This window comes from Austwickia chelonae NBRC 105200 (genome assembly GCF_000298175.1).
Lineage (GTDB): Bacteria > Actinomycetota > Actinomycetes > Actinomycetales > Dermatophilaceae > Austwickia > Austwickia chelonae.
The window spans coordinates 1-57,671 of the sequence record NZ_BAGZ01000002.1 but is presented as its reverse complement, the minus strand read 5'-3'; the positions used below and the strand labels follow the sequence as shown (position 1 = coordinate 57,671).

Here is a 57,671-nt window from a genome sequence, read left to right as displayed (position 1 = left end):
CGCGATCATGGGGGCTGTCCCCCCGAAAAGCGCGTTCGCGGTGTTGAAGCTGAGCCCGAAACCGGTATACCGAACCGGAGTCGGGAAGATCTCCGCGAGGAAGGTCGGCAAGGTTCCGTCGTTGACGGTGAGCATGACGCAGAAGACGACCTGGATCAGCACTATGCCCACCGTGCCGGCCCGGGGAAGCAACGAGAAGAGCGGCACCGTCAAGACGATGAAGAGCACCGAGGCCACGATGAGTAGTCGTCGCCGCCCGAACCGGTCCGAGAGCACACCCATCGCGAAGATCGCAGCGATGTAGACGGTCAGCGAGATCGTCGAGGCGAGGAAAGCCTCCGTACGGCTCACGCCCAGCTCGGTGGCCAGATACGTCGGCATATAACTGAGCACCAGGTAGAAGGCGACCGCATTCAGGCAGGACACCCCGAACGCAATGGCCACCGCAGGTCGGTGCTCCGAGAGGACCTCCCGCACCGGTCCCCTGGACGTCGGCTTCGGGGACTCCGGGGAGACCTGGTCGGTCAACGCCCGGAAATGCGGGGAGTCCTCCAGGTGGATCCGGATGTACCGGCCCACCAACCCCAACGGTCCGGCGATCAGGAAAGGGATCCGCCAGCCCCAGGAGTGCAGGTCCTCGATCGGCATCACCAGGTGGAGGACCGTGACCGTCAACGCTCCACAGAGCAACCCGGTCGCGGTGCTGGCCGGGACGATCGAGGTCAGCAGGCCGCGACGTCCTGGCGGGGCGTACTCGGCGAGGAAGGCCGATGCCCCGGCGTACTCACCGGAGGCGGAGAAGCCCTGGATCATGCGCAGCAGGAGGAGCAGCAACGGGGCGGAGGCGCCCAGTGTGGCCTGTGAGGGCAGCAGCCCGATGCAGAAGGTCGCCCCGGACATCAACAGGATCGACCAGGACAGGGCGAGGCGTCGTCCCCACCGGTCGCCCAGGACTCCCCAGACGATGCCTCCGACGGGGCGCAGGACGAAGGACATCGCGAAGACGGCATAGGTCTGCAGCAGAGCCACCGTCGGATTCGAATCAGTGAAGAAGGTGGCTGCGATGACGGTGGCGAGATAACCGTAGGAGGCGTAGTCGAACCATTCGACGAAGTTGCCGATGAAGCTGGCGGTGGCGACCTGACGTACGGCGGACGGGTCGGGGGAGTCGTCCGCCGGAGAAGAGGCGACGGTGTCCACGTGCGACAGCGGGATCATGGGATGCTCCACTTCATCGGGCTGTCACGCGGCGGTTCCTTCGCTCACCTCCTCGGGTCTGGCTCCGGTGGCGCGTCCGGTGAAGATCTGCAGGGCAGGTCCCATCCCGCCGATGATGATGAGCAGCCCGCCTGCCGCGCCGATCACGGTCAACGACTCGCCCCAGGCGAGGGCGCCCAGGAGCAGGGCGACCACACATTCCCAGTAGGAGACGCAGGACAGCTCCACGGCCATCAGGTGTTTGCCTGCGACCACCAGGAAGCCGATGGCGAAGAAGCCGCAGAACAGGAAGAGGGCCCCTGCCCAGGCCCAGTGTTGGAGGTCCATCACCTGCAGGGGGTTCGTCGAGTCGAGTCGAGCCATCCGGAAGGCCATGACACCCAGGGCTCCCAGGGCTCCGAAGAGGAAGTTCCATAGGGCTCGGACCTCGGATTCGATGTCGCCGCGGTACCGGTAGAAGAAGAGGGCCAGGCCGTAGAAGAAGCCTGATCCCAGCCCGAACATGTCTCCGGTGGTCTTGTGGGGGAAGGCCGGGTCGGCGCCCAGTTGGAGGCCGAAGACAAGTCCTGTTCCCGAGGTCCAGTTGATGATGCCGATGGTCATGAGCATGCCCACGAAGACCAACATCAGGAAGAGCGACTGCTTGAGGGTGATGCGTTCCTTCAGGAAGATCCGGGCCAGCAGGGCGGAGAAGAGCGGCCCCGTGTAGATCAGGAAGACTGCATTGGCGATCGAGGTCATCAGGGTGGCGCTGACGTACAGGCCCAGGGAGACCCCGATGGAGATCCCGCCGGCGACGACGGTGAAGGAGAGCTTTGTGGAACGCAGCGCGGGCATCTTCTTGACCACGACGAGGATCAGGAGCATGCCCAGCGCCCCGGTGGTCATCCGGCCGAAGGCCAGGAAGTCCCCGATGATGTATTTCGTGCCGGTGACGGGGTCGGCCGGGGTGGAGAGTCGACCGAGAGTGCCGACGAATCCCATTCCGGTTGCGGAGAGGATCATGGCCGACAGGCCGAGTCTCTTGTTCATGACGGAGGCGTCTGCGGGGGTGCCGGTGGGCACGGGGTCGGACGCTACGGGTGTGGACATGGTGGGTCCTTCGTTGGCGCGTTACCGGGTGGCCGCGGCGTGATCGGAGGCCACCCGCGGCCCAATGTGGTGCCGCGCCGGGTTGCGGCGGCGCGGCACCACCCACCGATCGGTGGATCAGACGAGCGTCGGGTCCTCGACCTGGTTGGGGAAGTAGTCCTCACAGCCGCCTTCGCGGTAGACATCCGCGGTGGCGCAGTGCAGGGCACCGCCGAAGGGGTAGGCGTCGCGGAAGGGCACGGGGATGACGTTCATGCCCAGTTTGTCCATCTGCTCCATCTGGTGCACCTCGGAGGCTTCGCAGATGACGGTCTTGTGGTCCAGCACGAGACAGTTCATCGACAGCCAGACGGAGGAGTAGCACAGCGGCGGCGGTTCGGTGTGGGCCGGTTGTGCGGCGTCGACGATCTCCCAGTCGTTGGCTTCGAAGATCTTGCGCTGTTCCTCGGGCAGACGACGGTGTGGGTTGTTGATGATCAGGCCCGGCCGCAGCGGCACGAAGGTGGCGTCGATGTGGATCGGGTACGGGTCACCGGGGAAGTTCACCGCGTGGATGCGCAGGTCGGGGTAGTAGCGCTTGAACCATTCCATTGCGGTGCGGTTCGTGGTGAGGCCGTGTTGGATGAACATGTCCTTGCCCAGACGCAGGACGTCCGCGGCATCCCACATGGGTTCTTCCTCGGTGGTGACGAAGTCCTTGTTGGCGGTGCGGATCAGTCTCTCCTCCAACTCGATCCGCTCGTCGTAGTAGTTGTGCTTGTAGGACTTGTCCGTCAACCGCGGACGGGGGGCCTGGGTCCACTTGAACTCCGGGTCCTCCCGGAAGTACTGGTTCATCAGCGGCCAGAAGGCGAGATATTCGAAGTAGCGGCAGCGGAAGGAGTTGGCCGAGGCCATGATCTCGTTGCCGACGGTGAGCAGGATGTCGCGCGGCGGCATGCAGGTCATCATCGCGTCGGTGCGGAAGTCGGGGGTGATGACCGGTTGATTCCACTGCAACGGGGTGGGCCGGTCGACCTTGACGCCGCGCTCCTGGAGCACCTTGGCCAGGTAGTCGAGTTGTGCGTTGGCCTTTTCCACGGTTTCCAGGGGGCGAGGGCCCCACATGCCGCGCATCTCGGAGTCGATCGGCACCTTCTCGGAGGTGGCAGGTTCTTCCGGCGGGATGACGCTGTGGTCGGCCACACCCACGATGATGTGCTTGAGCGGGTCGAAATCGTTCCACGAATTGACGATCTTCGTCATGTCGTTCTCCTTGAGGGAGGGGCGCGTCGGGCGTCCCGAACTGTGTCCTGCATTTTCACGTCGTCGTCGGTTTCCGGCGGCGATGCGCCGCCCGACGGAGGGCTGCCGTCGGGCATAGGGGAGCCAGTCTCCGGGGTGGCGCACACCCCGGAGACTGGGGCGAGATTTTCGGGGAGGGGTTGGGCGTGGTGTCCCTCAGCCGGTGATCGGACGGCGGCGCGGTCCGAGGTCGTCGACCGAACCGTAGGCGCCACCGGGGGTGATGATGGTCCCGGCGGTGCCGTCGAGCATTCCGGCGGCGTCCTCCAGGCTGCCGATGGCTGCCATGTCGCCGGTGAGTTCGACGAACTGGCATGCCGCTTCGATCTTCGGGCCCATAGAGCCGGCCGGGGCGCCGAGGTCACGCAGGGCCTTGGGCGTGGCGCGGCGGATGGGTTCGGCGTCGTCGGTGCCGAAGTTCCGGATGACGTGGGGCACGTCGGTGAGGATGAGCAGGGCGTCCGCCTCGAGGTGTTCGGCGAGGACTGCTGCGCTGAGGTCCTTGTCGATGACGGCCTCGATGCCGCGCAGCTTGCCTTCCTCGTTACGGATCACCGGGATGCCGCCGCCACCGCTGCACACGACGAGTACGCCGCTGTTCAGTAGTTGACGGATGATCCGGGTCTCGACCACCCGTTGGGGGGTGGGCGAGGGGACGACCCTGCGCCAGTAGTCGCCGTCCGGTTTGACGACCCAGCCCATCTCCTCGGCCTTGGCCTTGGCGGTGGTTTCGTCGTAGACCTCGCCGACGAATTTGGTGGGGTCCTCGAAGGCGGGGTCGTCGGCGAGGACGAGGGTCTGGTTGACCATGGCGGCGACCTGGCATCCGGGCAGGTGGTTCTGCAGGGACTGCAGGATCCAGTAGCCGATCATGCCTTGGGTCTCGGCGCCCAGGGTGTCGAGCGGGTACGGCTGGGACAGCCGCGGGTCCTGGGCGGACTCCAGGGCGAGCACGCCGACCTGGGGTCCGTTTCCGTGGGTGATGACGAGTTCGTGTTCCTGGGCGAGGGGCACGAGGGAGGCGATGGCCCGTTCGGCATTGGCGATCTGGGTTGCCGCGTCCGGTTTCTGGCCCCGCTGCAGGAGGGCGTTGCCGCCCAGCGCTACGACGATTCGCATGGTGGTTGATCAGTCTCCCAGGGTGGCGACCATGACGGCCTTGATGGTGTGCATGCGGTTCTCGGCCTGGTCGAAGACGATCGAGGCCTCGGATTCGAAGACCTCGTCGGTGACTTCGAGGGATTCCATGCCGGTGGCCTGGTAGATCTCTTCGCCGACGGTGGTGTTGCGGTCGTGGAAGGCCGGCAGACAGTGCATGAACTTGACGTGGGGGTTCCCGGTGGCGGCCATGGACGTGGCGTTGACCTGGTAGTCCTTGAGCAGTTCGATGCGTTCGTTCCAGACCTCCTTCGGTTCTCCCATGGACACCCAGACGTCGGTGTAGAGGAAGTCGCAGTCGGCGACCCCGGCTTCGACGTCGTCGGTGACGGTGATGCGGGCTCCGGTCTTCTCCGCGATCTCCTTGGCCTTGGCGATGATCTCGGGGGCGTTCTGCAGTTTCTCGGGGGCGACCATGCGGACGTCCATGCCGGCCATGGCGCCGGAGATCAGCAGGGAGTTGCCGACATTGTTCCGGGCGTCGCCGAGGTAGGCGAAGGTGATCTGGGAGATCGGCTTGTCGCAGTGTTCGATCATGGTGAGCTGGTCGGCGAGCATCTGGGTGGGATGCCATTCGTCGGTGAGTCCGTTCCAGACGGGGACACCGGCGAATTCGCCGAGGATCTCAACGAGTTCCTGTGATGAGCCGCGGTATTCGATGCCGTCGTACATCCGCCCGAGGACTCGCGCGGTGTCTTTCATCGACTCCTTGTGCCCGATCTGGGATCCGCTGGGGTCCAGGTAGGTCACGCCGGCGCCCTGGTCGTAGGCGGCGACCTCGAAGGCGCACCGGGTGCGGGTGGAGGTCTTCTCGAAGATCAGGGCGACATTCTTGCCCTTCAGTCGAGGACGCTCGGTGCCGCTGTATTTGGCCCGTTTGAGGTCTGCGGACAGGGTGAGCAGATGACGCCACTCCGCGGGGGTGAAGTCGATCTCCTTGAGGAAATTGCGGTGTCGAAGGTTGAACGCCATGGCTCAGATGTCCTCTCGTTCGATGGGGCAGCTCATGCAGCGCGGGCCGCCACGGCCGCGCCCCAGTTCGGATCCGGCGATGGTATGTACCTCGATGCCGTTCTCCTCCAGGAACTGGTTGGATGTGACATTACGTTCGTAGGCGACGACGACGCCGGGTCGTACGGCCAGCACATTGCATCCGTCGTCCCACTGTTCGCGTTCGGCGGCACCCAGGCTCTGCGGTGCGGTCAGGGTGCGGATGGTGTCGACGCCCAGTGCTGCGGCGATCGCGTCGTGCATCTGTTCGGGGGCGTGGCGGGTGACTTTGAGGTCGTCGTCGCCGTCGCCGGGCTCGAGGGTGAACGAGGGCAGCATGCCCAGTCCGGCGAACTTGGTGAAGCTGTGGTCGTCGACCATCGACATGACGGTGTCCAGGTGCATGGTGGCGCGGCTGGACGGCAGCTGGATGCCGATGACCTTGTCGGCGGCCTTCTTCGCGAAGAGTTGTCCGGCGAGGCGTTCGATGCCTTGTGGTGAGGTTCGTTCGCTGATGCCGATCATGACGGCGCCGTGTCCCAGGACGTGGACGTCGCCGCCTTCCATGGTGGCGTGTCCGACGCCGAGTCCGCCGCCCCATCGTTCGAAGGGGGCGCAGACCGACAGGGTCGGGTGGTAGCGGTAGATGGTGTCGTAGTTCATCGACTCGCGGATGCGCGCTCCCCAGCGCATCGAGTTGACGGCGACGCCGCCGTACACCCAGCAGGAGGTGTCGCGGGTGAACAGGTGGTTGGGCAGCGGGGCGAGGATGAAACGGTCGGTGTCCATGGTGGAGAACACCAGGGAGTTGGTGACATCGGCGCCGTGTTCGAGGGCTTCGTCCTTGGTGAGTCCGCCGATGAGGAAGGAGGCGAGTTCGTCGGCGGTGATCGAGGTCAGCAGGCGGGTCAGGGGTTCGATCGCTGCGGGTCCGAAGACTTCGATGTCGAGGAGTTGTTTGAGCAGGTGATCCCGGGCCTGGGGGATCTCGAGGGTCTCGGCGAGCAGCTCGTGCAGGTAGAGCACTTCGACGTCGAGTTTGCGGAGGGTCTCGGCGAACTGGTCGTGCTCTTCTTGGGCTTTCTCGACCCAGGGGATCTCGTCGAAGAGCAGCTCGTCCTTGTTGCCCGGGGTGAGACGGGCGAGCTCCTGGCCGGGGCGGTGAAGAATGACTCTCTTCAACTGCCCGACTTCGGAACCTACGTAGGCCTTGGGCATGGACCTTTTCCTTTCCTGAACCGCGTCGTCGGGACGGCCCGTGGTCGTCCGTGGGTGCTGTGACCTTAGACAGGCCGGGGAAGGGGGGAACAGGGGTTTGGTGCATGAAAGGCGGCGGGAATGAATAGAAAAACAGTCTTCCGGCCGCATTGCGTGGTCGCGAAGGCGAATATATGCACTCCTGTGTCATGTTCACGCATGTGATTTAGGACACAGGAAAGTCGTTGTCGGGGAAGAAAAGACACGTCTGTGGAAATCCCTGAAATTTGTCCGTCAAAGGGTAGGATTAGGGCTTTTGTGAACCCTTGGTCATCGGTGTTTAGTGACCGGCAAGTCGGATATTTCGCCTGGATGCTTCGTGCGCTCCGTTCTCCTATTCCCCGCCCCCGTCCGATCGACAAATTCACTGGAGATGAATTCTCTCGGAAACGAATTCGCTCCGAATCCGATATCCCGGTCCGGGAATCGCAGCAGAAGGTGCACAGCCGCGACCGGCGGGCCACGTCACCTTCCCGATGTCCCGACGTCCGGACGGCCGATCCGGCACGGCTCCTGACTAGAGTGACGAGGACCGGCTCGACGACGAGGTTGGAGACCCGATGTCCCAGAACAGATCCGACGACCCGACCGTGATCATCGCCGGGGCGCGCACCCCGATGGGACGGCTCCTCGGCTCCCTGAAGGACCTCCCGGCGACCGCCTTGGGCGGTATCGCGATCGCCGGAGCCCTGGAACGCTCCGGCCTGCACCCCCCGCAGATCGACCACGTCATCATGGGCCACGTCCTCCAAGCCGGTTGCGGGCAGATCACCGCCCGCCAGGCCGCAGTCGCCGCAGGGCTCCCGATGACCGTGCCCGCCCTCACCGTCAACAAGGTCTGCCTGTCCGGCCTGGCCGCCATCGCCCAGGCCGACCAGATGATCCGCGCAGGCGAGGCCACGACCGTCGTCGCCGGGGGGATGGAATCGATGAGCCGCGCACCTCACCTGCTCGACAAGAGCAGGGAAGGCCAGCGATACGGGAACCGGATCCTGCGCGACAGCATGGAATACGACGGTCTCTGGGACGTCTTCACCGACCAGGGGATGGGCGATCTGACCGAGTCGGCCAACCACGGCGATGTCACCCGCGAGGAACAGGACGCCTTCGCCGCCCGCAGCCACCGACTCGCCGCCCAGGCCCGCACCGACGGACTGTTCGCCGAGGAGATCGTCCCCGTCAGCATCCCCCGACCCGACGGGGAGATCTCGACCGTGGACCAGGACGAAGGCATCAGACCCTCCACCACCGTCGAAGGACTCTCCCGGCTCCGCCCGGCCTTCCGCCCCACCGGGACCGTCACGGCGGGATCGGCCAGCCAGATCAGCGACGGAGCCTGCGCCGTGGTGGTGACCCGACGCTCCCTCGCGCAGGAACGAGGACTGTCCTGGCTGGCCGAGATCGGCGCCTACGGCACCGTCGCCGGACCGGACTCCACCCTGCAGTCCCAACCGGCCCGCGCCATCGCCGCGGCCTGCCGAAAGGAAGGCCTCGACCCGCAGGAACTCGACGTGGTCGAGATCAACGAAGCCTTCGCCGCCGTCGGGATCGCCGCACAACGTCTCCTCGGTCTCGACCCGGAGAAGGTCAACCCGCACGGCGGAGCCATCGCCCTGGGACACCCCCTGGGTATGTCCGGGGCCCGCATCGTGCTCACCCTCGCTCTCGAACTGCGCCGCCGCGGAGGCGGAGTCGGCGCCGCCGGACTGTGTGGCGGCGGTGGCCAGGGCGATGCACTCCTGCTCCGGGTCCCGCGGCAATCCGCCGTCCCGGCGTCATGAGAACCAAGGCCAGCTGATGTCCCGACGCGCGATCGACGTCCCTGCACTGGTCTCCCAAGCGCAGGAGGGCTCCCCGCGGGCGGTCGCCCGACTGATCTCCCTGGTGGAGGAAGCCTCTCCGATCCTGCGCGAGGTGATGGCCGCGCTGGCGCCGCACACCGGACGCGCCCATGTCGTCGGACTGACCGGAAGCCCCGGCGTGGGCAAGTCCACCTGCACCAGCGCGTTGGTCGGAGCCCTCCGGGCGCAGGGACGTCGGGTCGGGGTGTTGGCGGTCGACCCCAGCTCACCCTTCTCCGGAGGGGCCCTGCTCGGCGACCGGGTCCGTATGCAGGATCACGCCCTCGACCCAGAGGTGTACATCCGTTCGATGGCCAGCCGAGGACATCTGGGCGGCCTGTCCTGGGCGACTCCGCAGGCGGTCCGGGTCCTCGACGCCGCCGGCTGCGAGGTGGTCCTCGTCGAGACCGTCGGCGTGGGACAGTCGGAGATCGAGGTGGTCGGCCTGGCCGATACGACCGTGGTGCTCCTGGCCCCGGGCATGGGCGACGGCATCCAGGCGGCAAAAGCCGGAATCCTCGAGATCGGTGACATCTTCGTGGTGAACAAGGCCGACCGGCCAGGAGCGGACGCGACCGTGCGGGACCTGCGACACATGGTCCGGTTGGGCGCGCGCGGCGACGGCCCGTCGTGGCGGCCACCGGTGCTGCGGACGGTCGCCGCCCAGGGGGTGGGGGTCGACGAGCTGGCGTCCGCGGTGACCGGGCACCGGACGTGGGCGGTCGAGCACGGTGAACTGTCGCGTCGCAGGCTGGCCCGGGCCGCCGGTGAGATCGAGGCGATCGCCTTGGCCACTCTGCGCGGTCGGATGGGTGATCTGCGTGCCGGTGACGGCTTGGAACCCTATGCCCGGCAGGTGGTGGAAGGCACCAGCGATCCGTACACGGCGGCGGACCGGGTCGTCGAACAGCTGGGGCGAGACTGAACCCGGGACGCCTCCTCCAGGAGCGTGTGCCCCACGGACAGGTCCGTTCTTCTGCCCTGGATTACTGTGGACGGCATGCTGATCGCCTTTTCGGTCGCCCCCGCGGTGGCCGCCGACGAGACCGGTTCGGTGCACGACGCCGTGGCTGCGGCCGTCGAGCAGGTGCGGGCCTCGGGGTTGCCTCATCGCACCGACTCGATGTTCACCACGATCGAAGGTGAATGGGACGAGTGCATGGCGGTGGTGAAACGCTGCTGTGACGCGGTGGCCGAGGTGAGTCCGCGCGTCTCCTTGGTCCTGAAGGCGGACATCCGCCCGGGGCGTACCGGTGAGATGCAGGGCAAGCTCGACCGCTTGGAGGAAGCTCTCATGCGGAGGGCCCAGGAAGGTTGACCTTCTCGGCGTCGCCGTCCGGCGCCGAGATGTGGGCCGAACGGGCGCGGCGGAGTGCCTCGTGGAGGAGCATGCGCCGTTGACGGAATCGTCTCCGCCAGCGCTGGCACGCCGCCCGGGGGCCGAGTAGATGTGGACCATGACGACGACGGATCCGACCGGCCCCGATCCGATGCTGGCCGAGGCCCCCCGACGCGGCCACGACGCGCTCCCCGTCTACACCCTGGAGACCGCAGCGGGAGCGACCGGACGCCAGCGTTGGCAGCAGCGTTACAACGCTGCCCTGGCCGCCGGGAAGGTCAGGGACGCCGACTTCACCACGCTCTCCGGCATGGAGGTCGAGCCGGTCTACGGACCGACCGACGAGCAAGCCGCCGCCGACCCCGAGTTCGACCGGATCGGCTGGCCGGGGGAGTACCCCTTCACCCGCGGCCTGCACGCCACCGGATACCGCGGCCGGACCTGGACCATCCGTCAGTTCGCCGGCTTCGGCAATGCCGAACAGACCAACGAGCGCTACAAGATGATCCTCGGCCGCGGCGGCGGCGGACTCTCGGTCGCCTTCGACATGCCGACCCTGATGGGGCGCGACTCCGACGACCCGATGAGCCTGGGCGAGGTCGGCCATTGCGGGGTCGCCGTCGACTCCGCCGCCGACATGGACGTGCTCTTCTCCGACATCAGACTCGACCAGGTCACCACGTCGATGACGATCTCCGGCCCGGCGGTGCCGGCATTCTGCATGTACCTCGTGGCCGCCGAACGCCAGGGCTGTGACATCGCCAAGCTCAACGGCACGCTGCAGACGGACATCTTCAAGGAGTACATCGCCCAGAAGGAATGGCTCTTCGCGCCCGAGCCGCACCTGCGCCTGATCGGCGACCTGATGGAGTACTGCGACAAGAACATCCGCGCGTACAAACCGCTCTCGGTCTCCGGCTACCACATCCGCGAGGCCGGGGCCACGGCCGCGCAGGAACTCGCCTTCACGCTCGCCGACGGCTTCGGCTACGTCGAACTCGGCCTCTCCCGCGGCCTCGACGTCGACTCCTTCGCCCCGGGCCTGAGCTTCTTCTTCGACGCCCACGTGGACTTCTTCGAGGAGATCGCGAAGTTCCGTGCCGCCCGCCGTATCTGGGCCCGCTGGTTGCGTGATGTCTACGGCGCGGAGACCGAGAAGGCGCAGCAGTTGCGCTTCCACACCCAGACCGCCGGCGTCAGCCTCACCGCACAGCAGCCGCTCAACAACGTCGTCCGTACGGCGGTCGAGGCGCTCTCCGCCGTCCTGGGCGGCACCAACTCCCTGCACACCAACGCCCTCGACGAGACCCTCGCCCTGCCGACCGAACAATCGGCGGAGGTGGCGCTGCGTACGCAACAGGTCCTCATGGAGGAGACCGGGATCACCAATGTCGCCGACCCGCTCGGGGGCTCCTGGTACGTCGAGGCGCTCACCGACAAGATCGAGGCCGAGGCGGAGCGGATCTTCGACAAGATCCGCGAGCTCGGCGAGCACGGTCAGGAAACCGGAGCCGACGGCTCGACCGGGCACCAGATCGGCCCGATCACCTCCGGTCTGCTGCGCGGCATCGAGGACGGCTGGTTCATGTCCGAGATCGGCGACGCCGCCTTCCACCATCAGATCGCGCTCGAGCAGGGCACGAAGAAGGTCGTCGGTGTCACCTGCCTCACCGACTCCGTCAGCCACGAGTTGGAGATCCTGCGCGTCAGCCACGAAGTCGAACGCGAGCAGGTCCGGGCACTGACCGCCCGCAAAGCCGGCCGCAACCCGGCCGCGGTCGAGAGCACGCTGGCACACATGGTCGAGGTCTCCCGCACCGACGAGAACCTGATCCCCGCCATGCTCGACGCCGTCCGCGCGGAAGCCACCCTGGGGGAGATCTGCGACGCACTGCGCCAGGAATGGGGTATCTACCGCGAACCGGCCAGATTCTGAAGAGGACCCGTCCTCCCGGCCACCCGCTATGAACCGGCTCGCGACGAGGCGGACCGCCCGTTCGGTCACAGCCTGTTCCCGGCCCGTCTCCAGTAGCCTGCGGAGTACGGTCGTCCGTCCCGAGCGAGCGTTGCCTTTTTGAGACCTCACAGCCCGACTGGTTAGGCTGGGTGGTTGACGTGCCTCGCGCAGTCGGAGACCACGCGCTCCACCGCGCAACCGGTCACGGAAGAACCTCCGGTGGCCACCGTACGCCGCAGGGCGACCCAGGTCGCCACCCGAAGGAATAGACCCGAAGGAATAGCTCGTGCCAGCAGCTCTGCAACGCCGCCTCCCAGAGGTGCTCACCTTCGCCGCGCTCGCGGTGGGTGCCCTCCTGCTGGTGGTGGGTCTGATCTTCTCCATCACCATCGGGCCTTCCGGACGCGTCGAGGTGACCGCCCATATCGGTGAACCCGGCGTCGTCGTGGTCGGCAAGGACGCGATCCGCGCGTCGTCCGTCCCGGTGAAGATCAAGGTCACCGGGAAGGGCGAGGGTGATCTCACCCTGGTGCGGATGCTCGACGAGGACGCCCGTGCGGCCGCAGAACCGGCTCGGCACACCGTCATCGACGGGGTCGACTTCCTCCCCCGGGGGCTGAGCATCGTCGAGCGCAATGGCGGCCAGCTCGGGAAACTGTTGAACACGGACACCTTCATGGCCGATCCGACGACCGCCCGTGAAGTGGACCTCGAGGTCACCCCCAATGCGCTTCCCCAGGCAGCCCTGATCTTCGCCGGACCTCCCGGCGAGCCGCGTTCACAGACGTTGGACGTGACCATGACCTGGAGCAATGCCGCCTGGTTCTGGCAGGCGGCCGCGGTCACCGTCATCGGTGGTGCCCTGCTGGCCTTCGGTGGGCTGCGGCTCCGGAAGAGCTGGCCGCTCACCGGGCGTCGTCCGCTTCCCGGCCGAGGGGGACGCTCCGGTCGCGGACCGGCCGCACCGTCGCGCGCCGGGCGTGGGCGTGAACTGTTGCGCGGGAAGGTCCCCGGTCGAGGGGGCCCGTCGACCTCGCGCATGCCTGCTGCCGACGAGGACACCGTGGCGGACACCGATCTGTACGTCGACCCGAAGAAGCCCTTCCCGCGGCCCACACCTCCGGCTGCCCGCGGCGCGGGTGCTCCTCCGCCCGGACGCGGTGCCGGGATGAAGAAGGCACTCGCCGGGAAGAATCCCTTCGCCGGGAAGTTGAAGAAGAAGGGCGACGCCCGCAAGGACGGACCAGGGAAGGGCAGCGGCCCCGACTCCCCCCGGCGAGGACGCCGTTCATGAGCTCGACATCATCACGAGGAGCTGTATCAGTGATTCGTCCACGACCGACCCGACGTGCGGCCGGTGCGGCCGTGATCGCGGCCGTGGCCCTGGCCGGTTGCGGAGCTCCGGGTGTCCCCGGATCGGGGACGGGCTACGGCGACCCGGGATCTACCGTCACCGAACAGCAGGCGACGCGGATCCTGCAACGGGTGATGGACGCCGACACGGCGGTGCGCTCGGGTAAGCAGGAGGCCACGGCTCAGATCCCCCGCACCTACGCGGGCGAGGGCGCCAAAGCCGCCACCTCCCTGACGCAACTGATCGGCGCGGGCGCCCAGGGGAAGATCGCCCAGGGGCCCAGCGATCTGAAAGTCCTGGCGAACTCCCGTGGCACCCAGTACCCCCGGTACATCCTGGGGGCGTCGACCCCGGCTGGGGCCCAGCTGCCGCATGTGCATCTGCTGGTGGCCACGAATGCCCATACCCCGTACCGCTTGGCCTTGAGTGCCCAGATGTTGCCGGGCGCGACGATCAACGCCTTCCCGGGCCGGGACGAAGGGACCCAGATCGTCACCACGGGTGAGGACATGGAGGTCAAGCCGGTCGACCTGCTCAAGTCCTATGCCGACGGGTTGTCCGGGAAGAAGGACAACGCCGTCTACCAGAACGACACCTTCCTCGAGCAGATCGTCAACAAGATGGAGGAACAGAAGAAGGCCTCCAGCAATCAGGCCGAGCTGACCCAGAGCAATCAGCTCATGCCGGACCCGGTGGCCGCCTTCCGCGAGCTGAACGGCGACACCCTGGTGCTCGGAGCGATCGAGCGGACCAGCGAGTACACCATCAAGAGCGGTCAGCAGCTGAAGGCCCCGCCGATGTTCAAGGCCTTCGTGCCCGGTCGTACCGTGCTCGTACAGCAGGCTCGTATCCAGGTGTTGCAGTTCCTCGTCTTCACCGTTCCCAAGTCGGGCAAGGCACGACTGGTCGCTGCTACGGAACAGGTATCGGGCGCTTCAGGCCTGTGACAGCCGCAGACCTGGGGAATTCATGACTGCGAGTTCGCTCCACGTCTGTGCGGTCCGTAAGAATGGGGCACATGACTTTGCCCGGTTCTTCCACGGGCGCCCTACGTGGCGCCGTTGATCTGTCCTCTCTCGGGCGGCCGGCCCCTGCGCCGCCGCAGCAGACCACCTCGGGTGGGTCGGCACTCCTCCAGGAGGTCACCGACGCCACTTTCGAAGAGGCCTTCCTGGCCACCCGCGAGGTTCCTGCCCTGTTCGTGCTCTGGGACGGCCAGGCGGATCAGACCCGTGGTGCAGTCGATGCCGCGGTGACCGCGGCACAGTCCTACCCGGGTCGGTTGCGGGTGTGCGCGGTCGACGTCCGGACCGCTCCGAAGATGGCTCAGGCCTTCGGTGTCCAGCAGATCCCGGTGACGATGGCGATCATCGCCGGGCAGCCGGTACCGCTCTTCGCCGGGGTGCAGCCCGCCGACCAGCTGCGTCAGATCTGTGACCAGGTTTTGCAGCTGGCGGCACAGAACGGGGTCACCGGCCGCTTCGAGCCCGGGGTGCCGGAGGAGTCCGCACCGGTCGATTCCCCGCTCCCAGCAGCTCATGCGAAGGCGTACGAGGCCATCGAGGCCGGAGATTACCGGGCCGCGGCCGCCGCCTACGAGCAGGCGCTGAAGGAGAATCCCGGCGATGTCGACGCCAAGGCCGGCCTGGCGCAGGTCTCCTTGCTGTGCAGACTCGACGGGGTCGATGTCGCGGCCGCTCGGGAGGCCGCTGCCCAGCATCCGCAGGATGTGGACGCCCAGCTGCTGGTCGCCGACCTGGATCTGTCGGGTGGCCATGTCGAAGACGCTTTCGCGCGTCTGATCGATCTGGTGAGAGCCACGTCGGAGGAGGACCGGGAACGGGCCCGCCAGCACCTCCTGGACCTTTTCGAAGTGGTCGGTGCGGCTGACGAACGGGTCTCCAAGGCGCGACGTGCCCTGATGAGCGCGCTCTTCTGAGCGGAGGATCTCCTCGACGGAGGCCGGAGGTGGGGTGGAACTGCTGTGCAGCCGACGCCCCACCTCCGCGTCGGCGCCTTCTCAGTCCCAGGGGGAAGGGCCGCCGCGTTCCTGCCATTCGACGGCCGGGTCGGTGATCCCCGAGGAGGGGTAGGGGGCGGGGGCTTTCTTGAGGAGCGATTCCCCCAGCCGGGAGAGCACTCCGGCGGCGAGCGCCTCGACGTCGGGGCGGGACATCACGTGCAGACCCAGCGGGTAGTTCTTGACGGTGCCGTCGAGGATGATGAGGTGGATGTCGTCGGGGGTGCACAGGTCGCGGAAGTCGTTGAGCCGGTGGCCGGGGAGGTCTTCGACGATCACCACGTCGTAGCCGCCTCGACGGTAGGTCTCGGCGAGGGCGATCTCGGCGCAGTAGCGCAGCAGGAGAGTCCGGATGGTGCCCAGCTCATCCGCTGCGGAAGCATGTTCGGAGGCGACCATGCCTGCCAGGACGGGGCCGTCGATCACCATGGACTGGTCGAGATGGCGGCCGATGGCCCAGGCGAGCTGATGACAACACGAACTCAGAGGGCCGGAGATGACGATGAGGCGTCCCATCGGAGCCCGGGGCGCGACAGGCTCTCCAGGGACGGCGTCGGAAAAAGGGTTGTTCTGGTCGGTCATAGCGTCTCCATGGGGGCGGTTCGTCGGTTCCTCTCGACTCAGTCGTTCAATGCGGCAGAGACCACGAGACGGGCTTGTTGCTGGACCTGTGCGAGGTGCTCGGCACCTCTGAATGATTCGGCGTAGATCTTGTAGACATCTTCGGTTCCCGAGGGGCGGGCTGCGAACCAGGCGTTCTCGGTGACGACCTTCAACCCGCCGATGGCCGCCCCGTTTCCGGGAGCCTTGGTCAGTTTGGCAGTGATCGGCTCACCGGCGAGGACATCGGCGGTGACGTCCTCGGGGGTCAGTGCGGCGAGCCGGGCCTTCTCCTCGCGGTCAGCTGGCGCGTCCACCCGAGCATAGGCGGGCGCGCCATGTCTGGCGACGAGGTCCGCATAATGCTCGCTGGGGGAACGCTCTGTGGTGGCGAGGATCTCGCTGGCTAACAGCGCCAGAAGGATACCGTCCTTGTCGGTGCTCCAGACGCTGCCGTCGAGACGGAGGAAGCTGGCTCCGGCGGACTCCTCCCCTCCGAAGGGCCCTGATCCGTCGAGCAGGCCGGGGACGAACCATTTGAAGCCGACGGGGACCTCGACCAGTCGGCGTCCCAGGTCGGCGGCGACCCGGTCGATCATGGAGGAGCTGACCAAGGTCTTGCCGATGAAACCGTCGGCCGGCCAGAGAGGACGGGCTCCGCCGAAGAGGTAGTTGATCGCCACGGCGAGGAAGTGGTTGGGGTTCATCAGCCCGCCGTCGGAGGTGACGATCCCGTGTCGGTCGGCGTCGGCGTCGTTCCCGGTGCTGATCCGGTAGTCGGCACGGTTCTCGATGAGTTTGGCCATCGCGGAGGGGGAGGAGCAGTCCATCCGGATCTTCTCGTCCCAGTCGAGGGTCATGAATCGCCAGGTCGGGTCGACCAGGGGGTTGATGACGGTCAGGTCGATGCGGTGGCGTTCGGCGATGGCTGCCCAGTAGTCGACGCTGGCTCCGCCGAGGGGGTCGGCGCCGATGTGTAGTCCGGCCTCCCGGATCGCGTCGATGTCGACGACCTGGGGGAGGTCGTCGACATAGGTGCCCAGGAAGTCGTAGGCGGTGGCGGCGGCTCGGGCACGGGGGAAGGGGATACGTCGGACCCCGCGGAGGCCGGCCTGGATGTACTCGTTGGCCCGTTCGGCGATCCAGGTGGTGGCATCGCTGTCGGCGGGTCCGCCGTGCGGGGGGTTGTACTTGAACCCGCCGTCGGTGGGCGGGTTGTGGCTCGGGGTGACGACGATGCCGTCGGCGAGGCCGATGCCTGCGGGGAGGTCGGTGACGCCTCGGATCTTGCCGCGGTTGGCGCGCAGGATGGCGTGGCTGACCGCAGGGGTGGGGGTGAAGCGGTCCTGGTCGTCGACCAGAACGGTGACCTCGTTCCCGGCGAGGACCTCCAGGGCGCTGGCCCAGGCGGGTTCGGACAGTCCGTGGGTGTCCCGTCCGATGAAGAGGGGGCCGTCGAAACCTCGGCTGTGACGGTAGTCGACGATCGCCTGTGTCGTGGCGAGGATGTGGTCCTCGTTGAAGGAGGTGCGCAGGCTGGATCCGCGATGGCCGGAGGTGCCGAAGGCGACGCGTTGGTCGATCTGTTCGGGGTCGGGTCGTCGGGTGTAGTACGCCGTGACGAGATGCGCGACGTCCACGAGATCGTGGGGCTGTGCCGGACTTCCAGCGCGCGTAACGGTCATGTGTCCATCCTCGCATCGGTGTTCGCGGTGTGGGCGCAGGACCAGGTCGGCGACCGGCAGGTGTGATGATCTGGGCCGGACGGTTCGCTTCTCGGAGGTGACTTCTTCGGGGTGTGCTGTCCTATCCTGGCTGGTTTTGTGCGTGCGCCTTTTTTCGTGAGCCTACCGGGAGTGGCTCAGGAGCTGCCATAGCTCACCGAAAGACTGTGCCGAAAGGGTGAAATGGCTGTTCACGGGGCTGCGAGATGCCCTGCGATTGGAGTTGTCGCCGGTGTTACCATAATGTAGGTCGGGCGTCCAACAGTGTGTTCTGTGAATAGGTTTCGGCTCGATAATCGGGGTTCTAGGGGGGAACTGTCGCCCATGACAATGGTGCTCACCGCTATTCCTTGGGCTTCGACGGCGATTTCCCCCTTTTGCCCCTTGATGACGAATTCGCCGGATAACACCCGATCCCGTCCGCCCGGTTTTTTTCTGCGGCGCGGTCTTCCGGGTTCGCGGCACCCCGTCCCCCATTCGGTCCGTCGCGCTGGTCGCCGAGGCTGCCAGACCCGGGACGGATGCCCCTCCGCCGCACAAGGACGTGGCGGACTCAGGTGACAGGAGCGGGCGAGGAGCAGTTCCTCGTCCTGCACGGACGGAAGCGCCGGTGACGGCGCTGAACAGGGAAGGAAGTCGTTTGTGAAGGCCGTCATTCTGGCCGGAGGCCTGGGCACCAGGCTGAGCGAGGAAACAACGCTCAAGCCCAAACCCATGGTGGAGGTCGGCGGGCGTCCGATCCTCTGGCACATCATGAGCGAATACGCCGCCCACGGCATCAAGGATTTCGTGGTGTGTTGTGGCTACAAGGCGGAGTACATCAAGGAATGGTTCTCCACCTACGCCATGCGGCAGTCGGACATGACCTTCGACCTGGCCACCGGAGAGGTCGTCATCCACAAACGTGAGGTCGAGGACTGGCGGGTCACCCTCGTCGACACCGGGCTGAACTCCATGACCGGTGGACGGCTCAAACGGGTCAAGGAGCACCTCGGGGACGAGACCTTCTGCTTCACCTACGGCGATGGCGTCAGTGACACCGATATCACCGCGACGGTCGACTTCCACAAGGCCTCAGGACGGCTCGCCACGATGACCGTGGTGCAGCCCCCGGGACGCTTCGGTGCGATCTCCCTGGGCGCCTGCGAGAGCACCATCGAACACTTCCAGGAGAAACCCGACGGCGACGGAGCCTGGGTCAACGGGGGATATTTCGTGTGCGAACCCGGGGTCATCGACTACATCGGCGGCGATGACACCGTCTGGGAGCAGGAACCACTGCGTGACCTGGCGCACGCCGGTCAGCTCAATGCGTACAAGCATCCCGGTTTCTGGCAACCGATGGACACGCTGAACGACAGGACCAAGCTCGAGAAGCTTTGGGAATCAGGCAAAGCCCCGTGGAAGGTGTGGAACTGACATGAAGATCCTGGTCACCGGTACCGATGGTTACATCGGCTGCCTCCTCGCCCCGATGCTCGTCGAGGCCGGGCACGACGTCGTCGCCGTCGACACGGGCTACTACAAGAACGGCTGGCTCTACAACGGCCTGGCCAGTTCCCCGCTGACCCTGAACAAGGACATGCGGAATCTGACCGAGGCCGACTTCGAAGGAGTCGACGCCGTCGTCGCCCTGGCCGAGCTGTCCAACGACCCGGTCGGCGACCTGGTCGGACCGATCACCTATGACATCAACCACCTCGGTTCGGCCCATGTCGCCAGGACGGCCAAGGCCGCAGGCGTCGAACGTTTCGTCTACATGAGCTCCTGCTCCGTCTACGGCGTGGCCGAAGGCACCGTCGACGAGACCAGCGCGGTCAACCCGCAGACGGCGTACGGCAAGTGCAAGTACCTCACCGAGCAGGACCTCTGGCAGCTCGCCGACGACAGCTTCCACCCGGTCGCCCTGCGCAATGCGACCGCCTTCGGAGCCAGCCCACGGCAGCGTTTCGACATCGTGCTGAACAACCTGTCCGGCCTGGCCTATACGACCGGCGTCATCGCGATGACCAGCGACGGCACCCCGTGGCGCCCGATGGCCCACGCCCTCGACCTCTGCAAGGGCATCATGCTGATGCTCGACTCGCCGGTGGAGAAGATCCACGCCCAGGCCTTCAACTCGGGCAGCAACGAGAACAACTACACGGTCCGGGAGATCGCCGAGACCGTGGCCGACGAGTTCACCGGATGCAAGTTGTCCTTCGGGGAACCGGGCGCGGACAACCGCTCCTACAAGGTGAACTTCGACAAGATCGCCGACCTGGGTCTGGTCTGTGACTGGGATCTCGCCAAGGGAGCCGCGCAGCTCCACGAGGTCTTCGATGCGATCCAGTTGGACGCGGAGACCTTCACCGGTCGCGGACACACGCGACTCAAGCAGATCGAATGGCTCCTGAAGACGGGCCAGGTCGACGAGAAGCTCTTCTGGAAGCGGGAGTGGTGAGCATGGAATTCACGAAGACGGCCGTCGACGGCTGCTGGATCATCGACCTCAAGCCCTTCGAGGACGCCCGCGGTGGTTTCGCCAGGACGTTCTGCACCGAGGAGTTCGCCCAGCACGGCATCCCCACCGAGGTGGTCCAGGCCAACATGAGCTGGAACCACAAGGCCGGCACGATGCGCGGTATGCACCGACAGATCGCCCCCGCCGCAGAGGGCAAGCTCGTGCGCTGCATCCGCGGCACGATCGTCGACTGCTGCCTCGACCTGCGCGAGGACTCGCCGACCTTCGGTGAGCACGTCATGGTCGAACTGTCCGCCGACAACCACCGCGCACTGTGGATCCCGCCGTACTGCGGTCACGGGTATCTCACGCTCACCGATGACACCGAGGTGACCTACCAGGTCTCCGGCAAGTACAGCCCGGAGCACGAGCGTGGTAACCGGTACGACGACCCGGCCTTCGGTCTGGAATGGCCCGCCGCGATCACCGTCGTCTCCGACAAGGACAAGGCCTGGCCGGACTGGGACGGGAAGAAGATCAAGTGATCATCCTCGACACACTGCTGGCACAGCGCGCGGCCGAAGGCCGTCCGGTCCGCGTCGGGATCGCCGGTCCCGGCTTCATGGCCAAGGGCCTGATCAACCACATCCTCAACACCAAACCCGGCATGGACGTGGCCTGCGTCTACGCGCGCACTCCTGACAAAGGTGTCGCCGCGCTGGCCGCCGCCGGCCGGGAGGGGGAGCTCGTCGCGATCGTCGACGACGCCCCGGGGATCGACGCGATCGCAGCTCGAGGCGGTACCGCGGTCACGAGCAACTACGAGGCGATGACGCGGGCCGACAGTGTCGACGTCGTCGTCGACTGCACCGGTTCGGTCGAGTTCGGATGTCATCTCGCCCTGGCCACTCTGGCCGGTGGCAAACATCTCGTACTGATGAACGCCGAGGTCGATGCCACGGTCGGCCCGATCCTCAATGCCAAGTTCGAGGACGCCGGTCTGGTCTACACCGGCTGCGACGGCGATCAACCGGGCGTGCAGATGAATCTCATCCGCTTCGTCCGCGGGCTGGGGCTCACCCCGCTGGTGGCCGGCAACATCAAGGGTCTGCAGGATCCGTACCGTAATCCGACCACCCAGGAGGGTTTCGCCAAGCAGTGGGGCCAGGACCCGCACATGGTGACCTCCTTCGCCGATGGCACGAAGGTCTCGGTGGAACAGGCCCTCGTCGCCAATGCCGCCGGTTTCTCGGTGCACCGGCGCGGCTGCCTGCAACGCGACCACCGCGGGCATGTCGACGAGCTCACCCAGATGTACGACGTGGACGAGCTGAAGGAACTCGGCGGCGCGGTCGACTACGTGGTCGGCAGCCAGCCCGGCCCCGGCGTCTACGTCCTGGCCACTCACGACGACCCCAAGCAGCAGCACTACCTGAACCTGTACAAACTGGGTCAGGGGCCGCTGTACTCCTTCTACACGCCCTACCACCTGTGCCACTTCGAGGTGCCGGACACCGCGGCCCGGGCCGTCCTGCTCGGTGACGCGACGATCAAACCGTTGCGTCAGGCGCCGCGTGTCGAGGTCGTCACCATCGCGAAGAAGGACCTGAAGGCGGGGGAGACCCTCGACGCCCTCGGTGGATACACCTACTACGGTGAGTGCGAGAAGGCGGAGATCACCGCGGCCGAACGTCTGCTGCCGGTCGGCCTGGCCGAGGGGTGCGTCCTCAAACGCGATATCGCCAAGGACGAAGCCGTCTCGTACGACGACGTCCTGGTGCCCGCGGGTCGTCTCTGTGACGAACTGCGCGCCGAACAGGAACAGGCCTTCGGAGGATCACGATGACCCCACCGTTGAGTTACCCACCGGAGCCGGGTCTGGGCGCGCCCCGGGTGTACGACTACGTCGTGATCGGCGGGGGGATCGTCGGCCTGTCCACTGCGATGACCCTCCTGCAGGAACGACCCCACGCCGATGTGCTGGTGTTGGAGAAGGAGGATGTGGTCGCCGGCCACCAGACCGGGCACAACAGCGGGGTCATCCACGCCGGGATCTACTACACCCCGGGCAGTCTCAAGGCGAAGCTGTGCAAACAGGGCGCCCAGTGGACCCGGGACTTCTGCGATCACTACGGCATCCCGTACCGGGACACCGGCAAGCTCATCGTGGCCACCGACGACGAAGAACTCGCCCGGATGCACGCTCTCTACGAGCGGGCTCTCATCAACGAGCTCGATGTCGAGCTGGTCGATGCGGCCGAGCTGCGCCGTCGTGAGCCGGAGATCACCGGTATCGGTGCCATCTTCCTCAGGAGCACCGGCATCGTGGACTACCGCGAGGTCTGCCGGCAGATGGCGGATGTGATCGGGGCCCAGGGCGGTGAGCTGCGTCTGGGGACCAAAGTGGTGGGTATCCACGAGTCCCTTTCCGAGGTCTCCTTGGACGTGCAGGTCGGTGACGGGGAGAAGGAGCGTCTCTACTGCCGACAGCTGGTCGTCTGCGGTGGGATCCAGGCAGACCGTCTGGCCACCATGGCGGGGATCGACGTCGATTTCCAGATGATGCCTTTCCGGGGCGAGTACTACCGGCTGGACCCGAAGCACAACGACATCGTCGACACTCTCATCTACCCGGTGCCCGACCCTGATCTGCCCTTCCTGGGCGTGCATCTGACGTTGATGATGGACGGCGGGGTCACCGTCGGGCCGAATGCGGTCATGGGGTTCAGCCGTGAAGGGTACGAGAAGTACTCGGTGAACCCTCGGGACATGGTGTCCTTCATGCGTTTCCCCGGTTTCTGGAAGGTCGCGAAGTCCCAGCTGAAGACCGGTCTGGTCGAGCAGTGGAACTCCATGTACAAGCCCGGCTACCTGGAGCTGGTGCGCAAGTACTGCCCGAGCCTGACCGTCGAGGATCTCACTCCCGAGCCCTGTGGTATCCGGGCGCAGGCTGTGCGCAAGGACGGGTCGATGATCGAGGACTTCCTCTTCTACGACACACCGCGCATGGTGCACGTGTGCAATGCGCCTTCTCCTGCGGCGACCTCGGCGATGCCGATCGCTGCTCTGATCACCGAGAAGGTCCTGGCACACGACTCCTGAGCTGTGCTCCGACAGGGAGCGTCGATACGGTGAAGTCGATATGGGGCGGTTGTCCGTTCGTCGGAACGGACGGCCGCCCCGCATCGTCCCGGATATTTCCGGCATTGCTCCCACGCGACTTGGCTCTATTCTTGATCGATGGCGACCACACCTGATACGCCTGCACGAGAAGGAAGCTCGTTGCGGCCAAGCCCCCCGGCCGCCTCGCGGACCGGCGGGCTGGGGACGGTACTGACCGTCCTCGCACTCATCACCCTGCTTGCCGTCGGTGTTCTCGGCCGCGACCTGTGGGGTCAATGGTTGAACGGTCAACCGGCCGTGGCCACCTGGGTCGCGGTCTTCGTCGCGATCGCCCTCCAGGCCTTCCCCTTCCTGGTCCTGGGGGTCAGCCTCTCGGCCGTGATCGCGGTCTACATCCCCGCAGACACCCTGCGCAGCTATCTCCCGGAAAATGCCGCGGCCGCCGTCCCGGTCGCCGGGATCTCCGGGGCCCTCCTCCCCGGTTGCGAATGCGCCTCCGTACCCATCGCCGGTTCACTGGTGGCCCGCGGCGTCGCCCCGGCCGCAGCCCTGACCTTCCTGCTCGCCGCACCGGCCATCAACCCCGTCGTCCTCGTGTCCACCTCGGTGGCCTTCGGCGGGGACTGGCGGATCGTCCTGGCCCGCTATCTCGCCTCCCTGATCACCGCCGTGGTGATGGGATGGTGGTGGCTCCATCTGGGACGGGACGACCTGATCCGGCTGCCCCACGCAGTACGAAGCGGCGGAAGCAAGTTCAACCGGTTCACCACGGCCGTCACACACGACCTGCTGCACGCCGGTGGCTTTCTCGTCGTCGGTGCCGCCATCGCCGCGGTCGTCGCGGTCTTCGTCCCACGCAGCGTCCTGGACACCCTGAGCAGCAACCTCGCCCTCGCGGTGATCACCCTGGCCGTCTTCGCCGTCATCGTGGCGGTCTGCTCCGAGGCCGACGCCTTCGTGGCAGCCAGCCTGACCGCTTTCCCCTTGACCGCCCGCCTCGTCTTCATGGTCGTCGGGCCGGCCCTGGACGTGAAGCTGTTCGCCATGCAGGTCGGCACCTTCGGCCGCGCCTTCGCGATCCGCTTCGCACCCATGACCTTGCTGGTCGCCGTCACCAGCGCGGTCGTCGTCGGCCAGGTGCTGCTGTGAACAGCCGCACCGCCCCGCACCCAGCGAACAGGAGGGACCCACGATGAACCGGCTCCTGGCCGCGTTGACCACCCTCACCTGCTCGGTCGTCGCGATCCGCGCCGTATGGCTGGGCGACCACCTGGCCTATGTCAAGGAAGGACTGACGATCCCGCTCCTCGTCGCCGCCGGTGCCGTCTTCTGCGTCGGCGCCTTCGAATGGTGGCAGGCCGTACGGACCCTCCGCGTCGGAGGCGGGCAATCCCACCGCCCGCATCTCCACGACGAGGACGAAGCCTGTGCCTCCGGCGGACACCGGCACAAAGCCGGACAGATCGCACCCCGTATCGGATGGGCGATGCTGGTGCCCTTCGCCATCCTCGCCGCCGTGCCCCCCACCCCGGTGGGCGCCTACACCGCCCAACGTATCCAGGCGAACAGAGACGCATCGGTCACCCTGACCCCGGCCAAGGAGTTCGACCCCCTCGACCCGAATGCTGAGGTCCTGGAGATGTCGGTCCGCGAATTCTGGGAGCGCGCCAGCTTCGACAACGCCCGCAGCCTGTCCGGCCGGCAGGTCCGTATGGTCGCCTTCGCCTCCCCCGACGACAGCGTCGAAGGAGGATGGGTCCTCGTCCGGATGGCCGTCCTGTGCTGTGCCGCTGACGCCTTCCCGGTGAAACTGCTCCCCGTCGGTGCAGGACAGCGCCCCGCCGACGGCCAATGGGTCGTCGTGGAAGGGACCTGGGAACCAGACCCCTCCGCCCCGCACCCCGACGCACCCACAGCAGGAGAAGCGGTACCCCGCCTGCAGGTCTCCTCGATGACCCCCACCAAACAGCCGGCGAAACCTTATGTCTGAGCCGGCCCCCGCGCACCCTGCGAATGACGGGCGGGCCCGGTCCTCCTGAAGTGGAGACCGGGCCCGCCCGCAGATCGGACACCGACGGTCAGCGGGCCTCCCCCTCCGAGCCCAGCTCCTCACCCCGGACCGGAGGCAACGCGCCCAGCCCGGAATCCACCATCTCGTCCTCCTGCACCGGAGAATTGGACAGCTCCGGACGCGGCGTGCCCAAGGTCGGCCGTTCCTCCGCGGCAGGGTGGACCGCCTCGGGAACGACGAGCCCTGCAGGCAGATCCGCAGGCTCGAACCACACCGCCGACAATTTCTGCATCGACACCGTCGCCGAGTACGGCTGGCCGTGCCAAGGGATCTCCTCGGCCTCGATCCGTCCCATGTTGCCCACCCCGGCACCCCCGTACTCACCGGCGTCGGTGTTCAGGATCTCCCGCCACGTGCCACCGTGCGGCAACCCGATCCGGTAACTGTGGTGCTCCACCCCGGAGAAGTTCGCCACACAGGCCACGACCGGTCGTTCCCCGGCCGCGTTCTGGGCACCGAACCGCAGGAAACTGTAGGCATTGCCGTAACTGTCGTTGGCATCGATCCACGCGAATCCCTCCGGAGAGGAATCCAGCTGCCACAACGCCGGATGGTCGACATACAACCGGTTCAGATCCCGCACCAGACGACGGATCTGCTCGTGCGGCTCCTGGTCCAACAACCACCAGTCCAGGCTCCGCCCATCGGCCCACTCCGCGATCTGAGCGAACTCACTCCCCATGAACAACAACTGCTTACCGGGGAAGCTCCACTGCCAGGCGTAGTAGGCCCGAAGATTGCTCAACTGCTCCCAAGGGCTGCCGGGCATCTTGCCCACCATCGACCCCTTGCCGTGCACGACCTCGTCGTGGCTGATCGGCAGGGCGAAGTTCTCGTTGTAGGCGTACACCATGGCGAAGGTCATCTCATGGTGGTGGTACTGCCGATAGATCGGCGCCAACTGGGTGTACCCCAGGGTGTCGTGCATCCACCCCATGTTCCACTTCAACCCGAAACCGAGCCCACCCATGTACGTCGGCGCGGTCACCCCGCTCCAACTCGTCGACTCCTCGGCGATGGTCACCGCGCCCGGGCACCGCCGGTACACCGTCGCATTGGTCTCCTGCAGCAGCTGAACCGCGTCCAGGTTCTCCCGGCCACCGAACTGGTTCGGCAGCCACTCCCCGTCGTTCCGGGAATAGTCCAGGTAGAGCATCGACGCGACAGCATCCACCCGCAAACCGTCGGCGTGGAACTCCTCCAACCAGTACACGGCGTTCGCCACCAGGAAGTTCCGCACCTGAGGGCGACCGAAGTCGAAGATGTAAGTACCCCATTCGGTGTGCTCGCCCCGTCGAGGATCAGGATGCTCGTACAACGCCTGCCCGTCGAAACGGCCCAGGGCGAAACCGTCCTTCGGGAAATGCGCCGGAACCCAGTCGAGGATGACCCCGATCCCGGCCTGGTGCAGACGATCCACCAGATGGCGGAACTCGTCCGGATTGCCAAAACGGCTCGACGGCGCATAGTAACCGCTGACCTGGTAACCCCAACTCGGACCGTACGGATGCTCCATCACCGGCATCAGCTCCACATGGGTGAAGCCCATCTCGCTGACGTACTCGACCAGCTCATCCGCCAACTGGGTGTACGACAAGCCCTGCCGCCAACTGCCCAGATGCACCTCGTACACACTCATCGGCTGCAGATGGGCGTCACCGGTGCCCGCCCGCCGACGCATCCACTCGGCATCACCCCACTCGTAACGGGACTCGGTGACCACCGAAGCCGTCGCCGGAGGACACTCGGTGGCCCGGGCCAGAGGATCGGCCTTGGTCCGCCGGTAACCGTCCGCGCCCAGGATCTCGTACTTGTAGACGGCGCCCTCCCCCACCCCGGGGATGAAGAGCTCCCACACACCGGTGCTGCCCAGCGCGCGCATCGGATGCGCCGATCCGTCCCAGGTGTTGAAATCGCCGACCACCCGGATCGCCCGGGCATTGGGTGCCCACACGGCGAAGGAGGTACCGGTGACCTCGCCCATCGGACCGGAATAGGTGCGCACATGGGAGCCCAGGACCTTCCACAGCTCCTCATGACGGCCTTCGCCGATGAGGTGCAGGTCGAGTTCGCCCACCGTGGGGAGGAAACGGTAGGGGTCGTCCTGCCGGTGCCCGAAACCGTCGCCGTAGTCGACGATCAACCGGTAGTCGCCGGTCTGCGGGATGTCCAGCTGGATCTGCCAGACTCCGTCGACCTGATGACTCATGGGCAGACGCGAACCGTCCGGCAGTTCGATCGACACCGTGGCGGCACCGGGGCGCAGCGCACGTACGGTGACCCCACCGTTCCACGTGTGCGCCCCGAGCACCCCGTGCGGGTTCCCGTGGCCGCCGTTGACCAGCAGGGCCAGCTCGTCGTCGTCCACCGGCGCGGTGGACGACGCCGGAAGGAGGCCAGCCGCGTCCTCGACGGCTGCCGGGGACAGGTCCTCGGCCGGTCCTGCCGGGGCGACGGGCTCCTCGAGGATCTCCTCCGCGACAAGGTCCTCCGCCTCGACCGGGTCCTCCGCCTCGACCGGGGAATCCGCCGTGGCGAGCAGAGCGCTCCCCGACGTGATCTCTTCCACCGGGGCAGCGGGCTCCGGCTCCTCCTCCGGGTCGGGCGGGGGGAGCGTGACGTCTGCGGACGGCTCTGCCGAGAGCGCCGGAGCTGCCGGCACGACGGTCTCCTCCTGTGCAGCAGGCTCCTCCAGGACGACAGGGTCCGTCCCGATCGGTTCGAGCTCCTCCGCCCCGGCACTGTCCGATGCGACCGGCTCCTCAGCCACGATCCGCTCAGGTTCCTCCGTCCCGGCAGACTCCTCCGCCACCACGGAATCTGTCTGAGCGACGAACTCGGCCGACACAACAGGCTCCCCGGCGACGGCGGCATCATCCACAGCGGAGGACGACGGCTCATCGACAGGCACCTGCGCAGCCGGGGACGGCGGCTCGTCGACGGACACGACATCGACCGTGGACATCTCGGTCCGCGGCGCAGGAACCTCCGCACCGACCGGTTCGGACGCCGGCGCCACAGGCTGCCGCAACTGCTCGAACAGTGCAGCGGTGTTCTCCGGGGTGATCTTCTCCCCGGCGAGGATCCGCTGCAGGATCGGGTTGATCTCGGGCATCGGGGGCGATGCGCTCGCCGATGCTTCCGCCGGTGACTCCTCCGGCGCCGGGTCGAGCGGTGGTAGCTGATCGTTCCGGTCAGCGGGCTGCTGTGGCTGTTCTGGGTCGGTAGTCATCTCTTCTTGCTCTGTGGAAGGGGTCGGGGAACACAGCCGGGCGACGGCGCCGGCCGGGATGGGCAACCACGTGGGCCGGTGACGGGCCTCGTAGACGACCTCATAGAGTGCTTTGTCCAGTTCCAAGGCGCGGAGGAGCGCATCGGAGTCGGTATTTTCCCGTGGATCGTCAGCACAGCTGGCGTACCCGTCGAGGAAAGCCCGTCTACAGGCTGCGGCCCAGCCCGCCAGTCGGGCGCTCGAGCCTGGGTCTTCCTGGCCTGTCGTTCCCGCGACGTAGTCGAAGGAACGCAACATCCCGGCCACGTCACGCAGCGGAAGGTCCGCCCGGTTGCGTTCGGGGAGCGGACGCAGGGGCTCGCCCTCGAAATCGAGGAGTATCCAACCGCGGTCGGGTACCTCGAGAACCTGGCCCAGGTGGTAGTCGCCGTGAATACGTTGCAGACGAGGCCAGGCCGCATAGGCGGCCGCCGTGAAGACACGGTCGATCGTCTCCCGGTGCCCGGTCAGATCGGGGGCGGCGGACAGGGCGAGTTCGCTGCGCTCCTGCCAGGAACGCAACTGTCCCTGCCGGGCGGCCCGGCTGACCGCCTCGACCGGCATCGCCGCAGCCAGGTCGAGGTGCACGGCGGCGGTCGCCACCCCGAGGGCGAAAGCCTGTTCGGTGAAATCCTCCCCGGCAGCGGCCGCCTCTGACGCGACCCGCCAGGCGTCCCGTGTCCCGGGGAAGAATTCCTGGGCGAAGGCCAGGTGGCCTTCGGCGACGGTGTCCGTCCGGTCCATGCCGGACCAGCGCCCGGTCACCGAGCCGAAAGGCATCGGTACCGAACGGGATCCGGCGCCGGCCAGGGCCGACTGCAGGACGACGTCGGGATTCTCCCCGTCCTGCAGCACCCGGAAGATCTTGACGATCAACGGGTACGCGGTACCCACCCGGTCGTGGTTGGGCGCGTCGACGACCCGGGTGTCGCAGATCACCGACGTATTGGACTGTTCGCCGGTGAGTACCCGCGATCCGGTCAGCTGGAGTCGGGGCGTCCCCGGCTGGGGGACACCCCGGGCAGGCTCGTCGATCCACGGTCCGGTGGTTCCCCGGGTCGAGCTCCCGCCCCGGGCGATCAGGTCGATCAGGGCGGCGACATAGGCAGGGTCCTGGGGCGCGTCGTAGACGTACCGGGTGCCGAGCTCGGTGTGGTCGCACACCCCGATCAGCCCGTCCGTGCCGTGCTCTGCCGGCGTGCCGCGGTAGGTGACCGGGACCTGGTAGACGACCGGGGGCGTCGAGGCCTCGTCCAGCAGGATCAGGGTCTCCACCTCGGCCTCACCGGTCGGGTCGTCGAGGCGGAAGCCGCCGACCCTGCGCAGACACGGAGGGACGCCTCTGGCGGCGTACCAGCGTCGGGTCGACAACCACGTCGCGATCAGTTCGAGTTCGTTCGGGGGGACGACCGCGCCGTGGTGGTTCTCAGCCATCGTGTTCACGCTCCTGTAGTGACAGCCAGAAGAAGTCCCGGGAACCCACCGTGAACCGGTAGGTGGCGTCCTCGGTGACTCCGGGGAATCCGGAACCGCCGAACAGGTCTCGGGCCTTGGCCCCGGCCAGTCGTTCGGGCAGGTGCACCGTGCCGGCCTGGGGCCGACTGGACAGATTGTGCAGGCAGAGCACGTGGACGTTCTCCTCCCGTCCTTGGGAGGGGTCGGCTTCCAGGGTGCGGGTGAAGGCCAGCACGGCTTCGTTGTCGCAGTCGCGCAGGGAGAAGATCCCCAGCCCGAAGACGGGATGTTGGGACCTGATCTGCAGCATGGCGCGTAGCCAGTGGAGCAGCGAGCTGCTCGACGCGACCTGCGCTTCCACGTTCACGTTGTTGTGGTGGTAGACGAGCGACTGGATCACCGGCAGGTAGAGCTTGCCGGGGTCGGCGCTGGAGAAACCGGCATTACGGTCGGGGGTCCACTGCATGGGGGTGCGGACGGCGTCGCGGTCGTCCAACCAGATGTTGTCCCCCATGCCGATCTCGTCGCCGTAGTAGAGGCAGGGGCTGCCGGGCAGGGACAGGAGCAGCGCGTGGATCAGTTCGACCTCGGCGCGGCTGTTGTCCAGCAGTGGGGAGAGCCGGCGGCGGATACCGACATTGGCCCGCATCCGGGGGTCGGGGGCGTACCAGCCGTACATGGCGGTGCGTTCCTCCGGGGAGACCATCTCCAGGGTGAGTTCGTCGTGGTTGCGCAGGAAGGTCCCCCACTGGCCGCCGCCGGGGACGGCGGGGGTGTCGTTGAGGACGTCGATGATGGGTGCGGCTTTCTCGGCGCGTAGGGCGTAGTAGAGCCGTGGCATCACCGGGAAGTGGAAGCACATCTGGCATTCGGGTTCTTCGTCGGTGCCGAAGTAGTCGACGACCTCGCTGGGCATCTGGTTGGCCTCGGCCAGCAGGATCCGTCCGGGGTATTCGGTGTCGACCATGGTCCGTAGCCGGGCGAGGAATTCGTGGGTCTTCGGGTGGTTCTCCCCGTTGTGGCCTTCTTCTTCGAACAGGTAGGGCACCGCGTCGAGTCGGAAGCCGTCGATGCCCAGGTCCATCCAGAAGCGGACGGTGTCGAACATGGCGTCTTGCACGGCGGGGTTCTCGAAGTTGAGGTCCGGTTGGTGGGAGAAGAAGCGGTGCCAGAAGAACTGGCGGCGTACGGGGTCGAAGGTCCAGTTGGAGACCTCGGTGTCGACGAAGATGATCCGGGCTTCGGCGTACTTGGTGTCGTCGTCGGACCAGACGTAGAAGTCTCCGTAGGGGCCGTCGGGGTCGGAGCGGGAGGCCTGGAACCAGGGGTGTTGGTCGCTGGTGTGGTTCATCACCAGGTCGGTGATGATGCGGATGCCTCGGGCGTGGGCCTGGCTGACCAGTTCGGTGAATTCCGGGAGGGTGCCGAACTCGGGGAGGACGGCGGTGTAGTCGCTGATGTCGTAGCCGCCGTCGCGCAGCGGGGAGGCGTAGAACGGGGGCAGCCACAGGCAGTCGACGCCGAGCCATTGCAGGTAGTCGAGTTTGCCGATCAGTCCGGTGAAGTCGCCGGAGCCGCTGCCTTTGGAGTCGGCGAAGGCGCGGACGAGCACTTCGTAGAAGACGGCCGTCTTGTACCAGTCCGGGTCGTGGCGCAGCCCGGGCTGGGTGAGGTTGAGACCGTGCATGTCAGAGCCTCCGGACGGTGATGACGTGGACGGGTTCGTCGTGCGGGCCGAGTTTCACGTACGGGTGGGAGTCCCACTGCCAACACCATTCGCTGATCAGGTCTTCGGCGATGAAGCGGTCCTGGGGGCCCAGTCCGAGCGCTTCCATGTCGAGCTGGAGCCAGGTCTCCCGGGTCATGTGGGGGTTGAGATTGGCGACGACGATGACGACGTCGTCCCGGCCGTTCTCCCGGCGCCGTTTGGAGAAGACGAGGATGTCCTCGGGGTCGTCGGCGCTGTGGAAGGTGAGATTGCGCAGCCGGTGCAGTGCCGGGTGGTTGCGGCGGATCTCGTTGATCCGGGTCAGGTAGTCGGCCATCCACAGTTCACCGGCTTTGGGTCCGCCGGGTTCGTAGTCGCGCCAGCGCCGGTCCTTGAACTGGTACTTCTCGTTGTCGATCTGTTCCTCGACGCCGGGGCGCGGCACCGATTCGAGGAGTTCGTAGCCGGCGTAGATCCCGTAGGTGGGGACGAGGAAGGCGGCCAGCGCGGCTCGGAGCTTCCACGCGGTGGGGCCGCCGTACTGCATGTACGGGGTGAGGATGTCATGTGTGGTGGGCCAGAAGCTGGGCCGCATGTAGGACGCGCTTTCCCCGGCGAGTTCTTCGCAGTACTCCTGGAGTTCGGCGCGTTCGTTCCGCCAGGTGTAGTAGGTGTAGCTCTGTTGGAAGCCCACTTTGGCGAGGGTCTTCATCATGGGGGGTTTGGTGAAGGCCTCGGCGAGCCAGATGACGTCCGGGTGGTCCTGGGCGACATCGGCGATGATCCACTGCCAGAATTCGACCGGCTTGGTGTGGGGGTTGTCCACCCTGAATATCTTCACGCCGTGGTCGATCCATACCTGGATGACGCGCCGCATCTCGGCGTAGATGCCTGCCGGGTCGTTGTCGAAGTTCAGGGGGTAGATGTCCTGGTACTTCTTGGGGGGATTCTCTGCGTAGGCGATGGTGCCGTCGGCGCGGGTGGTGAACCATTCGGGGTGTTCGTGCACCCAGGGGTGGTCGGGCGCGCACTGCAGAGCGATGTCGAGGGCGACTTCCATCCCGAGACGGTGGGTTTCGTGGACGAAGGCGTCGAAGTCCTCGAAGGTGCCCAGGCTGGGTTCGATGGCGTCGTGGCCGCCGTCCTTGGAGCCGATGGCGTAGGGCGATCCTGGGTCGTGGGGCCCGGCGACCAGGGTGTTGTTCGGTCCTTTGCGGTTGATGCTGCCGATGGGGTGCACCGGGGTGAGGTAGACGACGTCGAAACCCATCCGGGCGATGGCCGGGAGCCGTTGGGCGGCGGTGCGCAGTGTGCCGGTGGTCCAGGTGCCGGTCTCTTCGTCGTACCGGCAGCCTTCGGAGCGGGGGAAGATCTCGTACCAGGCTCCGTAGAGGGCCCGTTCGCGTTCGACCTGCCACGGGTAGTCGGGGGAGGGGGAGATCATCTCCCGCATGGGGCGTTGGCCCAGTTCGGTGCGGATGCCGTCGCTGAGTCCGCCGGCGAGGCGTTCGGTGGGGGTGCGGCCGGTGTCGCGCAGCTGGCGGATCCCGGCGTCGAGCAGGGCGACGGCGTAGGCCTGGCGGGGTGGTTGGGTGCGGGCCCGTTCGAGCAGGCGGGCCCCTTCCTCGAGCATGAGGTCGACGTCGACTCCGGCTTCGATCTTGATGGTGGCGTCGTGTTCCCAGGTGGCGTAGGGGTCGCTCCAGCCTTCGACGCGGAAGGTCCAACGTCCGGTCTGGTGGGCGTTGACGGTGCATTCCCAGGTCATCAGCCCTGGGTTGGTGCAGGTCATGGGGAGCTGCTGGGTTGAGCCGTCGGGGGCTGTCAGGACGACGGTGGCGTTGACGGCGTCGTGGCCTTCCCGGAAGACGGTGGCGGTGACGAGGAAATCTTCGTCGACGACGGAGATCACGGGCCAGGCACCGCCGTCGAGGGTGGGTTGGACGTCGATGACGGGGATTCTCCCGATGGGGCGTCCGACACGGGCCGGGACGATGGGACGGTTCGTTTCTGGCACGGACGATGTCTCGGTCACAGTTCGACGCTATCGGTTACCTGGGGGTTGATGCACCTGGGTGTCACGGTTGGCGTCCGGAAGGCGACGAGTTGTCCGGGCTTGGCGTTCTGTGGTTTTCGTCAGGGCTCGAAGGCGGGGTGATGGCTGGGTCAACGCTGCCGGTCGAGGGGAGGACGGCATCATGTCAGGTCCGGTCGACGAGCAGCGGTGTCACCGGAGACGGGTAACTTCGGGGCGCCACGTGGGAGTGAGCTGCAAAGCGGGGAAAGAATTTTTTACTTTGAAAAGATCTCACGCCGATAAGATGATGTGCCACGGTGTGAGTGGGGGCGCCAATGTTCGTTGTATTGAGAATTTCTCTTCTCGGCTCGAATCGGAACCTATTCTCTCGACCATCCGGGTATGCCGGTGTATCTACTCGAAGCTGCCTTTAAGAATGGATTCTGGCATAGGCTGACACGGGCGTGGAGCATCCTCGTGACAGCTCAAGAGAGAGCATTTTGCGGCGCCACCGGCAGAGAGATATCGGAGGAGGTCATGTCCGACGAGGAGATCGAGACCCTGTTCGAGGGTGTCTATTTCTGGACGTTCGCGGCCGCATCGCAAGGCGAGGTGCCCCACTACAGCGTCGTCGAGTCGGCCCCGGAGCTGACGGACGCGAGTTTTCCTAGGTTCGATGTCGACCTCTCACCCGATGAAGCCATGACAGTGTCCAGTATTCTTGCCATGCTCGATTCCACTCTCGACGCAGTGGAAGAACAGAGCCCACAGTCGGATGACCCTGGAAACCTTGATTGGGAATACTTGATCAAAGGCCCGGGGCGATATGGAGTTATGCGCTCTCATGCCTTGCTTTTGAATGGCATCAACAGGAGCCTCGGAGTGGTGTGAACCGTCTCCGGAAAACCCGATTGAATGTCGGTCGAGCGCAGTGAGGAAGTGTTGTCGACAGACCGGTTGGCACTGGGAGGTGGACAGTCGCCTGCTGCTCGTTTCATGAACTGACACCCCTTTTTGTGAACTGGCGCCCGCAATGAAACAGGGGGTCAGTGTGCATAAGAGCGCAGCAGTGCCAGAGGCGGCCAGATAAAGGAACGCGATAAACGTTGGCGAGGCTTGTCGAAGATGAGGATGAAGATACCGCCTACCCGGCACAGGGCTGCTATGAGACACGATGCAGAGAACCGATGGGTGGCGGAATCAAATAGCAACGGGGAGTGGTGTTGGCATCTCCTGCCCGACGGGGTGCCCCAGCCTCTGCAACAAAATTCTGAAATTTCTTGCAGAAGGAGTGTGTGCGGGGCCCTACCCGGATAGTCTTCGTGCAGAGGCCTGCCCACCCGGTGCTCTCCACGCACACCAGCGGAGACGCGGAGGCCTTCTCGACACCCGCCCCAGGAGTCGCCATGAAGAGTCCTGCCCCTATCGCCGTCCTCGCCGCCCTTTCACTGACCCTGACCGGGACGCCCACCGCTGCCGCCGGGCCCCTCACAGCCGTGGCCACCGCCCCGGCCACCTCGACCACGTCCGGCGACATCGACCTGAGCACGGCCAAAGCAGTCTGGGTCGCACCCGATCTCCTCGCCTGGCCGGCCAAGGCACTCCCCGCAGGGCACACCCCGGCCAAACTCACCTGGCGGTTGCACAGTTCACCGCGCGGCGGGATCACTCGTACCGGAAACACCCTGAACGCGCCCGCCAGCTACGACCTGACCTGGCAGAAGACAGGCCTACCTGCGTCAGTGCTCACCACCCACCCGCACCTCAAGGACTACCTGGCGTTGAAAGCTCCGGCCGCACTGGCCACCCAGGCGGGGAACATTCTCAAAGGACAGATCGCCGTCACCCTCCACGACGACCGATCCCGGCTGCACACAGCAACCGGAGCCCAGGTCGCACCCGTCCTGGACACCCTCTACGCCAGGCGAGCCGTCCAGAACTCATACGGAGTGACTTGGTCCGCCGGCCGACCGACCCTTCGGCTCTGGGCGCCCACCGCCCACAAGGTCACCCTGCTGACCTGGCCGGCCGGCAGCGCCGCCGACGCCCCGACAGCCACCGCGACCCGTACGGCCATGACCCCGGACAGCGATGGATCCTGGGCGGCCCGCGGGCCCGTGAGCTGGAAGAACGCCCGCTATCTCTACGAGATCGACGTGCTCGACCCGGCCACCGGCAAGATCCGCACCAACCAGGTGACCGACCCCTACTCGACCGCGCTCACCCCCGACTCGACCCGCTCGGTCGTCGTCGACCTGACCGACCCCGCACTGGCCCCAGCACAGTGGAAACAGGCCCGGCCCCCGAAACTCACCCGCAGCGTCGACCAGTCGATCTACGAGCTGCACATCCGTGACTTCTCCGCCTCCGACGCGAAAGTGCCCCCGAACCACCGCGGCACCTACCTCGCCTTCGCCGACCAAGGCCACGGCACCCGACACCTGCGCGCCCTGGCCTCCGCCGGGCTCAACACGGTGCACCTGCTGCCCTCCTTCGACATCACCTCCGTGCCCGAGAACAAGAGCGCCCAACAGCGCCCGCCCTGCGACCTGCGAAGCTACCCGGCCGACAGCGAAGAGCAACAACGCTGCCTCCAGAAGACCGCCGCGAAAGACGCCTTCAACTGGGGCTACGACCCATACCATTTCCTTGCACCTGAAGGCTCCTACGCCTCATCCACCCAGAACGCCGACGGCGCCCAGCGCATCCGCGAATTCCGCACCATGGTCGGCGGCCTGCACGCCTCAGGCCTACGCGTCGTCCTCGACCAGGTCTACAACCACACCGCAGCCCATGGGCAGGCAGCACCCTCCGTCCTCGACAGGGTCGTGCCCGGCTACTACCACCGCCTCGACGCCACAGGGAAGATCACCACCTCCACCTGCTGCTCCAACACCGCCACCGAACACGCCATGATGAACAAGCTCATGGTCGACGCCACCGTGAGCTGGGCCAAGCACTACAAGGTCGACGGTTTCCGCTTCGACCTGATGGGCCACCACTCGGTCTCTACGATGAAAGCCGTCCGGACAGCCTTGAACCGGCTCACGCCGGCCGCCGACGGCATCGACGGGCGCGCCATCACCCTGTACGGCGAAGGATGGAACTTCGGCGAGGTCGCCGACAACGCCCGGTTTGTCCAAGCCAGCCAAGGACAACTCGGCGGCACCGACATCGCCACCTTCAACGACCGCCTACGGGACGCCGTCCGCGGCGGCGGACCCTTCGACGCCGACCCGCGCAAACAAGGATTCGCCACCGGGCTGGCCGATGCTCCCAACGGATCCCCAGCCAACGGCGACCCCGCAGCCCAAACAGCCCGCCTACGCCACGAAACCGATCTGATCCAACTCGGCCTGGCCGGAAACCTCCGCGGATACACCTTCCGCAGCCAGGCCAGCGGACGACCCACCGCCGGGGCGAAAATCGACTACAACGGGAAACCAGCCGGCTACGCCGACCAACCCGGCGAAACAGTGACCTACGTCGACGCCCACGACAACGAAACCCTCTTCGACGCCCTGACCCTCAAACTGCACCCGGCGACGACCATGTCCGACCGGATCCGGATGAACACCCTCGCCCTGTCGACGACAGCGTTCTCCCAAGGCATCTCCTTCTGGCATGCCGGAGCCGATCTCCTGCGCAGCAAGAGCCTGGACCGCAACAGCTACAACAGTGGCGACTGGTTCAACCTGCTCGACTTCTCCATGCAGGACAACGGCTTCGGACGAGGACTGCCTCCGGCCGGGGACAACAAGGCCAAATGGCCGTACCAGAAACCCCTGCTCGCCGACCCCCGACTCAAGCCCGCGCCGCAGGACATCCGCGCAGCAGCCGCAGCCGCCCAGGACCTCCTCCGACTGCGCCACTCCACCCCGCTCTTTCGGCTGGGGAGCGCCGACGCCGTCAAGGCCAAACTGAGCTTCCCGGCCTCGGGCACCGCCTCAGCTGTTCCCGGCGTCATCGCGATGCGTCTGGACGACACCCGCGGCGCCCCCGTCGACCCCCGCCTACGTGGGATCGTGGTCGTCTTCAACTCCACTCCCGCACCGGTCCGCCAGGCCGTCCCCGGCATGGCAGGCCAGGCGGCGTCGCTCAGTCCGATCCAGGCGGCAGGAACCGACCCCGTCGTGCGGAAAGCCACCTGGGACCGGGCCGCCGGCGCCGCCCACGTCCCGGCCCGTACTGTGGCGGTCTTCGTCCAGACCCGCTGAACACGGCGTAGCACCCGCCGGAACCGGCACCGGCGCCGTCGCCGGCGCTCCAGGCCCGAGGAACCCGCCTCCTCAGGAGGTGGGGGAATCGTCATGCCATCAGGTCGTCCGACCCGGACTGACCTGGGCATTTACTGTCTTCTTCGGGCTCGGCTTCTGTGCGCATGTCCCGTAATATCTCTTGTTGTGAAGGCTATTCGTCGCTTCAACGTCCGTTCTGTCCTGCCCGAGTCGATCAGCGAGTTGGGAGACTTGGCCGCCAACCTGCGTTGGTCCTGGCACACGGCAAGTCGTCGCCTCTTCGCCGAAACGGCCCCAGCACTGTGGGAGAAGGTGGGGCACGACCCGGTCGCACTGCTGTCGAATCTGTCAGCGGACGAACTGGGGCGCCTGGCCGCCGACCCCGCCTATGTCGCCCGGGTCAAAGCCGCCCACGCCGACCTGCAGGCCTACATCACCGGGGACCGCTGGTACCAACGGTGGGCGCAAGAAGCACCGGGGCAGGTGCCTCAGTCGATCGCCTACTTCTCCGCCGAGTTCGGTATCACCGAGGTGCTTCCCCAGTACTCCGGTGGCCTGGGCATCCTCGCCGGGGACCACCTCAAATCGGCCTCCGACCTGGGCGTCCCGGTCGTCGGCGTCGGCCTGTTCTACCAGACGGGCTATTTCGCCCAGTCGCTGAACCGGGACGGCTGGCAGCAGGAGACCTACCCGGTGCTCGACCCCGACGGCCTTCCCCTGTCCCTGCTGCGTGACGACGACGGAAAGCCCGTCCTGATCAGCCTCCAGATGCCCGGCCGCCGCACCCTGCACGCCTTCGTCTGGAAGGCCCAGGTCGGCCGGATCCCCCTGCTCCTGCTCGACTCCGACGTCCACGAGAACGACCCTGACCTGCGTACGGTCACCAACCGGCTCTACGGCGGCGGCGGCGAGCAGCGCCTTCTGCAGGAGATGCTGCTGGGCATGGGCGGGGTACGCGCACTCCGCGCGTGGAGCGCGCTCACCGGCACGCCGGAGCCAGACGTCTACCACTGCAACGAGGGTCACGCCGGCTTCCTGGGGATCGAACGGGTCCACGAACTGGTCACCCAGAAGGGGCTGACCTTCGACGAAGCCGTCGAAGCCACCCGCGCCGCCACCGTATTCACCACGCACACCCCGGTTCCCGCCGGTATCGACCGCTTCGGCACCGACCAGATCCGCCACTACTTCGGCGGGGACAACACCCTCGACGGCGTCCCCACGGACCGTCTGCTGGCCCTGGGCGCCGAAACCTACGCCGGCGGGGAGAGCGGCGTGTTCAACATGGCCGTGATGGGCCTGCGGATGGCCAAACACTCCAACGGGGTGTCGAAACTGCACGGCCTGGTCAGCCGGGACATGTTCCACGGCCTGTGGCCCGGATTCGACGACTCCGAGGTGCCGATCACCTCGATCACCAACGGCGTACACGCCCCCACCTGGGTCGACCAGCGGATCTTCGACCTGGCCGACACCTACGGCCCCTTGGAGTCCTCCAGCGCGAAGATCGCCCAGTTCGCCGAACGGGCCACCGACGAACAGATCTGGTCGGTGAAACGTGAACTGCGCCAGACCCTGGTCGACATGGCCCGCACCCGGATGAAGGACAGCTGGATCCACCGCGGGGCAGCCCTGCCCGAACTGGGATGGACCCAGTCGATCCTCGACCCGGACGTCCTCACCATCGGATTCGCCCGACGGGTCCCCACGTACAAACGGCTCACCCTGATGCTGCGCGACCCCGAACGGCTCAAGCGGATCCTGCTCGACCCCGAACGTCCGGTGCAGCTGGTCATCGCCGGGAAGAGTCATCCCGCAGACGACAACGGCAAACGCCTCATCCAGATGATGGTGCAATTCGCCGACGACCCGCAGATCCGTCACCGGATCGTCTTCCTGCCCAACTACGACATCGGCATGGCCCGCCATCTCTACCCGGGCTGCGACGTCTGGTTGAACAACCCCCTGCGCCCGCTGGAGGCCTGCGGCACCTCCGGGATGAAAGCCGCGCTGAACGGCGGCCTCAACCTGTCGATCCTCGACGGCTGGTGGGACGAATGGTTCGACGGCGAGAACGGATGGGACATCCCCACGGCCGACGGCATCACCGACCCCGACCGGCGCGACGACATCGAAGCCGCAGCCCTGTACGACCTGATCGAGAACCGGGTCGCACCACGCTTCTACGACGTCGACGAGAAGGGCGTCCCGCGCCGCTGGGTGGCCATGATGCGCCACACCCTGGCCACCCTGGGCCCCAAGGTCCTGGCCACCCGCCAGGTCCAGGACTACACCCGCGACCTCTACCTGCCGGCGGCCCAGGCCAATCGGACGATGGCCGACCGCGGCTTCGAAGCGGCGAAGGACCTGGCCTCCTACCGGCAGAAGGTCACCGACCAGTGGTCCCATCTGCACGTCGACCACGTCGAATCGGCCGGCGTGCCGGACGCACCCCAGGTGGGTGACACCTTCCGGATCAGTGCCTTCGTCTCCTTGGCGGCACTGCGCCCGGAGGACGTCTCCGTCCAGGTGGTCTACGGTCACGTCGACGCCAACGACCAACTGTCCGGCACCGCCATCCAGGAACTGGCCCTGGCCGAGTCCTACGAAGGCGGGAGGCACCGGTTCGAGGGCGACCTCCGGGTCACCGAGACCGGGGCCTTCGGGTACACCGTCCGGATCGTACCCACCCACCGCTACCTGACCTCACCGGCGGAGTTCGGGCTGGCGGTCAACGCCTGAGCGTCATCGCACCCTCGAGGGGGCCGTCCACCTTGTCCGGTGGTCGGCCCCCTCGATCATGGGAAAGAGCCGCATCCAGGTAGGACATCGTGTCCTCCGCCGACGGCCACGGCGGAGGCCGGCCGGTCATACGAGCTGGTAGACCTGCAGGGTCGACGCGCCGACGTCGGTGACATGGCCGGGGTCGATACGTCCGCCGTCGCCGGGACGTTCCCACCCGGAGTCCCAGATGAGCTGGTAGCTGCGCCCCCCGGACAGCGGGGGCATGGTCACCTCTTCGGTGGCATGTTTCCCCTGGAAGACCAGGAGGAAGGATGCGCAGGTGATCCCGTCGCCGAGCAAGAGCATCTGCAGCACCCGACAGCGGGGGTCCTCCCAGGACTGGCTGGTCATGGGTTCGCCGTAGCGACCGAACCAGAGCACGTCCACCCGGCTGTCTCCCGGGCGGGGGTGGCGGCTGAAGAAACTGGCCTGACGGAAGACCTGGTTCTCCCGGCGCAACCGGCTCAGGAAACCCACGGTGTCGGCGAGATCCTCCTGCCACTGTTCCAACTGCCAGTCGATCCAGCTGATCTCGTTGTCCTGGCAGTAGGCGTTGTTATTGCCCTGTTGGGTGCGGCCGATCTCGTCCCCGGCGCAGAGCATGGGTACGCCGGTGGCCAGCATCGTGGTGGCCAGCAGGTTGCGGATGCTGCGTCGTCGTGAGCCCAGGATCTGCGGGTCGACGGTGACGCCTTCGACACCGTGGTTGTAGGAACGGTTGTCGCCGTGGCCGTCCCGGTTCTGTTCTCCGTTGGCGTCATTGTGTTTGTCGGCGTACGCGGTGACATCGGCGGTGGTGAAACCGTCGTGGGCGGCGACATAGTTGACGCTGGCCAGGGGGCCGCGGTCGCTGTGGTCGAAGAGGTCCTGGCTGCCGGCCATCCGGGTGGCCAGCTCCCGGACGCCATGCCCCCGGTAGGCGGTGGCCGCCATGTCGACCAGCCAGAAGGTGCGCACGGTGTCGCGGAAACGGTCGTTCCATTCGGCGAAGGGTGGGGGGAACTGCCCTGTCCGCCATCCGTGGACGCCACAGTCCCATGGTTCGGCGACCAGCTTCACCCGGGAGAGCACCGGGTCGGTGCGCAGGGCCACGAAGAAAGGATTGTTCGGGTCGTAGTCGTGATTGCGGCCGCGGGCGAGTGCGACGCCCAGGTCGAAGCGGAAGCCGTCGACGTGGCATTCGGTCACCCAGTAACGCAGCGAGTCGAGCACCATCCCGGTCACCATGGGGTGACGCATGTCGACGGTGTTGCCGCACCCGGTGACGTCGATGTCCTGTCCGCGGTCGTCGATCCGGTAGTAGTTCCGGTTGTCGAAGCCGCGCCAGCTCAGTGTCGGACCGCTCTGGCCCTGTTCACAGGTGTGGTTGTAGACCACGTCGAGCAGGACCTCGAGGCCGTGGGCGTGCAGGGTGCGCACCATCGACTTGAACTCGTCGAGGGCGCCCTGCGGGTCGGGAGCAGCCGCGTAGGGGGCGTGCGGGGCGAAGAAGCCCAGGGTGTTGTACCCCCAGTAGTTGGTCAGGCCCAACCGGGAGAGTCGGGGTTCGGAGACGGAGGCGTGGACGGGGAGGAGTTCGACGGTGGTGATCCCGATCCGGTGCAGGTGGTCGAGGAAGGCCGGGTGGGCGAGTCCTGCGTAGGTGCCGCGCAGTTCGTCGGGGATTCCCGGATGCGTCCTGGTGGCTCCGCGTACGTGGGCCTCGTAGACGACGGAGTCGCTCCAGGGGATCCTCCGGGGGGACGGTTCCTCGGACCAGTCGAAGTGGTCGTCCACGACGACGCCGCGGGGCACGAAGGCGGCGCTGTCCCGGCCGTCGATCAGGTCGCCGGTGTTCTGCAGGTGGTTGTCGACGACGTGCCCGAAGATCTCCGGGGCGAGGACGGTCTCGCCGCTGATCGCCCGCGCGTAGGGGTCGAGGAGCAGTTTGGCGGGATTGTGTCGTTCCCCACGTTCGGGGCGCCAGTCGCCGTGGACGCGGTATCCGTAGTGCTGCCCGGGGCCGACGTCGGGGACGTGCCCGAACCAGACGCCGTGGACCCGGTCGGTCAGTTCGATGCGTCGTTCGGAGCGGCCGGAGCGGTCCCCGGAGTCGAAGAGACACAGTTCGACGGCTTCGGCGGTCGAGGCGAAGACCGCGAAGTCCGTGCCCTGCTGCATGGGTCGGGCCCCGAGGAGGGGCGGCAGATCCGGGCTGTGGCGCACTCTGACACCATATCCGGCCGATGGGTACGACGACTGCGCGGAGCCCAGGTGAGCTGTTCGTCGGAGGGGGTCGTGAGCCCTGCGGAGAGGGCGTAGGGACGGACTTCCACGGCGGCTCGAGGACCTCTACTGGTGTCATCGCGTGTCGCCCGACTACGTTGGGGGCATGAGCGATCCCACTAGTCTGCCCAATTTCCCGCCGCCAGCCGACGAACAGCCCCTGCGTGGCCGTGTCCTCGATGCGCTGCAGGACGAGGGTTTCCGCCCCGACATCGACGCCGACGGCGACATCGCCTTCAAGGTGAACGGCCAGCAGCTCTTCGTCCACTGTTTCGAAGGTGAGGTGCCGCTGATGCGCATCTTCGGTCAGTGGCAGATCGACGAGACCCTGCCGGGTGACGAGACGGTGCAGCTGCGTAACTGCAACGAACTGTCCCTGCGTTTCAACCTGGTCAAGGCCGGCCTGGTCAACGGCACCCTCCTGGTGGCCGGTGAACAGATCTGCCTGCCCGCCACCGATGTGAAGCTGGTCTCCTCACTGCTGACGCAGCTGGTGCTGCAGGCGGTGCACGTCTGGCACGAGATGATGATGGGACGCGACCCGTTCAGCCAAGAACAGGCCTGACATGAGCGAGTACGTCCGCCTCGAGGTCGCCGACGGGATCGGCACCATCCGGGTCGACAAGCCGAGGATGAACCCTCTGGATGCGTCGGTTCAGGACGCGATTGCGGCTTACGCCGTCGAGGCGGACGCTCGCGATGACATCCGGGCCGTCATCGTGTACGGCGGTGAGCAGGTCTTCGCGGCCGGTGCCGACGTCAAGGAGATGTCCCGGATGTCTTATCCGGATATGGTCTGCCGGGCCAAGCACGTCGGAGGTTTCACCACGGCGGTGGCCCGGATCGGGAAACCGACCGTGGCCGCGATCGAGGGATATGCCCTGGGCGCCGGTTGCGAGCTGGCCCTGGCCTGCGATTTCCGGGTCGCCGCGCAGAATGCGGTGCTGGGCCAACCGGAGGTCCTGTTGGGGCTGATGCCCGGTGCCGGGGGCACTCAGCGCCTGCCGCGTCTGATCGGGCCGGCGAAGGCGAAGGACATGATCTTCACCGGACGGCAGGTCGACGCCCAGGAGGCCTTGCAGATGGGCCTGGTCGACGAGATCAGCGCGCCGGGCCAGGCTTGGGTCGCGGCCCGGGAGCGGATGCGTCGGTTCGTCGGCGGTCCGGCGATGGCCGTCCGACACGCCAAGGAGGCTGTCGACCGGGGCCTGGAGACCGACGTCGAGACGGGAACGGCCATCGAGGCGATGCTCTTCGCCGGGGTCTTCGCCACGGAGGATGCGCGGGCAGGAATGGCCTCCTTCGTCGAGAAGGGGCCGGGGAAGGCCGTATTCGAAGGGCGGTGACCGGCGCAGGTCGGATGTGCTCGTGTCGATAGGTTGGACGGCATGGCTCACCCGCGCTCGGGGTGCCTTGCTCCTGTATGCCAGGGGGCATGCGGGCCAGCTCGGAATATGCCCGGGGGAGATCGATGAGGAAGATGCTGGCGCACGCGCGCTGGGCGGTGACCCGAGGTGCGGTGCGGCCTCGTGACCTGGCGTCCTATGCGCGGATGGCGGCGATCTCGGCGAGATATCCGGATGTGACCTTCCTCGGTCCTTGTTTCATCTACGAGGACGTGGTCATCGAGGCCCGGCGGGGGTACGGGCGAGTCGTCATCGGCCCGTGGACGCATATCGGTCCGGGCTCGCGACTGCGCTGCCACGAGGGAACCCTACGGGTGGGGGCGAAGACGGTCTTCGGCGCACGGTGCACGGTGAACACCTGGTTGGACGTGGAGATCGGTGACGCCTGCCTGTTCGGTGACGACGTCTATCTGTGCGATTTCGACCACATCACGACGAGCACGCAGATCCCCATCAAGGATCAGGGGATCGTGAAGTCGCCGGTACGGGTGGGGGATGACGTCTGGTTGGGGACGAAGACGGTGGTCACCCGGGGCGCCCGCTTGGGTCGTGGCTGTGTGGTGGGGGCCTCGTCGGTGGTCCGGGGGGACTTCTCGCCTTTCTCGGTCGTGGTGGGGGCTCCTGCGCGTCTGGTGCGTTACCGCGACCAGGTGCAGGAGGAGATGAGGATGGCGGCGACCGCCGGGTTGGGTGCTGCGGAGGTGCTTCCGGTGGCGGTGGATCTGCAGGGGGCGAGCGGATTCGTCCCGTCGTTCTCCCCGTCCTCGGATTTCGCGATCTCGGCGCGTCGAGGGCTTTCTCCTCGTTTTCCGGGCGAGGGCGGGGCCTGCTGACCTGCGTCGAACGGGTGTGTGCCGCATCACTTCTGCTCGGAACGAGGGGAGTGCGTGCTTTGCGTAGTGTCGGTGGCAGTTGTCGGCCGGGGTGGAGGCGGCTGCGCCGAGGGTGATCTCTGCGCGGAGGCCGTGTCCTCGGCCGACTGGCTGCTCATCGGCCGCACCGTCCGTCGTCGGCTGCAGGACTGGCGATGAGCGTGTCCTGGCAGCCGGGCTAGGGAGAAGAAGGGCGAGACATGAACATCGTCGTCTGTGTCAAATACGTGCCGGACGCTCAGAACGATCGCTCCTTCGACGAGGACGGGACCACGGATCGGTCGTCTGCCGACGGTCTGCTGTCGGAGCTGGACGAGTACGCCATCGAGGAGGCCTTGAAGATCAAGGAGGTCGGGGACGGCGAGGTCACCGTGTTGACCCTCGGTCCGGAACGGGCTGTCGATGCGGTGAAGAAGGCCTTGCAGATGGGGGCCGACAAGGGTGTTCACGTCTGTGACGAGGCTGTCGCCGGTTCGGACGCGCCGGCGACCTCGTTGATCCTGGCCGCGGCGATCGAGAAGATCGGTCGCCCGGATCTCGTCCTGACCGGGATGGCCTCCACGGACGGGACGATGTCCGTGGTGCCGGCGATGTTGGCCGAGCGGCTGGGCCTGCCTCAGGTGACTTTCGCCTCCGAGCTGGTGGTCGACGGCGGCCGGGCGAGGATCCGCCGGGACGGTGACATCGCGACCGAGATGGTCGAGGCGGAACTGCCTGCGGTGGTCTCCGTGACCGATCAGATCAACGAACCGAGGTATCCCTCCTTCAAGGGGATCATGGCGGCCAAGAAGAAACCCGTCGAGACCTGGTCGTTGGCCGATGTGGGGGTCGACTCCGGGCAGGTCGGTCTCGACGCCGCGTGGACCAAGGTGTTGTCGACGGCGAAGCGTCCTCCGCGGGAGCAGGGCCTGATCGTCACCGACGACGGCCAGGGCGGTGCGGTGCTGGCCCAGTTCCTGTCCATCCAGAAGTTCGTCTGAGCCGGTTTCGCGAGAGGAGATAAGACGATGACCGAGGTTCTCGTCCTGGTCGATCACGTCGACGGGGCCGTGCGGAGGACGACGGCGGAGATGTTGACCCTGGCGGCGCGGCTGGGTGAGCCGTCTGCGGTATTCGTCGGCGAGGGGGTCGAGAAGGCGTCCGAGTCGTTGGGCAGGTACGGCGCGGCGAAGGTTTATGCCGTCGGCGGCGAGGCCGATGGCTATCTGGTGGCTCCGGTGGCGGAGGTCCTGGCGCAGCTTGTGGAGAAGACTTCTCCGGTGGCGGTGCTCGTGTCCAGTAGCGCGCACGGTAAGGAGATCGCGGCCCGGTTGTCGATCAAGTCGTCGTCCGGCTTGATCACGGATGCGGTCGACGTGCGGGCCGGGGGTGAAGGTGTGGAGACGACGCAGTCGGTCTTCGCCGGCTCCTATACGGTCGAGGCCACGGTGACCCAGGGGACGCCGATCATCACTGTGAAGCCCAATTCATGTGCTCCTCAGGAGATTTCAGGGGATGCCGCGGTGGAGAAGATCGACCTCGCCTTGTCGGATACGGCCAAGGGCGCCCGGATCACCGAACGTAAGGAGAAGCAGAAGTCGGGACGTCCGGAGCTCACCGAGGCCGCCATCGTGGTCTCCGGCGGCCGAGGTACCGGCGGCGACTTCTCTCCGGTGGAGTCCTTCGCCGATACGCTCGGGGCCGCGGTGGGGGCTTCGCGTGCTGCGGTCGACGCGGGCTGGTATCCGCACACCTCTCAGGTCGGTCAGACGGGCAAGCAGGTCAGCCCGCAGTTGTACGTGGCCTGCGGTATCTCCGGGGCGATCCAGCACCGGGCCGGGATGCAGACGTCCAAGACGATCATCGCGATCAACAAGGACGAGGAGGCGCCGATCTTCGAACTGGTCGATTTCGGGGTGGTCGGAGATCTGTTCGAGGTACTCCCGCAGGCCGATGCGCAGGTGAAGGCGACTCGAGGCTGAGAACGCCGATCTGGGATCGAGGGCCGGGCCGCAGCGGTGGGCCGGCCCTCGACTGCGGTCGGACGGCTGCGGACAGCACCGAGCCCCGACGGCTTCGGGGGGCAGCGTCGGGGCTCGGGTGATCGAAGGGCGGGAACCGGAAGGTCTTGGTTGTCGCCGACAGGACGAGATTACTGGACGGAAAGGTGACGTCCCGGTAACGAAGGTCCTTGTTTTGCGACAGAATCCCCGATAGTTGCGCAAATTGTGCGATGAGGCTGGGGCTCAACGGTATCGACTGGACGACCGTCCTGCTCGGAGGAAAGGCGTCGGCGGGACACAGGGACACCTAAGATTGATCCACGTGAGTGTCTACCTCGACCATGCCGCCACCTCGCCGATCCTCCCCGAGGTCGCGCAGGCGGTTCATGAGGCCATGCTGGAACTGGGCAACCCCAGCTCGCTGCACACCTGCGGGCGAGCCACCCGTCGGCGGGTGGAGGAAGCCAGGGAGGACCTGGCCGAGGCCTTGGGCGCTCGCCCCTCGGAGGTCCTCTTCACCTCCGGAGGCACCGAATCGGACAATCTCGCGGTCAAGGGGCTCTACCGACACGTCAACGCCTCCAACCCCCGGCGACGACGTCTCGTGGTCTCCTCCGCCGAGCACTCGGCCGTCCTGGACAGCGTCGAGGACCTCGTGGCCCACGAAGGGGCCCAGGTCACCTGGGTCGATCCCGGCCGGGACGGGGTGACCCGCCCGGAAGCCTTCCGCGCCGCCGTCGAGAACACGACACTCGGCGGGTCGGACACCGTCGTCGCCGTCCTCGGGATGTGGGCCAACAACGAGACCGGGGTGGTCCAACCCGTCGCCGAGATCTGCGCGCTGGCCCGTGAGTACGACCTACCCACCTTCACCGACGCCGTCCAGGCCGTCGGCAAGGTCCCGGTGGACTTCGCGGCCAGCGGAGCGACCCTCCTGGCAGCCACCGGCCACAAGATCGGAGGGCCTGTGGGGGCCGGCATCCTGCTGGCGGCCAGGGACGCCCCGGTGCGAGCGATCAGCCACGGCGGGGGACAGGAGCGTCGTCTGCGCAGCGGCACCCTGGCGATGCCGTTGATCGTGGGGCTGGCCAAGGCGGTGCGGCTGGCGGTGGACCGGCGGGCCGAGGAGGCTGTTCGCCTGGCCGAGCTGCGCGACCGGCTGATCCGCGGAGTGCTCGACACGGTCGAAGGAGCCCGCGTCACCGGGGTCTGGGAGCCCGGTGACGCGGTCGGCCGCGCCCCCACCCATGCCCACGTGCTGATCCCCGGATGCGAGGGCGATTCGTTGCTCTTCCTGCTGGACGCGGCCGGAGTGTCCTGTTCCACCGGGTCGGCCTGTCACGCCGGGGTCCCTCAGCCCAGTCACGTCCTGTTGGCGATGGGTTACCCCGAGGAAGAAGCCAGAGGCGCACTGCGTCTCACCCTGGGGTGGTCGAGTACCGGGGAAGATGTCGACGTCTTCCTGAGCGCACTGCCCGAGGCGGTGGAACGGGCTCAGCGTGCCCACGCGGCCACCGTGGCCCGGGCCGTGGCCCGGGAAGGAGCGCGTTGATGCGGATCGTGGCTGCCATGAGCGGCGGGGTCGACTCCGCCGTCGCCGCCTCCCGGATGGTCGAGGCCGGACACGACGTGGTCGGGGTGCACCTTGCGCTCTCCCGCAGCGCGGCGACCCTGCGTACCTCCGCCCGCGGATGTTGCACGGCCGAGGACTCCGACGACGCCCGACGAGTGGCCGACAAGGTCGGGATCCCCTTCTACGTCTGGGACATGGCCGAGGAGTTCCACCGTGACGTCGTCGAGGACTTCCTCACCGAGTACGCCGCCGGGCGTACCCCCAATCCGTGCTTGCGGTGCAACGAGCGCATCAAGTTCGCCGCGCTCTTGGACAAGGCCCTGGCCTTGGGCTTCGACGGAGTGGCCACCGGTCACTACGCCCAGGTGAGCATGCCCGGCGACAGGATGAACACGACAGGGCGTCGCGAACTGCACCGCGCCGTGGACCCGGCCAAGGACCAGTCCTATGTCTTGGGCGTGCTGGACGCCGAACAGCTGGCGTGTTCTTTCTTCCCGTTGGGTGATTCGACCAAGAGCCGTATCCGGGTGGAGGCTGCGGCGCGGGGATTCGCCGTGGCTGCCAAGCCGGACAGCCACGACATCTGTTTCATCGCCGACGGAGACACCCGGGGTTATCTCGCAGCGCGGCTCGGGGAGCAGCCCGGGCAGATCGTCGACGAGTCGGGCTCGGTGGTGGGCGAACACACCGGGGCTTACGCCTACACGGTGGGGCAACGTCGTGGTCTGGCTCTGCGCAGGCCTGCTCAGGACGGACGTCCTCGCTATGTCACCGAGGTCGACGTCCCGACGAACCGGGTGGTGATCGGCCCCGAGGAGATGTTGGGGATCGATGTCATCGTCGGCACCCGGGCGCGGTGGTGCGGCGCCCCGCCATCGGGGGAGCTGGCCTGCGGTGTACAGCTGCGGGCGCACGGGGAGGAGATCCCTGCGGTCGCCGTGGTCGAGGAGGAGGGCCAGGTCACGATCCGGTTGGCCCGGCGCACCAGGGGCGTGGCGGCCGGGCAGGCAGCGGTGCTCTACGAAGGCACTCGGGTGATCGGATCGGCCACTATCTGCGGAACTTCTCGGCGCTGACCTTCCCCGGGTGGCCGGGGCGGTTCGACACGGTCCCGGTCATGCCATTTCCGTCCGCCGACATAGGTGGCCTGTACGGTCCGGTCGTCCCCTAGGACGATCATCGCGAAGAGGAGATCGGCAAGGTGATCGGCCTGGGCGGTGCGGGCGCGTAGCAGCGGCGTCGCCGCGGGATCGAGCACGACCAGGTCGCCGTCGTAGCCGGGGCGGATCCGGCCGATGCGCTCGCCCAGCCCGATGGCGTCCGCGCCGCCGGCGGTGGCGAGATAGATCAGTTGCTCGGGGCTGATCGACCGGTCGTGCAGTTGGGCGGCTTTGTAGGCCTCAGCGAGCGTGCTCAGCAGGGAGAAGGAGGTGCCGGCGCCGACGTCGCTGCCGATGCCCACGGCCACCGGATGTGCGCCCTGGCGAGTGCGGATCAGGTCGAAGATCCCCGAGCCCAGGAAGAAGTTCGAGGTGGGGCAGTGTGCGATGGTCGCACCCCGCTCGGCGAGCAATGCGAGTTCGTCGGCGTCGAGATGGACGCCGTGTCCCAGGATGCTTCCGGGGCGGAGCAGCCCGTAACGGTCGTAGACCTCGGTGTAATTCCTGGCGCCGGGGAAGAGCTCCCGGACCCAGGCGATCTCCCGGAGGTTCTCCGAGAGGTGGGTCTGGACGGCCAGGTCGGGATAATCGTCGGCGAGGGCCTGGACGGCTTCGAGCTGGGCTTCGGTGGATGTCGGGGCGAACCGGGGGCTGATGACATAGTCGGCTCGTCCTCGGCCGTGCCAGCGTCCGATGAGTTCGGCCGACTCCGTGTAGGCCCGTTCGGGGGTGTCGCACAACCCGGGAGGTGCATGACGGTCCATGCACATCTTTCCGGTACGGATGCGCATGCCGCCGCGTTCCTCCGCTGCGGCGAACAGGGCGTCGACGGAGGCGGGGAAGACAGTGCTGTAGGAGGTCGCGCAGGTGGTGCCATTGCGGAGGAGTTCGTCGAGGAAGAAGTCCGCGTCCGTGCGGCACCGCTCCGGGGAGGCGAAGGCCAGCTCGGTGGGGAAGGTGTAGGTGTTCAACCAGTCGACGAGCTGGGCACCGTAGGAGGCGATCATCCGGCTCTGCGGGAAGTGGACATGGGTGTCGACGAACCCGGGCAGGATCAACCGGCCGGGGTAGTGGTGGATCACCGTCTCCGGAGGCAGGGTGCGTAGGAGAGGGCGGGCAGGACCGCAGTCGACGATCTGTCCGGCGGCGAGGACGATCAGGCCGTCGGATTCGTACCGGACCGACCGGGAGCTGTCGTCGACGAAGGGGTCTGCTTCGAAGGTGAGATAGGGGCCTCGCAGGGCGGTCTCGGACATCACACACTCGTTTCGGGCGGTGCTGGGGAACGCGCGGCAACAACTCCTCAGAGTATGAACAAGTTGAGGCAGGGTTGTGCTTTCTTAGTAAAAACTCATCGATACTTGATGAGAAGAATGCGAGGCTGTTCCCGCGCGAGCGCGGCTCACTCCGGCTGACGGGTCCGCCTAGGCTGAGCCGGTGAGCAGAAGCAGCGCACTCGGATCATGGCCCGGCCACGACGACAACATGGTGCGGGAGGCCGTGCACATCGTGCGCGACCTGCTGACCGATCAGAGCCGCACCGGACGACCCGGAGTCCCTTATCTCCCCGAGCTACCGGGGAGGGGGCCCGGTGCCGACATGATCGGCCGGACCGCGGCCCTGCTCGTCGACATGCCGGTCGACCTCCAGCCCTCCGGGTGGCGGATCGTCGACCGGCCCGGGCGCGACCACTCCAGGGCCCGCGGCTACCTGCGCAACGACCTCGACGAACTCGCCGAAGCCTTCGACGGTTACCACGGCATCCTCAAACTTCAGGTGGCCGGTCCCTGGACCCTGGCCGCCGAACTGCGCGTGCACCGGGGAGAGCGGACGATCGTCGACCCGGGAGCCTGCCGGGATGTCGCGGCTTCCCTGGCCGCCGGGATCGAGGAACATCTGGCCGACGTCCGTCGACTTCTGCCGGGAGCGGACCTGGTCGTCCAGGTGGACGAGCCGCTCCTCCCGGCCGTGCTGGCCGGCAGCCTTCCGACCAGCAGCGGATTCGGTCGGTTGCGTGCGATCGACCCCGAAGAGGTCCGGCGGCAGTTGGCGGAGGTGATCGACGTCGTCCGTCGGGAACGGTCTCCTCGGCGGACGGCGGATGCAGGCCGGGAAAACGCGACGGAACCGGCCACCGGGGGTGTGCTGGTTCATTGTTGCGCGGACAGGGTGCCGGTGCCTCTCCTGCGTCAGGCGGGCGCGGACGCCCTGGCCGTGGACATCTCCCGGCTCGGTGTCCGTGGCTGGGAATCGGTAGCGGAAGCAGTGGAGGACGGCATGGAGTTCTGGGCCGGGGTGCCTGTTCTCCCGGGGGAATCACCCACGGCGCAGACCCTGGCCGATCCCGTTCGCACCGCCTGGCGCGAGCTCGGGCTGGAACGACGACTACTCGACCAGGTCGTCCTCGCCCCGGCCTGCGGGCTCGCCGGGCACAGCCCCGCCGAGGCCGTCGCTGTCCATCGTCGGCTCGTCGAGGCCGCTGCCGAACTCGCCGAGGAAGCTGAACGTTAAGGGACGCTCGAGAAGAAGCAAAATAACTCAAAAAGGAACAAAATTCTTTTTCTTCTCATACTGCTCTGCTTAACGTAGCCTGGGTCCTGCGCCCTCCCAAGCGCATTCGGGTTCTTCCCGAGCCGTTCACCAGTCGTCGACCTGTGCCCTGAACAGGCCGTATCCACCTACGCCCCTGACTCGAGGAGCAGATCGGCGACCCTGCGCGAGTAGACCGACCCGGACGTCACCACGGTCGGTCGGACGGCCCCTGCGAGCCCGACACTGGCACACGACCGGCGCACAGGAGCGCCGGAAAGGGGTATGTCATGGCGAAGAAACGCCTGATCACTATCGGTACCGCGGCCCTCCTGGGCTTTGCCCTCACCGCAGGACCGGCACAAGCAGCCACCCCCGAACATCGGCCGGCCCCCGGTGCCGCCGCGCCTGCGGTCCCCAACCCCGGCATCCCCGCCCCGGTGGCGGAAGCACCCTCTGGTGAAGCCCTGCCGGTGCAACAACTCATCCCGGGAGAAGCACCCTGGAAGAGCAGCGCCATCGAGCAGAACCGCATCGTCGGCAAGAAAGCCACCATCGCCTCCTACGTCCAACGGGAGGAAAGGGCCTTCGGCTTCGACTTCACAGGACTCAAAGCCAAGGACGAAGTCACCGTCCGTTGGCGCACCGTGGTCCACACCAGCGATGTCGTCAGCACCAATGTCTACCGCGGTACCGACCCGGCCGCAGGCAAGGGCTGGTGGTACAGCGGACGTCAGCCCGGCTGGACCTCGGCCGATGTCACCGTCACACGCGACGGGAAGACCATCGCCTCCCTGCAGCTCATCAACCCCTACGCGGTGAGGATCTCCGATGTAGCGCTGTGCCACACCTTCGCCTTCCTGGCCAAGAATGCGCTCAGCGGCGACCGGATGCTCATCGAATGGACCATGGCGAGCGGTGAGATTCGGCAGCTCGACCTCGATGCAGGGCTCTTCCTCTCCGGCTGGCAGACCGGTTGGAGAACCGCCACCATCAAGGTCTACGAAGGGTCCAACCCGCTGAACCTCATCGCCAACCCGGTGACCATCGTCAACCCCGGATATGACGACGAGCAGCAGAAGAGCGCACTGCGCAACCTGGTCCGCTGACCCAGGACAGGAAAACCCGGTGGTCGGGACCCGCTGTCGAGCGGGTCCCGACCACCGGGGTATTCGCGGAACAGATCAGCCGAAGTAACGCTCGTGCCACACCAGGAAGATGTAGACCGTCCAGATGAGTCGGCTGTTGTCCACCTTGCCTGCGCTGTGGTCGTCGAGCAGCTGGCGGAGCATCTTCGTGTTGAAGAAATGCCGAGCGGTCGGTGAGGTGAAGGTGTCCCGCACCCTGCCGTTCCACGGCTGTTGCTTGAGCCACACCCGAATGGGCACCGGGAAACCGAGCTTCGGACGCTCGTAGTACTCCTTGGGCAGCTTGTTCTTCGCCGCCGCCCGGAAGGCCATCTTCGTCTGGTGACCGTCGACCCGGTACTCTGCCGGAATCTTCGCCGCGACCTTCATGACCTCCTTGTCCAGGAAGGGCACCCGGACCTCCAAGGAATTGGCCATCGACATCTTGTCGGCCTTCAGGAGGATGTCGCCGACCATCCACAGATTGATGTCCAGGTGCTGCATCCGGGTGACCTCGTCCTGGCCGACGGTCAGAGCGTAGCGAGGCCCGGTGATGTCCTGGGGGAGCAGCGGATTGCGCAGCTCGTCGTTCATCAGTGCTGCGACTTCCGGAGCACGGAAGTGGTAGGCGTTCCCGATGAAGCGGTCCTGCAGGTCGAGAGAACCACGACGCAGGTAGTTGTGCCCGTGCAGGCGGGGCATCTTGTCGCCCAACATGCCCAAACCACGACGCACCGGAGTCGGGGCTCCGGTCAGGTGCCGCAGACCGTAGGGCTCGTTGTAGATCTGGTAGCCACCGAAGAGTTCGTCGGCGCCTTCACCGGAGAGCACCACCTTGACGTGCTCCCTGGCCAGATTGGCCACGAAGTACAAGGGGACACACGCCGGGTCGGCCAGGGGCTCGTCCATGTGCCACTGGATGTCGGACAGGGTGTCCCAGTACTCGGTGGGCGTGATCACCTTCGAATGGGACTCCACGCCGATGTCCTTGGCCAGGGCCAGCGCCGCGTCGATCTCGCTGTAACCGGCATTGGCGAAGCCCACGGTGAAGGTGCGCTGCCCGCCGAAGCTGGCCGCCACGAAGCTGGAGTCGACACCCGAGGACAGGAAGGAACCCACCTCGACGTCGGCGATCATGTGGGCCTTCACCGAATCCTCCAGGACCGCCGAGAGTTCCTCGACGTGGTCCTCGAAGGGGCGACCGATCTCCGGTTGGAAGTCGGCGGACCAGTACCGCTTGATCTGGAACTTGCCGTCCTTCCACCGCAGGAAGTGGGCCGGGGGCAGCTTGTGGATGCCCTCGAACATCGTCTCGTCCAGCGGGTTGTACTGGAAGCTCAGGTAGCTCGCCAACCCCTGCAGGTTCAGTTCCCGCTTGACCTGAGGGTTCTCCAGGATGCACTTGATCTCGCTGGCCCAGACGATGCCGTCCCGCAGCGGGGCGTAGTAGAGCGGCTTGATGCCGAAGAAGTCGCGGGCCAGGAAGAGCTCCCGCTCCCTGGTGTCCCACACGGCGAAACCGAACATCCCGCGGATGTGGTCGAACATCTTGTCGCCGTACTCGTCGTAGGCGTGCAGCAGAACTTCGGTGTCCGACCGGGTGCGGAAGTTGTGTCCACGCGTGATGAGCTGGTCACGCAGACTCCGATAGTTGTAGATCTCACCGTTGAAGGTGATGACCTTCGTGCCGTCCTCGTTGAACAGGGGCTGGTGCCCGTCCTCCAGGTCGATGATCGAGAGACGGCGGAAGCCCAGATGAGCGTCTCCGTCGATGTGGAAACCGTCGTCGTCGGGGCCGCGGTGCGCGATCTGCCCGGCAGAAGCGCGGATGACCTGCTCTCGGTCATATGTCGTCGTCGGGTCGATAAAACCGCAAATACCGCACATTTCTCAGGCCTACCCCGCTGATGATCGCTCATAGCCGTCGGCTCGGACCGGCGGCCGGACCGAGCCACCTTATCGCGTCCGGCTGTTTTTCCAGCTTTTCCGTCCGGGCAGGACCCGCCCCCGCCGTCCCGTGTCGTCCAGGAGCCGCCCCCACCGTGCGGCACGATAGGAAATGTGACCCGCTTCTCCGACGAGACATCGCCTGTGCCCGCTCCCGCCCCCTCCGACGAGACACCCACGGCCGACACCCGAGCCCGACACGAATGGGCCGATCTGGCCGAGCAGATCAGGCAGCACCAGTTCGCCTACTACGTCAAGGACACCCCGACCGTCTCGGACGGCGAATTCGACCGGCTGATCGGTCGACTGACGCACCTGGAAGAGCGTTACCCCGAGCTGCGCACCCCCGACAGCCCGACCCAGCGGGTCGGCGGCACCTTCTCCACCGAGTTCACCCCGGTGGACCACCGCGAGCGGATGATGAGCCTCGACAACGTCTTCGACGAGGCCGAACTGGACGACTGGTTCGACCGGGTCCTCCGATCGGTCGGCGCGGCCCCGATCCACTGGCTGACCGAGCTGAAGATCGACGGACTGGCCGTCAACCTGCTCTACGAGAACGGACGGTTGACCCGGGCACTCACCAGAGGGGACGGACGTACGGGCGAGGACGTGACCATGAACGTCCGGACGATCGAAGGAATCCCCGGACGGCTGACCGGCACCTCGGAACACCCCGTGCCGGAACTGGTCGAGGTCCGGGGCGAGGTCTTCTTCCCCGTGGAAGCCTTCGCCGAGCTCAACGCCGGACTCGTCGAGGCCGGAAAATCGCCCTTCGCCAACCCGCGCAATGCCGCAGCAGGCTCCCTGCGCCAGAAAGACCCCCGGGTCACCGCCTCACGTCCGCTACGGATGCTGGTGCACGGCATCGGAGCACGGGTCGGCTTCGACATCAGCAGACAGTCGCAGGCCTATACGGCACTCGCCGCGTGGGGGCTCCCCACCAGCCCACACGCCCGCGTGCTCGACGACCCCCGGGAGGTCAGGGAACGGATCGCGTACTTCGGTGAGCACCGACACTCGGTCGAACACGAACTCGACGGCATCGTCGTCAAGGTCGACGAGATCGCGGTGCAACGATCCCTCGGATCGACCTCCCGGGCACCCCGCTGGGCCATCGCCTACAAGTACCCGCCCGAAGAGGTCACCACCACCTTGCTGGCCATCGAGGTCAACGTCGGTCGTACCGGACGGGTCACCCCCTACGGAGTGATGGAACCGGTGAAGGTCGCCGGATCGACCGTGTCCATGGCTACCCTGCACAACGGCTTCGACGTCAAACGCAAGGGCGTCCTCATCGGCGACACGATCGTGCTGCGCAAGGCCGGCGACGTGATCCCCGAGATCGTCGGACCGGTCGTCGAACTGCGCGAAGGCCACGAGACCGAGTTCGTCATGCCGACGCACTGCCCCGCCTGCGGCACCGAACTGGCCTTCGAGAAGGACGGCGACAAGGACATCCGGTGCCCCAACGCCCGGTCCTGCCCGAGCCAACTCCGCGAACGGGTCCACGGGCTGGCCTCGAGGGGAGCCTTCGACATCGAGGCCCTGGGATGGGAGGCCGCCGTCGCCCTCGCCGACCCCGAGAGCGGGCGTCCCGCAGAAGCGGACAGCTGGGGGACCCCTCGACACAAGCCCGTGCTGGACAGCGAGTCCAGACTGTTCTCCCTCACACTGGACGACCTGGCCGATGTGCGGGTGTGGCGTGAGACCCCTCTGACCCGGAAACGCATCGGGCCCCTGCGCCCCGAACGCGTGCCGTACTTCTTCACGAAAGCGACCGCGAAGTCACCGGGCAAACCGCGGGAGAACACCCTGCGGTTGTTCGAAGAACTCGAGAAAGCCAAGGCGCAGCCGCTGTGGCGG

At 66.6% G+C, this 57,671-nt stretch carries 42 protein-coding genes (1 of these 42 running past the window's edge); 28 read left to right on the top strand and 14 right to left on the bottom strand.

The annotated features are described in order from the left end of the window. The 6 genes from AUCHE_RS01225 to AUCHE_RS01200 form a co-directional block, all read right to left on the bottom strand. Window positions 1-1,218: the 5' portion of an MFS transporter gene (locus AUCHE_RS01225; protein ID WP_006501433.1), read on the bottom strand. The gene continues 129 nt to the left of window position 1, outside the view; the window shows 1,218 of its 1,347 coding nt (coding positions 1-1,218); the start codon lies at window positions 1,216-1,218; its stop codon lies off the left edge, out of view. A 24-nt stretch (window positions 1,219-1,242) separates the two neighbouring features. Further along, window positions 1,243-2,310: a DMT family transporter gene (locus AUCHE_RS01220; protein ID WP_245706843.1), complete on the bottom strand. Its 1,068-nt coding sequence runs from the start codon at window positions 2,308-2,310 to the stop codon at window positions 1,243-1,245. Between the two features lie 117 nt (window positions 2,311-2,427). Further along, window positions 2,428-3,555: a hypothetical protein gene (locus AUCHE_RS01215; RefSeq protein ID WP_006501431.1), complete on the bottom strand. Its 1,128-nt coding sequence runs from the start codon at window positions 3,553-3,555 to the stop codon at window positions 2,428-2,430. 195 nt (window positions 3,556-3,750) lie between these two features. Next, window positions 3,751-4,713 carry a carbamate kinase gene (gene arcC, locus AUCHE_RS01210; RefSeq protein WP_006501430.1) on the bottom strand — a complete coding sequence of 321 codons (963 nt, stop codon included), beginning with the start codon at window positions 4,711-4,713 and terminating at the stop codon, window positions 3,751-3,753. A gap of 9 nt (window positions 4,714-4,722) precedes the next feature. Continuing rightward, window positions 4,723-5,724 (bottom strand): ornithine carbamoyltransferase, encoded by a 1,002-nt coding sequence (gene argF, locus AUCHE_RS01205; RefSeq protein WP_006501429.1) that lies wholly within the window; start codon window positions 5,722-5,724, stop codon window positions 4,723-4,725. Window positions 5,725-5,727: 3 nt separating this feature from the next. Beyond that, entirely contained in the window at window positions 5,728-6,960 is a 1,233-nt protein-coding gene (locus AUCHE_RS01200; protein ID WP_006501428.1) for an arginine deiminase, read from the bottom strand. Window positions 6,961-7,559: 599 nt separating this feature from the next. Between AUCHE_RS01200 and AUCHE_RS01195 the strand changes: the two genes are divergently transcribed. From AUCHE_RS01195 to AUCHE_RS01165, 7 genes are all read left to right on the top strand, one after another. After that, window positions 7,560-8,780 carry an acetyl-CoA C-acetyltransferase gene (locus AUCHE_RS01195; RefSeq protein WP_006501427.1) on the top strand — a complete coding sequence of 407 codons (1,221 nt, stop codon included), beginning with the start codon at window positions 7,560-7,562 and terminating at the stop codon, window positions 8,778-8,780. 16 nt (window positions 8,781-8,796) lie between these two features. Next, window positions 8,797-9,765 carry a methylmalonyl Co-A mutase-associated GTPase MeaB gene (gene meaB, locus AUCHE_RS01190; protein ID WP_006501426.1) on the top strand — a complete coding sequence of 323 codons (969 nt, stop codon included), beginning with the start codon at window positions 8,797-8,799 and terminating at the stop codon, window positions 9,763-9,765. 75 nt (window positions 9,766-9,840) lie between these two features. Further along, the gene (locus AUCHE_RS01185) at window positions 9,841-10,158 is read left to right on the top strand and encodes a thiamine-binding protein (protein WP_006501425.1); all 318 of its coding nucleotides are present in this window, start codon (window positions 9,841-9,843) and stop codon (window positions 10,156-10,158) included. 139 nt (window positions 10,159-10,297) lie between these two features. Next, complete coding sequence (locus AUCHE_RS01180) at window positions 10,298-12,115, top strand: acyl-CoA mutase large subunit family protein (RefSeq protein WP_006501424.1); 1,818 nt, start codon at window positions 10,298-10,300, stop codon at window positions 12,113-12,115. 307 nt (window positions 12,116-12,422) lie between these two features. Further along, entirely contained in the window at window positions 12,423-13,430 is a 1,008-nt protein-coding gene (locus AUCHE_RS01175) for a hypothetical protein (RefSeq protein WP_006501423.1), read from the top strand. A gap of 29 nt (window positions 13,431-13,459) precedes the next feature. After that, complete coding sequence (locus tag AUCHE_RS01170; protein ID WP_006501422.1) at window positions 13,460-14,437, top strand: hypothetical protein; 978 nt, start codon at window positions 13,460-13,462, stop codon at window positions 14,435-14,437. 71 nt (window positions 14,438-14,508) lie between these two features. Continuing rightward, complete coding sequence (locus AUCHE_RS01165; protein WP_006501421.1) at window positions 14,509-15,429, top strand: tetratricopeptide repeat protein; 921 nt, start codon at window positions 14,509-14,511, stop codon at window positions 15,427-15,429. 81 nt (window positions 15,430-15,510) lie between these two features. Here the strand turns inward: AUCHE_RS01165 and AUCHE_RS01160 are convergent, their stop codons facing one another. Further along, window positions 15,511-16,092, bottom strand: a complete 582-nt coding sequence (locus AUCHE_RS01160; protein ID WP_006501420.1) for a hypothetical protein — start codon at window positions 16,090-16,092, stop codon at window positions 15,511-15,513. 38 nt (window positions 16,093-16,130) lie between these two features. Beyond that, entirely contained in the window at window positions 16,131-17,795 is a 1,665-nt protein-coding gene (gene pgm, locus AUCHE_RS01155; RefSeq protein WP_006501419.1) for a phosphoglucomutase (alpha-D-glucose-1,6-bisphosphate-dependent), read from the bottom strand. 681 nt (window positions 17,796-18,476) lie between these two features. Between pgm and rfbF the strand changes: the two genes are divergently transcribed. The 7 genes from rfbF to AUCHE_RS01120 all read left to right on the top strand — a co-directional run bounded on the left by rfbF (window position 18,477) and on the right by AUCHE_RS01120 (window position 25,390). Next, window positions 18,477-19,253, top strand: coding sequence for a glucose-1-phosphate cytidylyltransferase (gene rfbF / locus AUCHE_RS01150; protein WP_006501418.1), 777 nt, complete (start codon window positions 18,477-18,479; stop codon window positions 19,251-19,253). Between the two features lies 1 nt (window position 19,254). Continuing rightward, window positions 19,255-20,277 carry an NAD-dependent epimerase/dehydratase family protein gene (locus tag AUCHE_RS01145; RefSeq protein WP_006501417.1) on the top strand — a complete coding sequence of 341 codons (1,023 nt, stop codon included), beginning with the start codon at window positions 19,255-19,257 and terminating at the stop codon, window positions 20,275-20,277. Between the two features lie 2 nt (window positions 20,278-20,279). After that, window positions 20,280-20,822: a dTDP-4-dehydrorhamnose 3,5-epimerase gene (gene rfbC, locus AUCHE_RS01140; RefSeq protein ID WP_040321118.1), complete on the top strand. Its 543-nt coding sequence runs from the start codon at window positions 20,280-20,282 to the stop codon at window positions 20,820-20,822. Continuing rightward, complete coding sequence (locus AUCHE_RS01135; RefSeq protein WP_006501415.1) at window positions 20,819-22,123, top strand: NAD(P)H-dependent oxidoreductase; 1,305 nt, start codon at window positions 20,819-20,821, stop codon at window positions 22,121-22,123. Before rfbC ends, AUCHE_RS01135 begins: the two co-directional genes overlap by 4 nt. Continuing rightward, window positions 22,120-23,379 (top strand): L-2-hydroxyglutarate oxidase, encoded by a 1,260-nt coding sequence (gene lhgO, locus AUCHE_RS01130; RefSeq protein ID WP_006501414.1) that lies wholly within the window; start codon window positions 22,120-22,122, stop codon window positions 23,377-23,379. The genes AUCHE_RS01135 and lhgO overlap by 4 nt, the downstream gene beginning before the upstream one ends. Window positions 23,380-23,517: 138 nt before the next feature. Next, a complete protein-coding gene (locus tag AUCHE_RS01125) occupies window positions 23,518-24,549 on the top strand; it encodes a permease (RefSeq protein WP_040321116.1) in 1,032 nt (343 codons plus the stop codon). Window positions 24,550-24,592: 43 nt separating this feature from the next. Next, window positions 24,593-25,390 carry a TIGR03943 family putative permease subunit gene (locus AUCHE_RS01120; RefSeq protein ID WP_006501412.1) on the top strand — a complete coding sequence of 266 codons (798 nt, stop codon included), beginning with the start codon at window positions 24,593-24,595 and terminating at the stop codon, window positions 25,388-25,390. 88 nt (window positions 25,391-25,478) lie between these two features. On the opposite strand, the gene glgB is transcribed toward AUCHE_RS01120, so the two are convergent. Genes glgB through AUCHE_RS01105 form a run of 3 tightly spaced genes read right to left on the bottom strand, consistent with a single transcriptional unit; the run spans window position 25,479 to window position 33,940 of the window. Further along, a complete protein-coding gene (gene glgB, locus AUCHE_RS17205) occupies window positions 25,479-30,176 on the bottom strand; it encodes a 1,4-alpha-glucan branching protein GlgB (RefSeq protein ID WP_006501411.1) in 4,698 nt (1,565 codons plus the stop codon). Then, window positions 30,169-31,884 (bottom strand): maltose alpha-D-glucosyltransferase, encoded by a 1,716-nt coding sequence (gene treS, locus AUCHE_RS01110; protein WP_006501410.1) that lies wholly within the window; start codon window positions 31,882-31,884, stop codon window positions 30,169-30,171. Before treS ends, glgB begins: the two co-directional genes overlap by 8 nt. A 1-nt stretch (window position 31,885) precedes the next feature. Beyond that, a complete protein-coding gene (locus AUCHE_RS01105) occupies window positions 31,886-33,940 on the bottom strand; it encodes a maltotransferase domain-containing protein (RefSeq protein WP_006501409.1) in 2,055 nt (684 codons plus the stop codon). A gap of 384 nt (window positions 33,941-34,324) precedes the next feature. Between AUCHE_RS01105 and AUCHE_RS01100 the strand changes: the two genes are divergently transcribed. The 3 genes from AUCHE_RS01100 to glgP all read left to right on the top strand — a co-directional run bounded on the left by AUCHE_RS01100 (window position 34,325) and on the right by glgP (window position 40,902). Further along, window positions 34,325-34,813: a hypothetical protein gene (locus AUCHE_RS01100; RefSeq protein WP_040321113.1), complete on the top strand. Its 489-nt coding sequence runs from the start codon at window positions 34,325-34,327 to the stop codon at window positions 34,811-34,813. Window positions 34,814-35,328: 515 nt separating this feature from the next. Then, complete coding sequence (pulA, locus tag AUCHE_RS01095) at window positions 35,329-38,139, top strand: pullulanase-type alpha-1,6-glucosidase (RefSeq protein WP_006501407.1); 2,811 nt, start codon at window positions 35,329-35,331, stop codon at window positions 38,137-38,139. 186 nt (window positions 38,140-38,325) lie between these two features. After that, window positions 38,326-40,902, top strand: a complete 2,577-nt coding sequence (gene glgP / locus AUCHE_RS01090) for an alpha-glucan family phosphorylase (RefSeq protein WP_006501406.1) — start codon at window positions 38,326-38,328, stop codon at window positions 40,900-40,902. A 126-nt stretch (window positions 40,903-41,028) separates the two neighbouring features. Here glgP and glgX read toward each other — a convergent pair whose 3' ends face one another. After that, on the bottom strand, window positions 41,029-43,149 hold the full coding sequence (gene glgX, locus AUCHE_RS01085) for a glycogen debranching protein GlgX (RefSeq protein WP_006501405.1): 2,121 nt from the start codon (window positions 43,147-43,149) through the stop codon (window positions 41,029-41,031). A gap of 166 nt (window positions 43,150-43,315) precedes the next feature. Here glgX and AUCHE_RS01080 point away from each other — a divergent pair, with 166 nt between their 5' ends. From AUCHE_RS01080 to mnmA, 8 genes are all read left to right on the top strand, one after another. Further along, the gene (locus AUCHE_RS01080) at window positions 43,316-43,774 is read left to right on the top strand and encodes a nuclear hormone receptor family protein (RefSeq protein WP_040321112.1); all 459 of its coding nucleotides are present in this window, start codon (window positions 43,316-43,318) and stop codon (window positions 43,772-43,774) included. Window position 43,775: 1 nt separating this feature from the next. Continuing rightward, window positions 43,776-44,555, top strand: a complete 780-nt coding sequence (locus AUCHE_RS01075; protein ID WP_006501403.1) for an enoyl-CoA hydratase/isomerase family protein — start codon at window positions 43,776-43,778, stop codon at window positions 44,553-44,555. Window positions 44,556-44,680: 125 nt separating this feature from the next. Continuing rightward, window positions 44,681-45,448 carry an acyltransferase gene (locus AUCHE_RS15370; RefSeq protein ID WP_217994325.1) on the top strand — a complete coding sequence of 256 codons (768 nt, stop codon included), beginning with the start codon at window positions 44,681-44,683 and terminating at the stop codon, window positions 45,446-45,448. 54 nt (window positions 45,449-45,502) lie between these two features. Continuing rightward, on the top strand, window positions 45,503-45,646 hold the full coding sequence (locus tag AUCHE_RS16425; protein WP_155889030.1) for a hypothetical protein: 144 nt from the start codon (window positions 45,503-45,505) through the stop codon (window positions 45,644-45,646). Between the two features lie 41 nt (window positions 45,647-45,687). Then, complete coding sequence (locus tag AUCHE_RS01065) at window positions 45,688-46,467, top strand: electron transfer flavoprotein subunit beta/FixA family protein (protein ID WP_006501401.1); 780 nt, start codon at window positions 45,688-45,690, stop codon at window positions 46,465-46,467. 27 nt (window positions 46,468-46,494) lie between these two features. After that, window positions 46,495-47,448 (top strand): electron transfer flavoprotein subunit alpha/FixB family protein, encoded by a 954-nt coding sequence (locus tag AUCHE_RS01060; RefSeq protein ID WP_006501400.1) that lies wholly within the window; start codon window positions 46,495-46,497, stop codon window positions 47,446-47,448. Between the two features lie 343 nt (window positions 47,449-47,791). Continuing rightward, entirely contained in the window at window positions 47,792-49,021 is a 1,230-nt protein-coding gene (locus AUCHE_RS01055; RefSeq protein ID WP_006501399.1) for a cysteine desulfurase family protein, read from the top strand. Continuing rightward, window positions 49,021-50,118 carry a tRNA 2-thiouridine(34) synthase MnmA gene (gene mnmA / locus AUCHE_RS01050; protein WP_006501398.1) on the top strand — a complete coding sequence of 366 codons (1,098 nt, stop codon included), beginning with the start codon at window positions 49,021-49,023 and terminating at the stop codon, window positions 50,116-50,118. Before AUCHE_RS01055 ends, mnmA begins: the two co-directional genes overlap by 1 nt. On the opposite strand, the gene guaD is transcribed toward mnmA, so the two are convergent. Beyond that, a complete protein-coding gene (guaD, locus tag AUCHE_RS01045; RefSeq protein ID WP_006501397.1) occupies window positions 50,061-51,458 on the bottom strand; it encodes a guanine deaminase in 1,398 nt (465 codons plus the stop codon). The genes mnmA and guaD overlap by 58 nt on opposite strands. Window positions 51,459-51,639: 181 nt before the next feature. Between guaD and AUCHE_RS01040 the strand changes: the two genes are divergently transcribed. Together AUCHE_RS01040 and AUCHE_RS01035 are read left to right on the top strand one after the other, a co-directional pair. Then, window positions 51,640-52,713: a uroporphyrinogen decarboxylase/cobalamine-independent methonine synthase family protein gene (locus AUCHE_RS01040; protein ID WP_040321110.1), complete on the top strand. Its 1,074-nt coding sequence runs from the start codon at window positions 51,640-51,642 to the stop codon at window positions 52,711-52,713. A 308-nt stretch (window positions 52,714-53,021) separates the two neighbouring features. Then, window positions 53,022-53,840, top strand: coding sequence for a hypothetical protein (locus tag AUCHE_RS01035; protein WP_006501395.1), 819 nt, complete (start codon window positions 53,022-53,024; stop codon window positions 53,838-53,840). 75 nt (window positions 53,841-53,915) lie between these two features. On the opposite strand, the gene asnB is transcribed toward AUCHE_RS01035, so the two are convergent. Beyond that, window positions 53,916-55,745: an asparagine synthase (glutamine-hydrolyzing) gene (asnB, locus tag AUCHE_RS01030; RefSeq protein ID WP_006501394.1), complete on the bottom strand. Its 1,830-nt coding sequence runs from the start codon at window positions 55,743-55,745 to the stop codon at window positions 53,916-53,918. 204 nt (window positions 55,746-55,949) lie between these two features. Between asnB and ligA the strand changes: the two genes are divergently transcribed. Continuing rightward, the coding region (gene ligA / locus AUCHE_RS01025) for an NAD-dependent DNA ligase LigA (RefSeq protein WP_169315958.1) at window positions 55,950-57,671 on the top strand (1,722 nt) is incomplete at its 3' end.

What these genes read in the sequence shown, in the direction of transcription:
- AUCHE_RS01220 (WP_245706843.1), bottom strand. Translation starts at nt 2,310, where the DNA reads ATGTCCACACCCGTAGCGTCCGACCCCGTGCCCACCGGCACCCCCGCA.
- AUCHE_RS01215 (WP_006501431.1), bottom strand. Translation starts at nt 3,555, where the DNA reads ATGACGAAGATCGTCAATTCGTGGAACGATTTCGACCCGCTCAAGCAC.
- arcC (WP_006501430.1), bottom strand. Translation starts at nt 4,713, where the DNA reads ATGCGAATCGTCGTAGCGCTGGGCGGCAACGCCCTCCTGCAGCGGGGC.
- argF (WP_006501429.1), bottom strand. Translation starts at nt 5,724, where the DNA reads ATGGCGTTCAACCTTCGACACCGCAATTTCCTCAAGGAGATCGACTTC.
- AUCHE_RS01200 (WP_006501428.1), bottom strand. Translation starts at nt 6,960, where the DNA reads ATGCCCAAGGCCTACGTAGGTTCCGAAGTCGGGCAGTTGAAGAGAGTC.
- AUCHE_RS01195 (WP_006501427.1), top strand. Translation starts at nt 7,560, where the DNA reads ATGTCCCAGAACAGATCCGACGACCCGACCGTGATCATCGCCGGGGCG.
- meaB (WP_006501426.1), top strand. Translation starts at nt 8,797, where the DNA reads ATGTCCCGACGCGCGATCGACGTCCCTGCACTGGTCTCCCAAGCGCAG.
- AUCHE_RS01185 (WP_006501425.1), top strand. Translation starts at nt 9,841, where the DNA reads ATGCTGATCGCCTTTTCGGTCGCCCCCGCGGTGGCCGCCGACGAGACC.
- AUCHE_RS01180 (WP_006501424.1), top strand. Translation starts at nt 10,298, where the DNA reads ATGACGACGACGGATCCGACCGGCCCCGATCCGATGCTGGCCGAGGCC.
- AUCHE_RS01165 (WP_006501421.1), top strand. Translation starts at nt 14,509, where the DNA reads ATGACTTTGCCCGGTTCTTCCACGGGCGCCCTACGTGGCGCCGTTGAT.
- AUCHE_RS01160 (WP_006501420.1), bottom strand. Translation starts at nt 16,092, where the DNA reads ATGACCGACCAGAACAACCCTTTTTCCGACGCCGTCCCTGGAGAGCCT.
- pgm (WP_006501419.1), bottom strand. Translation starts at nt 17,795, where the DNA reads ATGACCGTTACGCGCGCTGGAAGTCCGGCACAGCCCCACGATCTCGTG.
- AUCHE_RS01145 (WP_006501417.1), top strand. Translation starts at nt 19,255, where the DNA reads ATGAAGATCCTGGTCACCGGTACCGATGGTTACATCGGCTGCCTCCTC.
- rfbC (WP_040321118.1), top strand. Translation starts at nt 20,280, where the DNA reads ATGGAATTCACGAAGACGGCCGTCGACGGCTGCTGGATCATCGACCTC.
- lhgO (WP_006501414.1), top strand. Translation starts at nt 22,120, where the DNA reads ATGACCCCACCGTTGAGTTACCCACCGGAGCCGGGTCTGGGCGCGCCC.
- AUCHE_RS01125 (WP_040321116.1), top strand. Translation starts at nt 23,518, where the DNA reads ATGGCGACCACACCTGATACGCCTGCACGAGAAGGAAGCTCGTTGCGG.
- AUCHE_RS01120 (WP_006501412.1), top strand. Translation starts at nt 24,593, where the DNA reads ATGAACCGGCTCCTGGCCGCGTTGACCACCCTCACCTGCTCGGTCGTC.
- glgB (WP_006501411.1), bottom strand. Translation starts at nt 30,176, where the DNA reads ATGGCTGAGAACCACCACGGCGCGGTCGTCCCCCCGAACGAACTCGAA.
- treS (WP_006501410.1), bottom strand. Translation starts at nt 31,884, where the DNA reads ATGCACGGTCTCAACCTCACCCAGCCCGGGCTGCGCCACGACCCGGAC.
- AUCHE_RS01100 (WP_040321113.1), top strand. Translation starts at nt 34,325, where the DNA reads ATGCCGGTGTATCTACTCGAAGCTGCCTTTAAGAATGGATTCTGGCAT.
- pulA (WP_006501407.1), top strand. Translation starts at nt 35,329, where the DNA reads ATGAAGAGTCCTGCCCCTATCGCCGTCCTCGCCGCCCTTTCACTGACC.
- AUCHE_RS01080 (WP_040321112.1), top strand. Translation starts at nt 43,316, where the DNA reads ATGAGCGATCCCACTAGTCTGCCCAATTTCCCGCCGCCAGCCGACGAA.
- AUCHE_RS01075 (WP_006501403.1), top strand. Translation starts at nt 43,776, where the DNA reads ATGAGCGAGTACGTCCGCCTCGAGGTCGCCGACGGGATCGGCACCATC.
- AUCHE_RS15370 (WP_217994325.1), top strand. Translation starts at nt 44,681, where the DNA reads ATGAGGAAGATGCTGGCGCACGCGCGCTGGGCGGTGACCCGAGGTGCG.
- AUCHE_RS01065 (WP_006501401.1), top strand. Translation starts at nt 45,688, where the DNA reads ATGAACATCGTCGTCTGTGTCAAATACGTGCCGGACGCTCAGAACGAT.
- AUCHE_RS01060 (WP_006501400.1), top strand. Translation starts at nt 46,495, where the DNA reads ATGACCGAGGTTCTCGTCCTGGTCGATCACGTCGACGGGGCCGTGCGG.
- mnmA (WP_006501398.1), top strand. Translation starts at nt 49,021, where the DNA reads ATGCGGATCGTGGCTGCCATGAGCGGCGGGGTCGACTCCGCCGTCGCC.
- guaD (WP_006501397.1), bottom strand. Translation starts at nt 51,458, where the DNA reads ATGTCCGAGACCGCCCTGCGAGGCCCCTATCTCACCTTCGAAGCAGAC.
- AUCHE_RS01035 (WP_006501395.1), top strand. Translation starts at nt 53,022, where the DNA reads ATGGCGAAGAAACGCCTGATCACTATCGGTACCGCGGCCCTCCTGGGC.
- asnB (WP_006501394.1), bottom strand. Translation starts at nt 55,745, where the DNA reads ATGTGCGGTATTTGCGGTTTTATCGACCCGACGACGACATATGACCGA.